Here is a 55440-nt window from a genome sequence, read left to right on the forward strand (position 1 = left end):
TGACGGCGGGCGGGATGGCGGCGAAGGTGATCGTCACCGTCGGCCGCATGGATGGCCGGGACCTGGACATGTACCTGGCGCTCACCGCGAAGGCGGGCACCTGCGTGGTCGTGGCCATGGGCGGCGTCCTCGAATCCGAGACCACCCTGAATCTCTCGATGCTGACCCTGTTCCAGAAGAACGTCCAGGGCACGATCTTCGGCGCGGGCAATCCGCAGCACGATATTCCCCGGCTGCTGGCGCTCTACCGGGCGGGGAGGCTCAACCTCGACGACATGGTGACCCGCACCTACCGGCTGGAAGACGTCAACGACGGCTACCGCGACATGTTGGAAGGCCGCAATATTCGAGGGGTGATCACGTTCACCGACGCCGATCGGTGAAGCGCGACCTACCGAAAGGTCGACAGAAAGCTCGACAACATGGGACTGTTCCGGCCGTCGTCGACGGCGATCATCGGCGCGGGCATCGCCGGGCTGACCGCGGGAAAGATGCTGACCGACTACGGCGTCCCGTACACCTGCTTCGAGGCCTCCGACCGTATCGGGGGCAACTGGGCGTTCGGGAACCCGAACGGGAGTTCCAGCGCCTATCGGTCGCTGCACATCGACACCTCGAAGTATCAGTTGTCCTTTCGCGACTTCCCGATGCCGGAGTCGTACCCGGACTTCCCGCACCACACCCTGATCAAGCGGTACCTCGACGACTACGCCGAATCGTTCGACCTGCTCGACCGCATCGCCTTCGACACCGCGGTGGTCCGCGCCGAGCACCGCGAGGATGGCGGCTGGACGCTGCACCTCGGCGACGGCACCCGGCACGAGGCCGAATTCCTGGTGGTCGCCAACGGCCACCACTGGGATCCGCGCTTCCCGGACTTTCCCGGGCACTTCGACGGCGAGGTGATCCACTCGCACGCCTACATCGACCCCGCCCACCCGCTTGAGCTGCGCGACAAACGGATCCTGGTGGTCGGCCTCGGCAACAGCGCCGCCGACATCACCGTGGAGCTGTCGTCCCGCTTCCTCGGCAACACGGTTCACCTCTCCACCCGCTCCGGGTCGTGGATCGTGCCGAAGTACCTGGCGGGGCGGCCGGTGGACAAGTACGGCGCGGCGCTGCCCTTCGTCCCGCGCCCGGTCTACCGTGCCGCGGTGAACGCCTTCGCGGAGTTCATCTCGGGCAACCCCGAGCGCTGGGGGCTGCCGCGCCCGCAGCACCGGTTCCTGGACGCGCACGGCACCCAATCGGTGGAGCTGCCGCTGCGGCTCGGCTCCGGCGACGTGCTGCCGAAGCCGAACATCAGCAGGCTGGACGGCACGCGGGTCTGCTTCGAGGACGGCAGCAGCGCCGAGATCGACGTCATCGTCTACGCCACCGGGTACAACATCACCTTCCCGTTCTTCGACCCGGAGTTCCTCGGCGCGCCGGGCAACCGCATCCGGCTCTACAAGCGAATCCTGCGGCCCGGCACCCCGGACCTGGCCTTCGCCGGGCTCGCGCAGTCGGTGCCGACGCTGTTCCCCTTCGTGGAGTGCCAGGCCCGGCTGATCGCCGCCTACGCGGCCGGCGAGTACCTGCCGCCGGAGGTAGCCGAGATGGAGCGGATCATCACCGAGGACGAGCAGCGCTACCTCGGGCACGTGCTCGACCGGCCGCGCCACACCCAGCAGGTCGAGTTCTTCCCCTATGAGCGGCAGCTGCGCCGCGCGGAGCTGCCGGAGGGCAGGCGCCGCGCGCAGGCGGCCGCGCGGGAGCCGATGGGCTGATGGCGACCACGACCTCCGAGCCGGCCGGGGTGCTCGGCACCCGCCGCCCCACCGGGGGTGGCAGGCACGGCGCGAGCCCGGACACCGAGGGGTGTCCGGGCTCGCGCGGTTCGGGTGCTACTTGACCGTGTTCTGCGCGGTGGCGGCGGCGATCTGCGCCTGGAAGGCCGCCAGCTTCTCCGTGGAGGAGGTCTGCTGGTGGCTGCGCGCCTTGATGCTGACGTCGTGGCCCGCCGAAGCGGCGCGTAGCGCGCCGACCGTTGCCTTCTCCCGCGGGACGTGCTTGAACGGGTCGAAGGAGTACCACTTCATGGCGTTCAGGTGCGTCATCTTGTCGGTCTCCTCGTCCGTGACGCCCTCCGCCGCGAAGACGCCGCTGAGCTCCTCCGGCGCGCCCGGCCACATGGAGTCGCTGTGCGGGTAGTCCATCTCCCACGCGATGTTGTCGATCCCGATCTCGTGCCGCAGCCTGACCCCGATCGGGTCGCTGATGAAGCAGGTCAGGAAGTGGTCGCGGAACACCTCGCTGGGCAGCTTGCCGCCGAAGTTCTGCTCGGTCCAGGTGGAGTGCATGTCGTAGGTGCGGTCGATGCGCTCGAGGAAGTAGGGGATCCAGCCGGTGCCGCCCTCGGAGAGCCCGATCTTGAGGTCCTTGTAGTCCTTGATCGGGCGCGACCACAGCAGATCCGCCGCCGCGGAGACGATATTGAGCGGCTGCAGGGTGATCATGACGTCCGGCGGGGAGTCCGAGGCCGGGATGGAGAGCCTGCCCGAGGAGCCGATGTGGACGTTGAGCACCGTGTTGGTGTCGACGAGTGCCTCCCACAGCGGCTTCCAGTGCTCGTGGTGGAAGCTCGGGTAGCCCAGCGCCGCCGGGTTCTCGGTGAAGGTGAGCGAGTGCACACCCTTCTTCGCGACCCGGCGCACCTCGGCGGCGCAGAGCTCGGCGTCCCAGATCACCGGCAGCGCCATCGGGATGAAGCGGCCGGGGTAGGCGCCGCACCACTCGTCGATATGCCAGTCGTTGTAGGCCCGCACCAGCGCCAGTGAGAAGTCCGAGTCCTCGGTGGCGAAGAGCCGCGCGGCGAAGCCGGGGAAGGAGGGGAAGTTCATCTGCGCCAGCACGCCGCCGGCGTTCATGTCCTTGACCCGCTCGTCGACGTTGTAGCAGCCGGGGCGGATCTCGTCCAGCCCCTCGGGCTCGAGGCCGTACTCCTCCTTGGGACGGCCGGCCACAGCGTTGAGCGCGACGTTCGGGATGACGCGGTCGCGGAACTTCCACATGTCCGCGCCGTTGTCCATGTGCACCAGCCGCGGCGCGTCGTCGGCGTACTTCGCGGGCAGGTGGTTCGCGAACATATCGGGCGGTTCGATGATGTGATCGTCGACGCTGATCAGGATCATGTCGTTCTTGTCCACGGTTTGCTCCTTCACACGGTGGCCGCGGCGGGCGCTGCCTGCGCTGCCGGGTCGGGATTCTCGATCGGCAGACCCATGAACCTGCGGGCGTTGTCGCCCATGAAGTCCCAGGTCCGCCTGGTGTCCATGCCCTCGGCGTACTTCCAGTAGCCCTTGGGCTCGGGCAGCCCCTCCGGATGCGGGTAGTCCGAGCCGAACATCACCCGGTCCCAGCCGACGGTCTCGACCACATCGGCCACCGAGCCCTCCCAGAACGGGCTCACCCAGATATTGCGCCGGAACACCTCCAGCGGGTCCTCCGGGAAGTTCTGCGGCATCTTCTTGGTGAGATCGCGAAGGTCGTGGAAGAGCGGGTGGATCCACGAGCTGCCGTTCTCCACGCTGGCGATGCGCAGCTTCGGGAACCGGGTCAGGGTGCCGTGGCAGATCAGGCTGCCGATCATGTCGGAGATCTCGCGGTGCCCGAGCGCGAGCCAGCGGAACGAGCTCATCGCCATGAAGTTCTTGGTGGCGGGCGGCTCCCACTTGTTCACGTACTCGTCGAGCGGGGGCTGGCTGGCGTGCAGCACGATCGGCAGGTTCGCGCTCTCCACGTCGCGCCAGAACGGGTCGAACTCGGGCAGTGCGGGCGAGCGCCAGCCATTGATGCCCTTGACCGGCGCGGGTTTGATCAGCGCGACCTTCGCGCCGTTGGCGAGGATGTACTCGAGTTCGCGGCGCGCCCCGTCCACCTCGGCGCAGTTGATGATCGGCGTGCTGAAGACGCGGTCCTGGTAGGCGTAGGTCCAGTGCTCGAGCATCCAGCGATTGAGCGCGTGGATGATCGCCAGGTTGAGCTGCGGGTCATCGGCCGCGGAGTGCTCGACCAGGCTGGCCAGGGTCGGGTAGTTCAACGTCTCGCGGACGCCCTGCCGGTCCAGTTCGGCGATCCGGTCCTCGGGGTTGCGGGTGGCGGCCGGCGCATCGATGGCGGCGCCCTGCATCTCCCGCAGGGTGAGGCCCTCGGTGTTCTCGCCGGCGAAGAACTTCTCGTGCGCGCCCGGCGCGGCCACCCGGTCGAAGGTCGGGTTCGGGATGAAGTCGGTGATCCGGCCGTTGATCGCGAGCCGGGTGTGCCGCCCGATCTGCACGTACTGGACGGCCTGACGGTACTGCTCAGGCAGGAACTGGGTGAGCGCGTCCGCCGTCTCGTACATGTGCGCGTCGGCGTCGAAGATCGGGATCTCCGCGGGGTGTGGCATGTCGTGTTCCTCCTGAGCTATTTCGCGACGAACCTGGTCGTGTCGAGGATCAGCACCACCCGATCGTCGACATCCGGGGGCGGGCCGCCGTCGGTGTCGCCGTAGCGCTCACCCAGCTCCGCGTAGAACTTGCCGTCCTGATCGCCCTCGACGGTGACCAGCCAGCCGCGGGTCTCCAATATCCGCGCGGGTGCCTCCGGATCGGTGATCAGGAACGAGTAGTTCGGATTCGCCTGCAGGCTGGTGAATTTCCGGCGCGGAATGGTGTGGCTCATCCGCAGATGGGCACCGTCCCAGGTGAATCGCATGGGCGACTGGTCCGGCGTGCCGTCCGGCGCGACGGTGGCGAGCACACCGACGATCGGGCGGTGCAGAAGATCCTCCAGATCGGAGGGGATTCGCGAGTTCATGGCTCCACCTCGTAGCAATTACCGTTGACCTTACCGTAAGGTACCATCCGACTGGAAGACGGCGGGTGCGAGGAGGTCGGGAATGCCGGAGGTTCGCCGGGAGCCGATCCCGCCGCACGCCCGAAGGGCGGCGCTCGCCGGGTTCGTCGGAACCTTCATCGAGTACTACGACTTCGCGCTCTACGGGGTGCTGGCCGTGTACTTCGCGCCGCTGTTCTTCCCCGCCGCGAGCGATGCGGCATCGCTGCTGGTGGGGCTGGCGGTATTCGGCGCCGGGTTCGTCGCCCGGCCGATCGGCGGCATCGTGTTCGGCCGGATGGGCGATCGGCGCGGCAGGCGCACCGCGCTGCTGGCGACCGTCGTGCTGATGGGCGTCTGCTCGACGCTGATCGGCCTGCTGCCGACCTACGGCACCATCGGCCTGCTCGCCCCGATCGCACTCGTGCTGCTCCGGATCGGCCAGGGGCTCTCGGCCGGTGCCGAGATGCTCGGGTCGGTGACCTTCGCGCTGGAATCGGCGCCCGCCTCGCGGCGCACCTTCCTGGCCTCGCTCACGCCCTACGGCGCCGGGCTCGGCGGATCCAGCGGCGCCGTGCTGGCGGCGGTGCTCAGTACCTTCGCCTCCGCCGATTTCATGGCCGATCACGGCTGGCGCATCCCGTTCCTGGTCGCGGCCCCGCTCACGCTGGTGGCGCTGATCATCCGGCGGCGCGTCGAGGACTCCCCGGAGTTCATCCGGCTGGTGCGCGCCGGCGAGATCGCGAGATCCCCGCTGCGCACCGTGCTCGCCGGGTACCGGCGGCCGCTGCTGCTCGCCGGGGCGATCGCGATCGGGGTGAACGGCGCGGCCGGGGTGGCCCAGTGGTTCGCGGTGTACCTGGCAGGCAACCGCGACCTGCCGACCGGCCCGGTGCTCGCCGCCTACTCGACCGCGATGGTGCTCGGCGCGCTGTGGACCCCGCTGTGGGGCAGGCTCGCCGACCGGGTCGGGCAGCGGGAATTGCTGACCGCGATCCTGGCCGGCTTCGTCCTGGTCGCCGGGCCGGTCTTCTGGCTGCTGTCGACGACGGAGAACCCGGTGCTGCTCGCGCTGGGCATGACCGTCTACCTGACGCTGACCAACGCCGTCATGGCCCCGGGGTTCGGGCTGATCGCCGAGCTCTTCCCCGCGCCGGTGCGCTACACCGGCGCCAACCTCGGCCAGAACATCGGCACCGTGCTCGGCGGCGGCACCGCGCCGCTGGTGTGCGGCGCGCTGCTGCTCGCCACCGGCTCCGCGGCGGGGCCGGTGCTGTGGATCGTCGCCGTGAGCGCGATCGCGCTCACGGCGCTCGCGGTGCTGCGGGCGGCGACCGCCCGCGACTCACGGACAGCCCGATAACCCGAATGGAGACACACGATGCCGAGAATGATCGCACCGGAGATCTCGACCTGGCCGGAGGAGGAGTTCGCGCTGGTCGGCGGTGCCTGCGCCGACTGCTCGGCCACCGTCTTCCCGCTGCAGGAGCTCTGCCCGCGCTGTAGCAGGCCCGCGGTCGAGCGGATCACGCTGCCGCGCAGCGGAACCCTGGTGGCCTGGACCACCCAGGGCTTCCTGCCCGGCGCGCCCTACCTCGGCGACGAGACGCCGCAGACCTTCGTGCCGTTCGGGGTCGGGCTGGTGCAGCTCGGGGACGTGATCCGGGTCGAGGGCAGGCTCACCGAGAACGACCCGGAGAAGCTGACCTTCGGCATGGAGGTCGCGCTGACCGCCGTCCCGCTCGGCACCGACCACGAGGGCGAGCAGGTGCTCACCTTCGCCTTCCAGCCGCTCTGACAGAGGAGAACCCCATGACCAACGATGTGGCGATCATCGGCATCGGCATGCACCCGTTCGGCCGGTTCGAGGGCAAGACGGCCATGCAGATGGGCACCGACGCGATCCGCGCGGCCCTGGCCGACGCCGGGCTGGAGTGGCGCGACATCCAGTTCGCCGTCGGCGGCAGCTGGGAGGTGGCGAACCCGGACGCGATCGTGAGCCTGATGGGGCTCACCGGCATTCCGTTCACCAACGTCTTCAACGCCTGTGCCACCTCCGCGAGCGCGACCGAGGCCGTCGCCGACGCCATCCGGCTCGGCAAGTACGACATCGGGATCGCGATCGGGATGGACAAGCACCCGCGCGGCGCCTTCACCGTCGACCCGACCCTGGTCGGGATGCCGAAGTGGTACGGCGAGAACGGCCAGTACCTGACCACGCAGTTCTTCGGCATGAAGGCCAACAGGTACCTGCACGAGCACGGGATCTCGCAGCGCACCCTGGCGAAGGTGGCCGCGAAGAACTACCGCAACGGCGCGCTGAACCCGAATGCCTTCCGCCGCAAGCCGGTCGCCGAGGACGACATCCTGGCCGCGCCGATGCTGAACTACCCGCTGACGCACTACATGTTCTGCGCGCCGGACGAGGGCGCCGCCGCGGTGATCATGTGCCGGGCCGACCTCGCGCACCGCTTCACCGCCAAGCCGGTCTACGTCCGCGCGGTCGAGATCCGGACCAGGAAGTACGGCGCCTACGAGGTGAACACCACCTACGCGCCGGTGGACGAGGACGTCGCGCCCTCGGTGTACGCGGCCCGCGCGGCCTTCGAAGCCGCGGGGATCGCGCCGTCCGATATCGACGTCGCGCAGTTGCAGGACACCGACGCTGGTGCCGAGGTGATCCACATGGCCGAGACCGGGCTGTGCGCGCACGGTGACCAGGAGAAGCTGATCGCCGAGGGCGCCACCGAGATCACCGGCTCGCTGCCGGTGAACACCGACGGCGGGCTCATCGCCAACGGCGAGCCGATCGGCGCCTCCGGCATGCGGCAGCTGCACGAGCTGGTGCTGCAGCTGCGCGGGACGGCGGGGGAGCGGCAGGTGGCGGGTGAGCCGAAGGCCGGCCTCGCGCTGCTCTACGGCGCGCCCGGCACCGCGGGCGCCACGATCGTCACCACCTGATGGGGAGCGAGAGCCGGTCGCTGGCCGGCCGGACGCTGATCATGTCCGGTGGCAGCCGCGGGATCGGGCTGGCGATCGCGCTGCGGGCCGCCGCCGACGGCGCGAACATCACCCTGATCGCGAAGACCGGCGAGCCGCATCCGAAGCTGCCCGGCACCATCCACACCGCCGCGGCGGAGCTGGAGCGGGCGGGCGGGCAGGTGCTGCCGGTGGTCGGCGACATCCGCGACGACGACACCGTCGCGGCGGCGGTCGAGGCGACGGTCGAGCGGTTCGGCGGGATCGACCTGGTGGTGAACAACGCCTCCGCCATCGATCTCGCAGGCACCGAGGACGTGCCGATGAAGCGCTACGACCTCATGCAGGACATCAACTGCCGCGGCACCTTCCTGCTGTCCAAGCTCGCGATCCCGGCGCTGCGGAAGTCCGCTGCCGCCGGGCGCGACCCGCAGGTGCTCACGCTGTCCCCGCCGCTGAACCTCGACCCGCGCTGGGCGGGCTCGTGCCTCGCCTACACCATCGCCAAATACGGGATGTCGCTGACGACGCTCGGCCTGGCGGAGGAGTTGCGCGGCGACGGGATCGGCATCAACTCGCTGTGGCCGCGCACCACGATCGGCACCGCCGCCATCCGCAACCGGCCCGGTGGCGAGGAACGGTTCGCCGCCTCGCGCACCCCCGAGATCTGCGCCGACGCCGCCTATCTCGTGCTCACCGCCCCGGCAACGACCACCGGCAATTTCTTCCTCGACGAGGAGGTGCTGCGCGCGCACGGTGTCACCGACTTGGATCGCTACCGGGTCACCCCGGGTGACGGCCCGCTTACCGAGGACATGTTCCTGTGAGCGTGCTGCTGCGCTCCGACCGGGACGGGGTGCGCACGCTCACCCTGAACCGGCCGGAGCGGCGCAATGCCCTGAACCCGGAGCTGTGGGCGGCGCTGGCCGACGCGCTTCGGGAGGTCGCGCGTGATCGGACGGTGCGCGCGCTGGTGCTGACCGGGTCCGGCGGCGCCTTCTGCGCGGGTGCCGACGTGGTGAACAGCGACCCGTACGCGGCGCCGTTCGAGAAGTTGCGGGCGATCACCGACGTGGCGCAGCAGCTGCACGACCTGCCGATCCCGACCGTTGCGAAGGTGCGCGGCGCCGCCGTCGGCGCGGGCTGGAATCTCGCGCTCGGCTGCGACTTCGTCATCGCCACCCCGGAGGCGCGGTTCTCGCAGATCTTCGCCCAGCGCGGGCTCTCCCTCGACTGCGGTGGCTCCTGGCTGCTGCCGAAGCTCGTCGGGCTGCAACAGGCCAAGCGGCTGGCGTTGCTGGCCGAGACCATCGACGCCGCTGCGGCGCACGCCCTCGGGCTGGTCACCTGGCTCACGCCGGAGGACGAGATCGACGCCTTCACCGACGCCACCGCCGCACGGCTGGCCGCCGGGCCGCCGGTGGCACTCGCGCAGATCAAGGGGCTGCTCAACGAGGGGGCTGATCGGAGCATGCGGGAGGCGCTGGCCGGGGAGGCGCGCGCCCAGTCCGTCGCCTTCGCCACCGCCGACGTGCCGGAGGCGTACGCGGCGTTCCGGGAGAAGCGTGAGCCGGTGTTCACCGGGGAGTGGAACGTGCGCAGGCCCGAGTCCGGGGGGTGAGCGGCGGCCGGCCCGGCTCCGGTGCATCGGGATCCGGTTCCGTGGCCGGACCCGCCGGTCCGGACTCTCGGCCCGGGCCACGGGCCACGGGCCACGGTCCGCGGCCTATCGAGCCGGAAGGTCGGTCCTTTCGGCAGCGGTCTCGGCGCCGGTGACGGTGGCGGAGTCACCCGCCCGGTAGGCCGCGACGATCGGGGCGAGCTCGTCGGCGGTCGCGCCGTGCAGGATGACCCGATCCGCGCCGTGCTCGAATTCGGCGCGGACTCGGGCCGCACACTCCTCGGGGGTGCCGGTGGCGGCGCTCTCGGTCCAGGACGCCGGAAGCAGCTCCTCGATGTGCCGCAGCTGCTCGTCGGTGGCGACCCGGTCGATGGCGCCGGGGATGGACTGCACCACCGGATCGGCGCGGAATCGCTGGAGCACGGCCGGATCCCAGTCGTTGGTGCGCACCATGAGGTCGCCGTAGCCCTGCAGGTAGGTGGCGAGCCGCCCGACCAGCCGTGCGCGCCGCACCTCCTCGGGGAGGTGGTCGCCGATGGTCGCCAGGCACGACCACACCCGGACCGCGCCGGGGTCGCGGCCGGCGTCGGCGGCCGCGCGCTTCACGGTGTCCGAACACCTGCGTAGCGTCTCGGGCCCGAAGTAGGTGTGCAGCAGAATTCATCGAAGGCCCGCCCGCCCAGCGCGAGGCTATTCGGACCGAAGGCGACCAGCCCGAGCGGAATCTCCTCCCGGAAGTCGCCGTCCAGGTAGAGCGTCCGGTACTGCCCGAGCGGACCGTCGTAGTCGCTGATCACGCCGCCGCTCCAGAGCGTGCGCATGACCCGCGCGAACTCCTCCATCTGCGCCGTCGTCACCGACGGAATGCCGAACAGGTCGTACAGCCCCGGCACGCCGCGGCCGATCCCGAGGGTGAACCGCCCGCCGGAGAGCCGGTGCAGGGTGGTCGCCCAGGAGGCGGTGATCAGCGGGTGGCGGGTGTTGTGGTTGGTCGCGGCGGTGGCGACGCGCAGCCGGGTGGTGGCCGCGCAGGCGGCGGTGCTGAGCGTGGCCGCCTCCTTGATGTTCCAGCGCTCGGAGACGAAGGCGGTGCCGAAGCCGAGCTCCTCGCCGCGCCTGGCTTCGTCGAGGATGCCCGCGGGCCCGGCGCCACCCGCGCCGGGCAGCAGGTAGTAGCCGAGTTCGTCGAGGATGCGGGTCATGGTGTGCTCCGGGGAGGTCAGGTGAAATCGGAGCCGCCGTCGACATTCACGTCGGCGCCGGTGGTGTAGGAATTGCGCCGGGACGCGAGGAAGGTGGCCACCGGGGCGATCTCCTCGGGGCGTCCGGCGCGCGGCATGTGCGCGGGGTGGCCGAAGTGCTCGCCGATCGCCCGCATGAGCTCGTACGGGTCATCGGTGTGCACGCCCGCCGAGCGCGCCCAATCGAGCAGCGCGGGCGTCACGAAGGTGCCCGGCGAGACCACGTTGACCAGGATCTCCTCCGGCGCCAGCAGCAGCGACAGATTCTTGGAGATGCTGGTGACCATGGCCTTGGCGGCGGTGTAGGCCACCAGGTTCACGCTCTGGCGCTGGGTGGAGTGCGCGGAGAAGTTGACGATGCGCGCCCACTCGGCACGGCGCAGCAGCGGCAGCGCGGCCTGGACGCAGTGCACCATGGGCATGGCGCCGTAGTCGACCGCCTCGCGCCAGCTCGCCGGGGTCAGCGTGTCGAAGCTGCCCTGCACATTCGGGCCCGCGGTGTTGATCAGGGCATTGAGCGCGCCGTCCCAGCGCTCGCCCAGCTCGTCGAAGACGCGGCGCACGGCGGCGGGATCGCCGGCGTCGGCGGCGATTCCGACCGCGTCCGGGCTGCCGCGCTCGGCCAGGTCGCGCGCGGCGGCGGCCACGTCCGCGGCGGTGCGGCCGACGACCGCGACCCGGGCGCCCTCCTCGGCCAGGCACTGCGCGGTGGCCAGCCCCATGCCGCGGCTGCCGCCCACCACGACCGCGGTCGCATCCTTCAGTCCGAGATCCACAGGTGCGGTTCCTTTCTACGTGGTCGCGTCCGCGGCGCGGACGAGGTCGAGGGTGCCGAGTTCGCGGATCGCCCGGCAACTGCGGCGCAGCATCACCCGGAAAAGGTCGTCGCCGCGGTCGGTGGTGGCGGCGAAGGCGGCACCGAGCGCGATGATCAGCGGCCCCTGCAGCATGCCGAGGCGGTAGTCGGCCAGGCAGGTCTCCAGGTCGTAGCCGCGCACGCCGTGCCGGAGCAGCTCGGCGTGGTAGGCCGCGACCAGGCGCTGCTCGGCGTCGGCGCGCAGCTCGGGGTCCAGGCAGGTGCCGATGAAGTAGGCGAGGTCGCGGGCGGGCAGCCCGACGCCGAGGGTCTGCCAGTCGACGACGAAGAGCCGGTCGACGTCGAAGAGCAGGTTGTCCAGGCGGAAGTCGCCGTGCATGAGTGCGTAGCGGCCGGTGTCGGTGCGCAGCCACGGCCCCATGAGTTCGAGCGCGAGCCGCAGCGTCTCCCGATCGGTGTCGTCGAGGAAGGGGCCGAAGCGCTCGAGAATCGCGGGCGCGATCATCTCGACGACCTGGCCGAGCCCGCCCGCCGCGTCCGTGTCGCGCGGCTTGGGCATGGAGCCGACGGGCAGTTCGAGCCAGGACGCATCGCACCAGGTGGGCCCGTGCAGCCCGGCCAGCGCGGTCACCGCGCGCCGTGCGATCTCCTCGTCGCAGCCGGCGACCTGGTCACCCTGCTGTGCGGGGTCGAGATCGTCGAGCAGCAGCACGTACTCGGAGCCGTCGGCGTTGACCGCGCTGTGGTGACATCGCGGCACCGGCACCCTGGTCCGGTGCGCCACCCCGGCGTAGAACTCCACTTCGGCGAGGTAGCCGAGGGTGACCCCGGCGCGCACGGTGTCGTCCTGCGCGGGCAGCTTCGCCACCAGGGTGCGCGGGTGCGCGCCCGCGGCCGGGTAGTCGACGGCCAGCCGGTAGGTGGCGCCGGTCTGGCCGGTGCCGATGGGGGTGACGACCACGCGGTCGACGGCGACCGGGGTGGCGCCGCCGCCGAGCGCCGCGCCGAGCCAGCTCGGCGTCAGGTCATCGGGGCCGTGCGGGATGGCTGGGGTCACGATCGTCCTCCAAGACTGCACTGTAATGGCAACGGTACAACTTACCGTTCCTTCGTGGTTTGCGGGCTCGGTTCGATTAGGGCGGTCTATAGTTAGCTCAACGGTAAGTAGGACTGTGTGCTCTCCGCGGAGATGAGCTGCACCACGGCGCCTTCATGGCCTCGACCGCGCTGCTGCCGACGATCTTCGTCGCGCTGCCCATCGGGGTGACGCTCTCCATCCAGTTCGGGCTGCTGGCCGGGCAGGTCGGCGCCACCTCGCTGCCGGTGCGGCCAGCGGGCTCGCCGTCATCCGGCAGGGCGCCCCGATGGTGGTGGCGCCGACCTGCCCGGCGATCTGCGCCGACCTGGGCTCGCGCAAGATCCGCGAGGAGCTCGTCGCCAGGTGCTGACCCTGGTCAACGCCGTTGTCTACGGCGCCATCGTCGCGGTGGCCTGCGAAAAGGGGCTCACCACGCGGGGCGGCCCGGCCGGGGTCGCCAATGCGGTGAACTCCATAGTGGTGCCCTCGATCCTGCTGCTGATGGCGGTGAACGTGCTCTTCACCCAGCTCTACATGGCCTTCTCCCCGCGGCAGGGGCTGTGATGGCGGCACCTTACCGGCCGTGCGGGTGGTCGCGGGGACTCCGGTGATGTTCCGGCACTACCGCGGGAAGTTCATGAAGATCTGAAGTTGCAGGAGCGGCTGAACGGGGCGGGGCGATGAGCCGGGCGGCCGCCGATCTCCCGGCCCGCGCACTGCTCGCCATGGTGCCGACCCGGCCGCCGAGACCCTCACCGTCCGGGTGCGGCTCGCCGAATCCGGCGGGCTGCTGCCCGGCCGGGAGGTGACGCTGCGCGGCTTCCCGATCGGGAAGGTCGAGGCGCTCCACCCCGAGCGCGGCGGGGTCGTCGCCGAGGCCGAGATCGATGCCGCGCAGCCGATTCCAGACGACGGCGCCGTCCAGGTCGCCGACCTCTCCACCGCGGGCGAGCAGTACCTGGACTTCCGGCCCACCCGCTCGTCCGGGCCCTACCTGCGTGACGGCGCGGTGATCGGCCCCGAGCGAACCTCGGCCCCGGTGCCGCTGCGGCGGCTGCTCGGCACCCTCGATTCCACGCTGGCGCAAGTGGATCTGCGCTGCTTGGAGGCCGTGGTCGCCGAACTGGGCGCGGGCCCGGAGGCGCCGGGCAAGCTGGGTGACATCGTGCGGGGCGGGATCTGCCTGGTGTCGACGCTCGATTCGGTGCTGCCGCAGACAGTCGCGCTCATCCGCGATACCGCCGTGGTCTCGTCCACGGTGGCGGGCGGCACCGACGAGCTGCGCGCGCTCGCCGCCGACACCGCGCAGACCATGCGCGGTGCCGAGGCCGAGACCGGCGGCTACCTCCGGCTGCTCGACACCGCGCCGGGCACGCCGGCCGCGGTGGACGTGGTGCTGGCCGACAACGGGCCCTCGATCGTCGGGCTGCTCACCGGGCTCGCCACGCTGGCGGAGGTGACCAACTCCCGGGTGCCCGCGCTGCAGGAGTTCTTCTTCCCGGCCCAGCGCGCCGGTTCCGCGCTCGACGCGCTCTCGGTGGTGATGCGCGACGGCGGGATCTGGGGGCTGGTGAACCTCTACCCCCGCTACTCCTGCGACTACGGCGTCGCCCGGCACGCGCCCTCGGTGCCCGACTACGCCGAGCCCTACCTCTACACCGGCTGCCCGGCGCACGACCCCTCGATCCTGGTGCGCGGCGTGGACAATGCCCCGCGCCCGCCCGGCGAGCCGATCCCGGCCTCGCCCCGCCCGGCGCCGACCCGAACGCCACCACCGGCGCCGTCCCGACCGGCCCCTCGACCATCTCGCTGCCGATCGACGACACCCGCGACACCGTCCAGCCGCCTCGCTGAACACCGAGAATCGAGGAGTATCGATGTCGAAGAACACCAGTGCCGCTGAACCTGCCGAGACCGGCGTGACGCCCTGAGGCCGTTACGCCGGAGTTCGTGATGCCGGGTAAGGCGAAGCTGATGCTGATCGTGCTGGTGTGACGGTACGCCGCTTGGCCCTGCCGATCGTCGCGGCGATGGCCGTCGCCGCGCTGGTGGCGGTCGCGATTCTGGCCTGGCAGCTGAAGCGGCAGCGCCAGCTCCGCCGCCTGCTGGTCGACAACAGGGCGACAGGGCAGGGCACCGTGCTCGACGCCGCGGTGAAACCGGCGACCGAGACCGAGGTCGAGGGCCGCTGGCTCGCGAGCCGCGTCTACCTGCCCTGATCCGGGAATCGAAAATACCGGCGGCGGAAAGTACTTCGTTTCCGGCCGGGAGCGCGTCAGTTGTGACTACGGTCGTAGCGCTCGTCTTTGTCGATATAGGGAGTGTCGTTCTGTGACACGCAAGATTCTCGTTTCCGCTCTCGCCGTTCTCGGTGTCCTACTCGTGGCCGCGGCCGTGCTCGCGCCCGGGCAGCTCCGGGACTCTGCCGTCCAGGTGCCCGGCGATTTCACGCAGGAGACCGTGCTGGCGGGAACCGCCAGCCTGCTCGACCGGTCGAGTGTGATGGTGCCGGGGCCGCTGCGGGTGGAGCAGGGAACCGAGATCCGGATCGACACCACCACCGAGGCCGAATCCCGCACCGAAGCCGATGATCTGGTGGTTCGCACCGAGGCCACGGGCGTCACCGGCGCGGGCACCGAGTTCCACAGCGCCATCGATGTCGTGACCGTCGACCCCGGCACCCGGATCGCCGTTGCCGCACCCGAATCCACCATGCGGGCGCCCGCGGCCGCCGCGGCCAAGCCGACGCCCGCGCGCACCGGGACCTACTGGACCTTCCCGGCCGACACCGCGCGCGCCGACCTCCCGTACTTCGACTCCGCCACCCTGACCCCGGTGACCGCCAGGTATCTCGATGCCGACCGGGAGATCGAGGGGCAGCGGGTGCTGCACTTCCGCTTCGAGGTGCGCGACTACGACATGGCCGGCTCGCCCGCGAACAGCCAGCCCGCCCGGCTTCCGCTGCCCGCCGCCAAGTGGGGGCTGCCCGGCGACGACGTGCTCACCATGAACCTGTACTACACGCTGGTGCAGGACATGTGGGTGGAGCCGGAGACCGGGAGCGTCCTGGACACCGTCGTCCAGCCGACCTCCTACTTCGCCGCCGCGCCCGGTGACCCGAACCAGATCGTGGTGTACGCGGGCGAGCTGCGGTTCACCCCGGAGACGGTGACCGCGCTGGCGCGCTCCGCGCAGGACGGGCGGGACTCGCTGCGGCTGGTCTTCGTCTACGTGCCGATCGGCATCGCGGTCGTCGGCGGGCTGCTCGTGCTCATCGCCGCCTACCTCGCCGTGCGCGGCCGTCGCCCGGGCTCCGGCGGCGGAACCACTGCAGCGGCACCGACCGCCGCGGCGGAGGACCAGCCGGCCCCCGTCACCGCGAGCAGCTGAGCGGCGGATTCAGAGCCGGTAGTCGGTGAGGACCCCGCGGGCGATGATCCGTTTCTGGATCTCGCTGGTTCCCTCGCCGATGAGCAGGAACGGCGCTTCGCGCATGAGCCGTTCGATCTCGTATTCGCTGGAGTAGCCGTATCCGCCGTGGATGCGGAACCCGGCCTGGGTGACCTCGTTGCAGAACTCGCTCGCGAGGTACTTGGCCATGCCGGCAGCGACGTCGCTGCGCTCCCCTGAGTCCTTGAGCCGGGCGGCGTTGACCATCATGAGGTGCGCGGCTTCGACCTTGGTCGCCATCTCGGCGAGTGCGAACTCGATGGCCTGGTGCTGGACGATGGGTTTGCCGAAGGCCGAGCGTTGCTGGGCGTAGCGTGCGCCGAGTTCGAAGGCGCGGATGGCGATGCCGCAGGCGCGGGCGGCGACATTGACCCGGCCGACTTCGATTCCGTCCATCATCTGCCGGAAGCCGCGGCCCGGCGCCTCGCCGAGCACGGTGTCGGCGGTGGTGCGGTATCCGTCGAGCAGCAGCTCGGTGGTGTCGATGCCCTTGTAGCCCATTTTGTGGATGCGGCCGGGGATGGTGAGCCCGGGGGCGATCTCGCCGAGTCCGGCGGGCTTCTCGATCAGGAACGCGGTGAGGTTGTCGTGCGGGCGCTCGGCGCCTTCGTCGGTGCGGACCAGCACCGCGACCAGGGTGGCTGTGGAGCCGTTGGTGAGCCACATCTTGCGGCCGTTCAGGGTGTAGCCGCCGTCGGCGTCGCGCGCTGCCTTGGTGCGGATGGCGGCGACGTCGGAGCCCAGTTCGGGCTCGGACATGGAGAAGGCGCCGCGGACCTCGCCGGTCGCCATTCGGGGCAGGAAGCGTTGCTTCTGGGCTTCCGTCCCGTGCCGCTGGAGCAGGTAGGCGACGATGAAGTGGGTGTTGATCACCCCGGAGACGCTCATCCAGCCACGCGCCAGCTCCTCCACGCACAGCGCGTAGGTGAGCAGCGATTCGCCGAGCCCACCGTATTCCTCGGGGATCATGAGCCCGAACAGCCCGAGCTGGGCCATGCGGTCGACGATGGCCTGGGGGTAGGTGTCGGTGTGCTCGAGTTCCTGGGCGACCGGGATGATCTCCTTGTCCACGAAGGTGCGGACGGTGGCGAGGATGTCGGTCTGAATGTCGGTCAGGCCGTGGGTCTGCGCGAGTTTCACGAAGGGTTCCGTTCCTGCAGCAGGGCTTCGGTGTCGGCGCCGAGCGCCGGCGCGGGGCGGGCGGGGGAGTGCGTGCCGTTCACCGTCATCGGGGAGCCGGGCGCGGGGAGGTCGCCGATGCCCGGCTGGTGCACGGTGGTGAAGAGCGGGTTTCCGGTGACCCGGGGGCTGTCGACCAGTTCCAGGAAGGTGCGGTAGCGGTCCCACAGGAGGGTGGTTCCGGCCAGGGCCGCTTCGATCTCGGGGCCGGTGCGCTCGCGGAACCAGGGGGTGAAGAGCCCGGTCAGCACGGCACGGTGCCGGTAGCGGTCGCCCTCGTCGGCGAAGTCGGCGTTCAGTGCTTTCGCCAGGGCGTCGACGGGGGCCTCGGTGCCGGTGAGGGTGACGAGATCGGTGAAGTGCCTTGCGGTGAGCGCGACCAGCATGAAGGTGGCGCCATCGGCGGCGGTGAACGGCGCGCCGTACTGACCGAAGATGGCATTGCCGATGCGTGGGCGGTCGGTGCGGTTCACCGCCGCTTCGGCGAGGAAGCCGAGGTGTCCGGCGATCGCCAGTGCTACGTTCTCCAGCGGGAGCACGATCCGGCTGCCCTCGCCGGTGGCATCCCGGTGGCGCACCGCGGCGGTGATGGCCAGCGCTGCGTAGAGCCCGCAGGCGACGTCCCAGGCGGGCAGGACGTGGTTGACCGGGCCGTCGTGGTCCGCGGGACCGGTGACGAGCGGGAATCCGGTGGCCGCGTTGACGGTGTAGTCGACGGCGGTGCCGCCGTCGGCCCGTCCGGTGATCTCCAGGTGGATGAGGTCCGTGCGGTGCGCCCGGAGCGCGTCGTACCCGTGCCAGGGCCGGGCGGCATTGGTGAGCACGATGCCGCTGCCCGCGGTGATCAGCCCGAGCACCGCGGCGCGGCCCTCCGGTGCGCGTAGATCGACGGTGACCGAGCGCTTGCCCTTGTTCAACCCGGCCCAGTACAGACTCTCGCCGTCGGCGGTGAGCGGCCAGCGCCGGTGGTCGGGGCCGCCGCCGAGCGGATCGATCCGGATCACCTCGGCACCGAGCTGAGCCAGGGTGAGCCCGGCCAGCGGGGCAGCGACGAAGCTGGAGATCTCCACGATCCGCAGCCCCGCCAGCGGGGCCGCGGCACTCCCGTCGTCGTCCCGTGGTCCGCCACCGCTCACAGCAGCACCAGGGTTCGGGTCTCCGCGACGCAGGCCGGTTTGGCGTTGCCCTCGTTCTCGACCGTCCAGCGGAAGGTGAGCATCACCCGTCCCTCCCCGGCCTCGACCTCGGTGACGACCGCCGACGCCCGGATGCGGGTTCCCGCCCGCACCGGCGCCGGGAAGCGGACGCTGTTGCTGCCGTAATTGATGCGCGCACTGCCGAATTGCAGCGAGAACAGGTCGCGCCCGAGCAGCGGCAGCAATGAGAGCGTGAGGTACCCATGCGCGATGGTGCCGCCGTACGGGCCGGTGGCCGCGCGGGCGGGGTCGACGTGGATCCACTGGTCGTCACCGGTGGCGGCGGCGAAGGTGTCGATCCGGTCCTGGTCGACGGTCAGCCACTCGCCGGGGCCGATGACCGTGCCGACGGCGCTGCGCAGCGTGTCGAGCGATCGGAAGACGCGCATGTCAGTTCACCTTCTCGAAGACGGCGGCGAGCCCCTGGCCGCCGCCGATGCACATGGTCTCCAGCCCGTACCGCAGATCGCGGCGGTGTAGTTCGCGGGCCAGGGTGGCCAGCATGCGAGTGCCGGTGGCGCCGACCGGGTGGCCGAGGGAGATGCCGGAGCCGTGCACGTTGACGCGCTCGAGGTCGGCCTCGCCGAACTCCCACTCGCGCAGCACCGCCAGCGCCTGGGCGGCGAAGGCCTCGTTCAGCTCGATCAGGTCGATATCGGTCAGGGTGAGGCCCAGTTGTGCGAGCGCGGCGTCGGTGGCGGGGACCGGGCCGATCCCCATCAGAGCGGGCTCGACCCCGGCCACCGCCCAGGAGGCGAGCCGCACCAGCGGCGTCAGGCCGAGGCGCTCGGCGGTGGCGCGGGTGGTGACCAGGCAGACCGCGGCGGCGTCGTTCTGGCCGCTCGAATTGCCCGGGGTCACCGTGGAGTCCGGGTCGATCTTCACCCGCACGGGCTTCAGCTTCGCCAGCGCTTCCAGGGTGGTGTCGGCGCGCGGGTGTTCGTCGGTGTCGACGAACGCCTCGCCGGAGCGGGTGCGGATCGGGGTGGGGATGATCTGCTCGGCGGCCGCGCCGGACTCGATGGCGGCTACGGCATTGCGGTGCGAGCGCAGCGCCAGCGCGTCCTGCTCGGTGCGCGCGATGGCGTACTTGCGGCGCAGGTTCTCGGCGGTCTCCAGCATGCCGCCGGGGACCGGGTGGGCTTTGCCGCCCGCGGTCTCCCGCGCGCGGACCAGCCCGTCGTGCATGGTGACGCCGCTGCGGGCGGCGCCCCACCGGATGTCGGTGGAGTAGAAGGGGACATTGCTCATGCTCTCCGCGCCGCCGGCGACCACCACCTCGTTGGCGCCGCTGCCGACCTGCAGCACCGCCTGGATCACCGACTGCAGCCCGGAGCCGCAGCGGCGGTCCAGCTGCATGCCGCCGACGGTTACCGGCAGCCCGGCGTCCAGGGCGACGACCCGGCCGAGTGCCGGTGCCTCGCTGTTCGGGTTGCAGTTGCCCAGGATCACGTCCTCGATCAGCTCCGGCGCCAGACCGGTGCGGTCGAGGAGCCCGCGCAGCGCGACCACGCCGAGTTCGGCGGCGGTGAGGGCGGCGAGGGCGCCGCCGTAGCGGCCGACGGGGGTGCGGACGGGTTCGCAGATGACGACATCACGCATGGGATTTCGGCTCCGGGGTCGGGAATTCGGCGGTGAGCGCCGAGTGGGTGATCGTGGCGTCGGTGGCGGTCGGCGCGGCGCTCGCGCCGGTGGCGACCAGTTCGACATTCGCGCCGCACGGTGCGTCCGCTTCGGTGCCGGGCGGGGTTTCGGGGGAGGTGCTGCGCAGCCGCACCTGGTCGCCGCAGAAGACGGGGGCGAGGTTGCGATGGCGCAGCAGCACCGGCGGGCAGGTGTGATCGACGCGCAGCGTCTCGGCCAGCGCCAGCGTCGTCAGCGGGCCGTGCACCACGAGCCCCCGATACCCCTCGACCTCGGTCGCGTAGGGCCGGTCGTAGTGGATGCGGTGCGCGTTCGCCGTGACGGCGCTGAACCGCATCAGCACGGTGGGATCGGTGCGCAGCTCCCAGTCGCCCGGTCCATGCCGCAGCAGCGGAACCCCGACCGGGTCGGCGGCAGGCGTGTCCGGGCCCGTACCGGCCGCCGCCGCCGCTTCCCGATAGATCAGATCCTGCCGCTCGCGCACGGCGACGACACCGTCCGGGCCGGTCAGCGTGATCTGCACGACGACGACCACCAGCTCGCCACTGCGCCCGCGCTTGAGCGTCACCGCGCTCACCGTGGCCTCGCGCCGGACCGTACTCCCCACCAGCAGCGGCGCCTCGAACGACACCTCGCCCCCGGCGAACATCCGCCGCGGCAGCTCGACCGGTGGCAGGAAACTGCCCCGCCGCGGATGCCCGTCCGGCCCGATTTCGGCGGCGGCGGGCCAGCGCGCCAGCGCGGCCCAGTGCCACAGCGGTGGCAGCGGGTCACCGGGGCCGACTGCGGGGGCGCCGGAGCCGAGCAGCGCGGTGAGCGCCGCCACGGGCCCCGGGTCCAGGTACTCCTCGGTGACGACGGTGTGCGGTTCCCAGCTCACATGAACCGCCCTCCGGTGACTTCCAGTGCGGTTCCGGTCATGTACGACGACAGGTCCGACGCCAGGAACAGCGCCACCCCGGCCACCTCCGCGGGCTCACCGGCCCGGCCCAGCGGGATCTCCGCCATCTTCTGATCCCAGACCTTCTCCGGCATGGCGGTGGTCATCGGGGTGCGGATGAGCCCGGGCTGGATGGCGTTGACCCGCACATTGAACCGGGCCACCTCCTTGGCGGCGGCCTTGGTGAGCCCGACGATCCCCGCCTTGGCGGCGGAGTAGTTGGTCTGCCCCGCCAGCCCGACCTTGCCCGACAGCGAGGAGAGGTTCACGATGCTGCCGCTCCCGCGCTCCCGCATGATCGCCGCCGCCAGCCGGGTACCGTGCCAGCTGCCCTTGAGGTGCACCGCGATGACCTGGTCGAACTGCTCCTCGGTCATGGTGCGCATGGTGGCGTCCCTGGTGATGCCCGCGTTGTTGACCATGATGTCGAGCGCGCCGAACTCGGTCACCGCGACGTCCAGCAGTGCGGCCACGTCCTCGGCGGAGGTGACGTCGCACCGCACCGCGCGGGCGACGTCGGCGCCGAGGCGCTCGGCGGCGTCACCGGGCTCGAGGTCGCCGACGACCACCGCGGCGCCGTGGCGCACGAATGTCTCGGCGATGGCGAAGCCGATGCCCTGGGCGCCGCCGGTGACGACGGCGACCCGGCCTGCGAGTAGCGACATGGGGGACCTTTCAGTATTGGGTGACGCCCTGGTCGACGGCGACGCTCGCCGCCGTCATGGCGCGGGATCGGTCCGAGGCCAGCCAGCAGACGGTCTCGGCGATGTCCTCGGGCTCGGCCACCCACAGTGGCAGGAACGGGGTGATCATGTGGCCCAGTTGTGGGTTGGTCTCGATGGCGCGGCCCAGCGCGGCGACCATGTCGCCGGTGCCCATCGGAGTGTTGACCGCACCCGGGTGCACGCTGTTGACCCGGATCCGGTGCTTGCCCAGCTCGGCCGCGAGCGCGCGGGCCATGCCGGTGACGGCGTGTTTGCTGGCGGTGTAGTGCACCATGAACGGCTGCATCTTGAGCCCGGCGGCGGAGCTGATCAGGATGATCGAGCCGCCGCGCTCGCCCGCGATGAGGTGCGGAGCACCGGCGCGCACGGTGTTCCAGACGCCGGTGACATTGATGTCGAGGGTGTCGCGGAAGGACTCGTCGGTGATCGCGTCCCAGGTCTCCGGGATGCTGATCCCCGCATTGGCGACGACGACATCCAACCGGCCCAGTTCGGCGACGCCCGCGTCGACGGCGGCCTTGAGCCGCGCCGCGTCGCGCACATCCACCGCCGAGGCCAGGATGCGGCGCCCGGTGGCCTCGACCAGGCGTACGGTCTCGGCCAGGTCGTCGGGGGTGGGGGAGTCGTAGGGCACGGCGGGCGGCAGCGGGCCGGCGATATCGATCGCGATGATGTCGGCGCCTTCGCCTGCCAGCCGCAGCGCGTGCGCCCTGCCCTGGCCGCGCGCGGCCCCGGTGATGAGAACGACCCTGCCCTCGAGCTCGCCCGCCATTGCACTCCTCGATCGGTTCCGCCGCGGGTGAGCCCCGTGCCGTTCTGTATATAGTAAGCACAACGGTAAAAACTCCGGAAGCGGTCCGCCGTGGGCTCGGCGGTGCTACGGTCTGTCTTACCGAAGGGTTATCCGTCCGCATCCTCGCGCGGGCGTCGCTGAAGGAGTGCGCGGATGTCGCAGATCGTCGGTTTCATCGGGGCGGGCCGGATGGGCAGGCCGATGGTGCGCCGGTTGCTCGATGCCGGGTACCGGGTGCGGGTCTTCGCCCGCCGCGACGAGGTGCGCGAGCGGGTCCGCGAGTGGGGTGCGGAGCTGGTGGCCACGCCCGCCGGGGTCGCGGCCGGCGCCGATGCGGTGATCACCTGCCTGTTCTCCGACGATCAGCTGATCGAGGTGCTCGGCGGGGACGACGGCGTGCTCGCCGCCGCCGGCCCCGGCGTCCCGGTGGTCTCGCACAGCACCGGCACCGTGGCCACGGTCACCGCGCTCGCCACCGCGTACCCCGGCCGGGGCGTGCTGCTCGACGGGCCGGTCAGCGGCACCGCCGACGATATCGCCGCCGGGCGGCTGACGGTGCTGCTCGGCGGGCCGGAGGAGACGATCGCCGCGGTGCTTCCGGTGCTCGTCGCCTACTCCGACCCGGTGATCACCACCGGCGCGCTCGGCACCGCGCTGAGCGTGAAGCTGGTGAACAATGCGCTGTTCGCCGCCAATGCCCAGCTCGTGGCGGCGGCGGTGCGGGTGGGCGAACAGCTCGGCACCTCGGGCGAGCAACTGCTGGCCGCGCTCGCCCGGTGCAGCGGGGAGAGCTACGCCGCCAATGCGGTGCGGGCCACCGGCGGGCTGCCGTCCTTCACCGCCAATGCCGCGCCCTTCCTGCGCAAGGACGTGGCCGCGTGCCTCTCGGCCGCCGGTGATCTCGGGGTCGACCTCGGTGAGCTGGCCTCCGTCATTCGCACCGGTCCGCTCGAACTCGCCTGACCCGTGCCGCGAAAGGTCCGACGATGAACCTCCCGCTGACCGAATCGGAGCCGGATGTGGCCCGCACCGGCGCCCGCGAGCTCCTGGAGCTGCAACGGGCCGCCTTCCTGCGCGAGGGGCCGCCGTCGGCGGCGGTCCGGCGCGAGCGGATCGATCGGCTGACCGCCATGGTGCTCGACAATGCCGATGCCTACGTCGAGGCGCTGGTCGCCGACTACGGCACCCGCTCGCCCACCGGCATCCGCTTCGCGGAGATCGTCGGCATGCTGTCGGTGCTCGAGCACACCCGGTCGCACGTCCGGAGCTGGATGCGGTCGCGCAATCCGAGCCCGGCCGCGCGGCTGCTCGGCATTCGCGCCGAGGTGCAGCCGACCCCGCTCGGCGTGGTCGGCATCGTCGGGCCGTGGAACTTCCCGCTCAACCTGGTCGCGCTGCCCGCCGCCGCCGCCTTCGCCGCGGGCAACCGGGTGATGATCAAGATGTCGGAGGTCACCGCGCACACCGCCGAGCTCACCGCCCGGCTGGCGGCCGAGTACTTCGACCCGGCCGAGCTGGCCGTGGTCACCGGCGGGCCCGACGTCGCCGCCGCCTTCACCGAACTCCCCTTCGACCACCTGTTCTTCACCGGCTCGCCCCGGGTGGGGCAGCTGGTGGCGCTGGCCGCCGCACGGAATCTGGTGCCGGTCACGCTGGAACTGGGCGGCAAGAACCCCGTCGTGGTCGGCCGCGCCGCCGATATCGGCAGGGCGGCGCGGCGGATCGCGCGGGCCAGGATGGTCAACGGCGGCCAGGTCTGCGTCTGCCCCGACTACGTCTTCGTGCCGGAGGAGCACTTCGCCGAGTTCACCACCGCGCTGCGCACCGATTTGCGCGCGCTCTACCCGGCCATCCAGGACGACGCCGACTACACCGCGAGCGTGGACCGCGCCAACTACGACCGCGTGCTCGGCCTCATCGACGACGCCCGCACCCGCGGCGCCGAGGTCGAATCGCTGGCCCCGCCGCACGAGCCGGAGGCCGACCCGGTCACCCGCAAGATTGCGCCCACCCTGATCACCGGCGTCACCGACGACATGCGGGTGGCGCAGGAGGAGGTCTTCGGTCCGGTGCTCGCGCTGCGGCCCTACCGTGCGCTGGCCGAGGTGACCGACTACGTCGCCGCCCGGCACGCGCCGCTGGTCGCGTACTGGTTCGGCCCCGACGACGCCGAATTCCGGACCTTCGTCCGGCACACCCGCAGCGGCGGGGTCGCGCGCAACGACTTCGCCGTGCACATGTTCCCCAGCGACGCGCCCTTCGGCGGCGTCGGCCACAGCGGCATGGGCGCCTACCACGGCAAGGCGGGCTTCGACACCTTCAGCCACCACCGCACCGTGGCAGGCTCCGCGCTGCCGTTCGCGGTGACCGCGCTGGCCGCGCCGCCGTTCACGCCGTTCCTGCGCTATGGCGTCGGCCTGGCGCTGCGCGCCGCCGCCTTCCGCGCCCGCCGCCGGCTCGGCCGGTGAGCTCCCCGACCTCGAGGAGACAGCAGTGTCCCGCTCCGTGACGACCGAGTTCACCCTCGTGCACACCGCCGACGTGGTGGCCGCCCAGATCCCCGACCGCGAGCTGGTGGTGCACGGCGACCGCCGCTACACGTACGCGCAGATCGCCGAGCGTTCCCGGCGGCTCGCCGCCTTCCTGCACGCGCAGGGGCTCGGCTGCCACCGCGAGCGCGGCGAGCTCGCCGGACACGAGGTCGGGCAGGACCTGGCCGGGATCTACGCCTACAACGGCCCCGAGTTCGTCGAGGGCATCGTCGGCGCGCTGCGCGCCAGGGTGGCGCCGTTCAATGTCAACTACCGCTACGTGCGCGACGAACTGCGGTACCTGATCGGCGGTTCCGGCGCCACCGCCCTGATCTACCACGCCGCCTTCGCGCCCCGGCTGGCCGAGGTGCTGCCCGAGCTACCGCACCTGCGGGTGCTCGTCCAGATCGCTGACGGCTCCGGCAATGCCCTGCTGGACGGCGCGGTCGACTACGAGAGCGCCCTCGCCGCCGCCGATCCGGACGCGCTGCCGGTGGAGCCGACGCCGGACGATCTGTACGTGCTCTACACCGGTGGCACCACCGGCATGCCCAAGGGTGTGCTCTGGCGCCAGCACGACCTGTTCGTCGCCGCCTGCGGCGGGCGGGACATGAACACCGGCGCGGTCGTCGAGTCCTACGACATCATCGCCGAGCGGGTCGCGGCGAACCCCGGCTTGAAGCTGATGATCCTGCCGCCGCTCATCCACGGTGCCGCGCAGTGGGCGGCGCTGACCGCCTTGAGTTCGGGCCAGACCGTGGTGTTCCCGCCGACTGTCGAGCGCATCGACGCCGACGAGGTGGTGCGCACCATCGAGCGCGAGCGGGTCGCGGTGGTCACCCTGGTCGGCGACGCCATGGCCAGGCCGCTGCTCGCGGCGATCGAATCCGGTATCGCCGATGTCTCCTCGCTGGTGGCGATCGGCAACGGCGGCGCGGTGCTGAGCCCGGCGCTCAAGGAGCGGCTGCTCGCCGCCAAGCCGGGGCTGGTGATCATCGACGGTGTTGGCTCGTCCGAGGGCGGTGCGCAGATGTCCCGGATCTCCGCCGCCGGCGTGCCTTCCGCAGGAACTTTCACCGCGGGCCCGCACACCCGGGTGGTCGCCGAGGATCTCGGCTCGGTGCTCGAGCCGGGGCACGAGGGGATCGGCTGGCTGGCCCAGCGCGGCTATGCGCCGCTCGGCTACAAGGGTGACGCCGACAAGACCGCCGCGACCTTCCCGGTCATCGACGGCACCCGCTTCTCGCTGCCCGGCGACCGGGCCAGGCACCTCGCCGGTGGCGGGATCGAGCTACTCGGGCGGGACTCGATGACCATCAATACCGGGGGCGAGAAGGTCTTCGCCGAGGAGGTCGAGATCGCCCTGGGGTCACACCCCGCGGTCGCCGATGTGATCGTGGTCGGCAGGCGGAGTCAGCACTGGGGGCAGGAGGTGGTCGCGGTGGTCGCGCTCGCCGACGGCGCCACCGCCACCCCCGAGGAGCTCACCGCGCACGCCGGGCAGAGCCTGGCCAGGTACAAGCTGCCCAAGGCCGTGGTGTTCCGGCCCGCGCTCACCCGCAGTCCGGCCGGTAAGCCCGACTACCGCTGGGCGCGGGAGCAGGTGGCCGGGTAGCGGCTTCTAGGGTGGGCCCATGGCGGGAACCAAGGGCGGCAGGCCGCGCAGCGACCGGGCACATCTGGCGATCCTCGAGGCCACGCGCGACTTGGTGTCGGAGCGGGGGTACGAGGGCGTCACCATCGAGGCGATCGCGGCCGCGGCAGGCGTGGGCAGGCAGACCGTCTACCGCTGGTGGTCGTCCAAGGCCGCCGTGGTGACCGAGGCGGTGACCACGGGCGTCCTCGCGCCCGAGGCCGCCGCGCCCGCCGACACCGGCGACGTCCTGCGCGATGTGCGGACCTGGTGGTCGGAGAACCAGCAGGCTGCCCGCGATCCCGAGCTGGCGGCCATGCTGCGCGGGCTCGCGGCCGCCGCGGCGGAGAGCACCACCGACGCCGAACGGCTGTACGAGCGCATCACCGGGCCGCTGGAGCGGGCGCTGGTCGCCCGCCTGGACACCGCTGTGCGGGCCGGTCAGCTCCGCCCCGATGCCGAGATCGCCGCCGCCGCCGAGGCGCTCATCGCGACGCTGCTCTACCGGCTGCTCACCACCGCCGAGCGCGAGCCGGGGGCCGGGCTGGTCGACATGCTGCTGAGCGGCATGCTCGCGGCACCTTCCGCTGACGCGGCCGAGCGGGTAGCGTCCGATAACGAGACATAGTGTCTCGAAACTGAGGAAAGGCGGCGTCATGGTCGACGCAGAGGCGAACCGGGTCGCGATCGTCACCGGTGGAGCGGGTGGCATGGGGGTCGCCACGGCGGCGATTCTCGGCCGGGAGCAGACGGTGGTTCTCGCCGACGTCCGGGCGGAGCGGCTCGAGTCCGCGGTCGCCGGGCTGACCGAGCGGGGAATCACCGTGGTGCCGGTGACCTGCGATGTCACCGATGTCGCCGCGGTCGAGCGACTCTTCGAGACGGCGGCGGGGCTCGGGGAGCTCGGCGCGGTGGTGCACACCGCGGGGGTGAGCCCGAGCATGGGCGACGCCGCGTTCGTACTGCGCGTCAACGCACTCGGCACGCTGCTCGTCGGCGAGACCTTCCACCGGGTCGCGGGGGCGGGCGCCGCGATCGTGAACGTGGCCTCGATGGCCGCGCACATGCTGCCCCCCGAAGCCGTTCCGGCGCAGCATTTCCCGGTGGCGCTCCAGGACAGCGCGGCCTTTCTCGCCGAGCTGGAGGCGGTCTGCGGAGTCGTCCCCGAGGAGGCGCGCTCCGGCTACGCCTATGCCGTCGGCAAGAGCTTCGTGCGGTGGTACACCGCCTCCCAGGCCGAGCGCTTCAACAGCCGCGGCCAGCGCATCGTCTCGGTCTCGCCCGGTTCGATCGACACCGAGATGGGGCGGCTGGAGGCCGAGGCGGGCGCCGGTGCGATGGTCGCCGACTTCGCGGTGCCCCGGTGGGGTACGGCCGAGGAGATGGCGGAGCTGCTCGCCTTTTGCGTCAGCGCGAAGGCCGGTTACCTCACGGGGACCGACATCCTCTCCGACGGTGGAGTAATCGCCTCCATGCACGAGCGGGCCCGGGTCGCGGCCGAAGGGTAGTCGCCGGCACCCACGTGTCACAGCGCGCTCCATTGCCATGCCTTCGGTCAGTGACCGCGTAGGCCGACAACGCCGCGGCCCGCGCGGGTTGCGGAAGTCGTGGCCGACTCCGGCCGCCTGCGCGCGATCGCCGTCGCTTGATCGAGCGCGGCATCGTCGGTGGCCGATGACCGCTCGCTCAGGTCGCCGACGGGGCCACTTGCCGGGCGCGTCGACGAACTGCCCGAGGTCGTCGAGACCCGGCTCGTACCCGTCGGTGGTGTCCACGGTCATCTGCGCGACGTCCATGCTCACCGGTACGAAGGACGCGGCCGTGCGTGTTCCGGCGGTGATCTCGGCGAGCAGGCCCGCGTCGTCGTGGGCGCGCCGGTGCGGATTGTGCTCGACGCGGTGGGCTGTGCGGTCGTGGAGCACCTGCTGTGGGGCGTTGCAGTGGATAGACATGCCCTGCTTGATCTCGTCGCGGATGATCGCCGGAATCCCGACCCGCTCGGCCAGGGCGTGGGCAAGAGTCGACTTGCCCGAGCCGGCGGGGCCGCTGATGACGGTGATCACCGGGTGCTGCGCGAAAGTGGGCATGCGGGATTGTGACAGGTCATCTATCGTCACCTGTCCGGTAGGCGATGAAGCCGGGCTGCCGGGTCAGGGTCTGGTAGTCGGCCGGATGCGTGTGGGCCATCTCCGGGTGGTGCCAGAAGCGGTCGGTGGAGTGATCGCCTTCATGCACGAGCAATTCCGGTTCGCGGCCTCAGGACAGGCATGACAATCGCCTGTGTCACAGCGCGCGCCATTCCCATGGCCTCGGGACGCGACCGCGCAGGCAGGCGATGCGGTGCCGCACCTCGTCCGCTGCCGCCCGGTCGCGGTGGGCCAGGCCGATCGCGAAGGTGGCCCAGCGCAACTCCTGGATGTCGGCGAAGGTCCGGAACTCCGGCGTCGAGGTCAGATCGAAGCCGCCGTACCCGGCGACGAAACTGCGGTAGTCGGCGGCGTCGAGGCGCGTGAAGTCGGTGTGGTCGACCGCGAGTTGCACGAGATCCCATTCGGGTCGCCCGCGGGAGACCTTGTCGAGGTCGAGGAAGATCGGGGTGCCGTCGGCGGGTACGACCAGGTTGCCCTGCCAGGCGTCGCCGTGGATCACCGTGATCCGCGCCGGCGGCGGAAGTTGGTCGTACCGTCGCCGCAATGTCGTGTGGTGCTGAATCAGCCACGTCCGATCGTTGTCTCCAAGGGCGTCGGCCGCGGTGGTCCGGTCGTGGAGCCCGGTGAACGGTTCGTATTCCGGCAGTTCGAAGGTGGTCGGCGGGTTCAGGGCGTGCAGGCGGGCGAGTGCCCCGCCGAGTTCGGCGGGGGTCGCTGGGCGGTGGTCGGGAATCAGGTGCCACCAGGTGACAGGGCGGTCCTCGACAACGATCGGCTGCGGCAGCGTTGTCACCGCAGCGACGGCGGGGATCCCGGAGGCATGGAGCCATCGAGAGACCCGCAGTTCATGGTCAGCGGCATCCACGCTGAAGGATCGTCCGATCCGGGCAACGATCCCGCCGCTCAGTTCGAAAACGGCGTTGGCGCCGTCGCGGAGCAGGGTCGCGGCGGATGCGTCGAGGCCCACCTGCGCGGCGGCACGCTCGAGAATGTCGATGGGCGTCCGGCTCAGGGTGTGCTCCGATCAGCGGGCGCGCTGGGCCGCGCGCACCAGCCCGCCGCCGATGATCAACCGCTGGATCTCGCTGGTGCCCTCGTAGAGCCGCAGCAGCCGGACGTCGCGGTAGATGCGCTCCACGGTGACGTCGCGCATGTAGCCGGTGCCGCCGTGCACCTGGACCGCCAGATCCGCCACCTGCCCGGCCATCTCGGTGCAGTACAGCTTGGCGACCGAGGGCGCGATCCGCCGGTCCTCCTCGCTGACCCACTGCCTGGCGGCGTCACGGACGAGTGCGCGCCCGGCCATCACCCCGGTCTGCATATCCGCGAGCATCGCCTGTACCAGCTGGAATTCGCCGATGGCGGTACCGCCCTGGGTGGCACCGGCGGCGTAGGCGACCGACTCGTCGAGCGCGCGCTGCGCGGCCCCGACGGCCAGCGCCGCGATGTGCACCCGCCCGCGGGCGAGCGAGCTCATGGCCGCCCGGTAGCCGATGTCCTCGCTGCCGCCGACCAGCGCGTCGTCGGCCACGCGGACGTCCTGGAACCGCACCTCGGCGGTCCAGGCGCCCTCCTGGCCCATCTTGCGGTCCTTCGGGCCGACCTGCACGCCGGGGGTGCCGGCCGGGACCAGGAACACCGCGATCCCGGCGCCGTCCGCGTCGGCCGGGCGGGTGCGCGCGAAGACGACGAAGAGGTCGGCGACCGGGGCGTTGGTGATGAACCGCTTCTGCCCGTCGATGACCCAGCCGTCGCCGTCGCGGGTGGCGGTGGTGCGCAGCGCCGCCGGGTTCGAGCCGGCGCCCTCCTCGGTGAGCGCGAACGAGGCGACCACCCGCCCGGCGGCGATATCGGCCAGCCACCGCTGCTTCTGCTGCTCGGTGCCGTAGCCGACGAGCACCTGCCCGGCGATGCCGTTGTTGGTGCCGAACAGCGAGCGCAGCGCGAGCGTGGTGTAGCCGAACTCCAGCGCCAGCTCGACGTCCTGCGCCAGGTTCAGGCCGAGCCCGCCCCACTCCGGGGGCAGCGCGTAGCCGAAGAGCCCCATGGCCTTGGCCTGCTCGACGATGTCGTCCGGCACCCGGTCGTTCCCGGCGATCTCCCGCTCGCGGGGCAGCACCACCTCCCGGACGAACTTGCGGGTCTGCGCGACGACCTCGCGGAACTCGTCCTCGGTCACCGCGTCTCCGGACGCACTCGTCATGGCCGTTCCTCCTGGTCTGTATATGCTTACTGTAAGACTAGCGGTAAGTTGGCTCCATGACCGCGATCGATATGGGTGTGCTGATTCTGCGAGTGTGTCTCGGGCTGACGCTGGCGGCACACGGTTACGCGAAATTCTTCTCCGGTGGCCGGATCCCGGGCACCGCCGCCTGGTTCGACGGAATGGGCATGCGCCCCGGCGTGCTGCACGCCCGGCTCGCGGCGGGCACCGAAGTCGGCGCCGGGCTCGCGCTCGCGGCCGGTTTCCTCACGCCGCTCGCCGCCGCCGCTTTCGTGGCGTTGATGCTGGTGGCGGCCTGGACGGTGCATCGGGAGCACGGGTTCTTCATCGTCCGCAACGGCTGGGAGTACAACCTGGTGCTGGCCGTCGCCGCGGTCTCGGTCGCGACCATCGGCGCGGGCAGGCTCTCGCTGGATCACCTGATCTTCGGGGCCGACGCCCCCGCGGGCTGGCTCGGCCTCGTGCTCGCGGCGGTGCTCGGCGTCGGCGCCGGGGTCGCCCAGCTGGCGCTCTTCTACCGGCCGGTCGCGGAGCAGGAGCAGTGAGCGGGCCCGCGACCCCGCCGTCGGCGGACGAGCGGGCCGGGGCCGAGTTCGCCGCCGTGCTCGCCGAGCGGCTCGGCTCCTACGGGCCCCGGCCGTTCGTCGAGTTCGAGCGGCAGTGGTACAGCGGTGACGAGGTCACCGCCGTGCACCGCGCGGTCGAGGCGGCACTGGCCGCGGCCGGGGTCGGCATGGCCGAGCCGCTCGGCGTGATCGTGCGCAATCGGGTGCCGCACGCCGCGGTGGTGCTCGGCGCGGTGGCGGGGCGGCGTCCGCTCGTGATGATCAACTCCTATCGCTCGGCGAGCGCGATCGCGCGCGAGGTCGCCGAGCTCGGCCTGGCCGCGATCGTCGCGGACGAGCAGGACTGGACCACGGAACTCACCGCGGCGTGCGCGGCGGCGGGCAGCGTGGGGGTGCGGGCCGCGATCCGCGCGGCCGAGGTCGGCGTCGTGGTGCCGCGCGGCGGCTCGGCGGATGTCGGCGTGGTGGTTCCGCGCGGCGGCGCGCCCGCCACCGGCGCCGCCGCGGCCGGGCTGCACATCCTGACCAGCGGGACGACCGGGCCGCCGAAGCGGGTGGCGATCGGCACCGCGGCGCTCGCGCACACCGTGCGCACCATGACCGGCGGGCGCACCGCCGCGCCGGACGACCCGCCGGAGCTGGTGTACTGGCCGTTCGGCAGCATCGGCATCTGCCAGCTGCTCGCGGTGCCGTTCCTCGGCACCCGGATGGTGCTGATGGAGCGCTTCACCGTCGCGGAGTGGGTGCGCGCGGTGCGCGCCTACCGGGTGCGGCGGGCCGGGGTGCAGCCGACCATCCTGCGGATGCTGCTCGATGCCGACGTGCCACCGGAGGAGCTGGCCTCACTGGAATACCTGCCCGGCGGCTCCGGCCCGCTGGAGCCCGGGCTGCGCGCCGAATTCGAGGAACGGTACGGGATTCCGCTGCTCTGGGCCTACGGCGCCACCGAGTTCGCGGGCTCGGTCTGCGCCTGGACCCCGGAGCTGCACGAGCGCTACGGCGCGGCCAAGCGGGGCAGCGTCGGGCGCCCGCTGCCCGGGGTGTCGGTCCGCGTCGTCGATCCGGCGACCGGCGCCGAGGTCACGGCCGGTGCGCGGGGACTGCTGGAGGCGCGGGTGGCGGCGCTGGGCCCGGAGTGGATCCGGACCACCGATCTGGCCTCCCGCGACGCCGACGACTTCGTCACCATCCACGGCCGCGCCGACGGGGCGATCAACCGCGGCGGCTTCAAGATCCTGCCGGAATCGGTGCGCGCCGTGCTGATCCGGCACCCGGCGGTCCGCGACGCCTGCGTGGTCGGGGTGCCCGACCGGCGGCTCGGGCAGGTGCCCTTCGCCGCCGTCGAGGTGCGCCGCGGCAGCCCGGCGCCGACCCCGGACGAGCTGCGGGCACTGGTCCGCGCGGAACTCCCGAGCCACCACGTCCCGGTGGCGGTCGCGGTGCTGGCCGAGCTGCCGCGCAACGCGGCGATGAAGGTGCGGGTGGACGCGGTCGCCGCGCTGCACGGCGACCGCGGCTGACGGCTCAGGCCGGCGGCGTGCCTATCCCGGGGAACTCGACATTGGCGAAGCTGGAGGTGGCGAGGACCGCGAGCGCGTCGCCGGGCAGCACCCGCACCTCGACCTCCACCACGGTGGAGCGCCTGCCGCTGTGCACGATCCGGGTGTACGCCCGCGCCGTGCCCGCGGTGACCGCGCGCAGGTAGCGAATGTTCAGGTCGGAGGTGACGACGCCGGTGCCCGCAGGCCGCCCCGCGAGCGCGGCGGAGCCCGCCGCGACATCGACCAGGGTGGCGAGCAGCCCGCCCTGCAGTCCGCCGGACAGGTTGACGACGTGCGGCGCCACCGGCAGTTCCCAGTACTCGGCTCCGTCCTCGGTGATCCGACGGATGCCGATCCGGTTCATCAGATCGCCGATCGCTTCGAGCGATGTCATGGTGCGGTCCTTGCTGTGGTGGCGGTGGTGCCCCGGGCGGCGAGCAGCGCGCGCAGGGCGGGGAGGTCGACCTTGCCGGTGCCGCCGCGCGGCACCGCGTTGTCGGAGTCGAGCAGTAGCCAGAGCGCGGGCACCTTGAAGGCGCTGAGTACCTCGCGGGCCGCCGCGCGCAGCTCCTCGACGGTGGTCTCGGCGGGACTGACCACGGCGGCGGCGATCCGCGGTCCGGGCAGATCGGTGACGTAGGCGTGTGTCACGGCGGGCAGCGAGCGCAGCGCGCGCTCGACTTCGCCGGGGTAGACGGTGGCGCCGCTGACCTTGACCATGTCGTCGGTGCGGCCGTGGTAGAAGAGGAATCCGGCCTCGTCGAGGCGGCCGAGGTCCCCGGTGCGGTAGAAGCCGTCGGGGGTGAACAGCTCCTCCCGGCTACGCCCGCACATGCCGCGCAGGATGTGCGGGCCGCGGATCAGGATCTCGCCGATCTCCCCGGCGGGCAGCGCTTCGCCGCCGCCGGGGGCCGCGATGCGCACCTCGGTGCCGGGGAACGGCCTTCCGCAGCTGCCCCACGCCCGCTCCGGCATGTCGGTGTCGGCGGCATAACCGCAGTAGGGGCCGAAGGATTCGGTCATGCCGAACAGGTTGGCGCGGGCGCCGGGCGCCGCGCGCAGCTCCGGCGGGAGCAGCGCCTCGAGACTGCCCGGCCGCAGCGCGGAGAGGTCGGCACCGGCCGCCGTGGCCTCGCGGGCCAGTGCCGCGGCCTGATCGGGCCAGCCCCGGAACAGGGTGACCCGTTCGCGCTCCAGCAGCCGCAGGGTGCTCTCCGGCTGCGGGATCTCCTCGGTGACGAGCGTCGCGCCGGCCAGCAGCGCGGACAGGATGCCGCCGCCGAAGCCGCCGACCCAGAAGAACGGCATCGGCAGGTACAGCCGGGTGCCCGCGGTGACGCACCGGTCGGCCAGCCCGGCCCGCACCGCGCCGAGCGCGCTGCCGTGCGCGTGGATCACCCCCTTCGGGGCACCGCGGCTGCCGGAGGTGAACAGGACGATGAGCGGGTCGGCCGGGGTCACCGCGGCGGCGAGGGCGCGGGTGACGGCCGCTGCGTCGCCGCGCAGGGCGGCGGCCTCGGCGGTCGTCCACAGGGCGCGCAGCGCGGGGACCTCGGGATGCAGGATCGGGGCGGTGAGCGGGGAGTCCAGTGCCGCGCGCAGGTCGTCGAGGTAGCGGTGCCCGCGGAACTCCTCGGCCGCGATGAGCACCTGCACCGACGCCACCCGCAGCTGGGTGCGCAGCTCCGGCGGGGTGAGCAGGGTGGAGAGCGGAACCAGCACGGCGCCGACCCGGGTGAGGGCGAGCGCGGTGCGCACCCAGCCGGTGTTGTTCGGGGCGAGCAGCCCGACCCGGGTGCCCGGCCCGATCCCGGCGGCCACCAGCCCGGCCGCGAGTTCGGCGGTGGCCGAGTCGAGTTCGGCGTAGGTGAGCCGGTGCTCCGGGTCGATCACCGCTTCGCGATCCGGGTGCGCCGCCGCCGCGGCGGTGAGCAGCGCGTCGATGGTGTCAGGCATGGGGGTGCTCCCGGCGCGCGGAGCCGGTGATCCGGGCGGGAGGCCGGTACCGGCCCGTCGCTGCGCGGGGGCCGTCGCCCGGATATCGCGGGCGGGATGCCGGCACCGCTCGACCGGGTGCGTCACACGGCATGGTCGCCTCCGATCGCGGAAGCCCCGGCGGCTGTGACCGTCTGTACTTCACCGATCTCGGTGAAGTGCAGGCGCACCGCGGTCAGATCCGGCTTGCCGGAGGGGGTGCGCGGGATCTCCGGCACTATCGCGATCTCGGCGGGCACCTCGTATCCGGCGAGCCGATCGCGCAGGAACTCGGTGAGCTCGGTGGCGTCGGCGTGCGTGCCGGAGCGCAGCTCGACCATCGCCACCGGTGTCTCGCCGAGGCGGGGGTCGGGGCGGGCGACCACCGCGGCGCCGCGCACCGCGGGGTGCGTCTCCAGCGCGCCGCGCACATCGTCGGGCAGCACCTTGAAGCCGCCGCGGATGATCGCCTGGTCGGCGCGGCCGAGGATCCACAGGAAGCCGTCGTCGTCGAGCCGGGCCAGGTCGGTGGTGCGGATCCAGTCCGCGTCCGGGCCGAGCTGCCCGGGCGCCACCTCCAGCAGCCCCGGCTCGCCCGGCGGCAGCGCGGCGCCGTCGTCGGCGACCACTCGCAGCTTCGCGCCGCCCTGGGCGCGGCCGACGCTGCCGCGTTTGGTCGCCCAGAACTCGCGGTGGTCGGCGAGGCTCCAGCCCGCTACTCCGCCGCCGAATTCGGTGGCGGCGTAGGAGGTCAGCACCGGGATGCCGAACCGCTCGTGGAAGGCGTCGGCGTCGGCGGCGGCGAGCGGGGCGGTGCCGGAGGTGACGACCGCGACGCTCGCCAGATCGTCGCGGGTCAGCTCGGAGTGCAGCACCATGCGCAGCGCGGCGGGCACCAGCGAGACCGCGCGCGGCCGGTGCGTGCGTACCGCGCGGGCCCACGACTCCAGCTCGAACCGGGGCAGCAGCACGAACGGCCGCGCCTCGGCGACGCACTGCAGCACGCGGAACACGCCGCCGATGTGCACCAAGGGCGCGTTGACGATCGCGACGCCGGTGCGCGGCCGGTCCGGGGCGGGCGCGCCGCGGAAGCCGGGGCCGATGACGCTGTGCGCGAGCATGTCGTAGCCGAGGTCGATCCGCTTCGGCGGGCCGGTGGTGCCGCTGGTCAGCATGCGCACCGCCACCGCGGTGGAGAGCGGGTCGGCGGCATACGGCGGGGTGGGGCCGGTGAACAGTCCGGCCAGCGAGGCGGTCGGCGTGCCGTCCGGCACCACCGCCGCCAGGTCGCCGGGGAGCCCGAGCACCAGCGGCAGCCCCAGCTCGCGCAGGTCGGCGCGGGTGCGCTCCGCGCCGCGGGACGGGTTGACGGCGACCACGGTGCCGCCCGCGCCGAGCACCCCGAGGAAGGCGGTGACGTGCGCGGGGGTGTTGCGCAGCAGGATGCCGATCGGCGCCTGCCCGTCGACGGCGTGTGCCCTGGTGAGCGCGGCGATCCGGGCCGCGGGACCGGCGAGCTCGCCCCAGGTGTGCCAGTGGCCGTCGAATTCGATGGCCGGCGCGTCGGGGCGCAGGGTGAGCACGTCGGCGAGGCGGCGGATGAGGGGATGGACGGAGGTGCTCATCAGCGGATCCTCGGTTGGGTGGGGGCGGGGCGGCCGTGGGCGGCGAGTTCGGCGGTGCCGAGCGGGTTGCCGAGGCGGGTGTAGATCAGGCCCTGGTCCAGCGCCGCGCGGTAGGGCTTGTCCAGTGATTCCCAGATCGCTTTGACGGTGCCCTGGGTGGCCGAGGGTGGTTTGGCGGCGATGGTCGCGGCGATCTCGTGCGCCCGCGCCCACAGCCGTTCGCCGGGAACGACCTCGGTGACCAGCCCGATCCGTAGTGCGGTGGCGGCGCTGACTCGTTCGTCGTTGCCGAGCAGCGCGATGCGCAGCGTTTCGCCGAGCCCGACGCGGCGCATGAGCCCGATCGGCTCCAGTGCGGAGACCAGCCCGGCCGAGACGTGGGAGTCGAAGAAGGTGGCGTCTTCGGCGCAGAGCACCACGTCGGATTCGTTGACGAAGTAGAAGGCGCCCGCGGTGCACATGCCCTGCACCGCGCAGACCACCGGTTTCCACATCTTCTGCCACTTGGGGCTGAGCAGCTCGCCCGGGTCCTCGTGGTGCCAGATGCTGTCCGGCTGGCCGTAGCTGGATTTGATGTCGAGCCCGGCGCTGAAGGCCCGCTCGCCCGCGGCGCGCAGCACCACCGCGTGCACCCGGTCGTCGGTACGCAGCGAGTGCCAGATCCGGGCCATCTCCTCGCACATGCGCCGGTCGAAGGAGTTGAGCCGTTCGGGGCGGTTCAGGGTGATGGTGGCGACCTTCGCCGCCGCGTCGATGTCGAGCAGGAGGGTGTCGTACTCGCTCATCGCGCCTGCCAATCCGGGGTCCGCTTCTCCACGAACGCCTTCGGGCCCTCCAGTGCGTCCTCGGTGCGGGTGACGCGCTCGCGGAACGACTCGGCGAGCATCTCCGCCTCGTGCAGCGGCAGGTCGAGTCCCTTCTGGATGGCGAGCCGGGTGCCGCGCACGGCCAGCGGGGCGTTGCGGTTGACCAGGGCGGCCAGTTCGTGCGCCCGCTCGAGCAATCGGTCGTGCTCGACCACCTCGCTGATCATCCCGAGCTCGTAGGCGCGCTGCGCGCTCATCCGCTCGTGCTTGCCCATGATCGCCATCCGCAGCGCCACCGAGCGGGGGAGCACCCGCGCCAGCCGGACCACCTCGCGTCCGGCCACCAGCCCGATGCTGACGTGGGGGTCGAAGAAGGTGGCCTGCTCGGAGGCGATCACGATGTCGGAGGTCGTCACCCAGTCCAGCCCGGCGCCGCAGCAGATCCCGTTCACCGCGGTCAGGATGGGCTTGGCCATGGTGCGGAACGGGGGAGTTCCCTCCTGCGGCGCTTCCCACTGCTCGTAGGTGGAGAGGTAGGGGCGTTCGTTGAGCACCTTGCCGTCGCCGGGGATCGCCTTGACGTCGGCGCCGGTGCAGAAGGCGCGGCCGGTGGCGGTGACGATCAGCAGCCAGACCCGGTCGTCGTTCTCGGCCTCGGTGTAGGCGGCGCGCAGTTCGGTGATCATGTGCGGGCTCAGCGCGTTGAGCGCCTCGGGCCGGTTCAGGGTGACGGTGGCCGTGTGCCCCTCGACCTCGTATCCGATGGAGTCGTACGGCATGGGCTTCCCTTCGTCGGTGGTCATCGGCCCTCGAAGTCCGGGGTGCGGCGCTCCCGGAACGCGGCGAGCCCCTCCTTGAAGTCGCGGGTGCGACTGGACAGTTCGAGCGCGAACAGCTCGTTGGTCATGGCCTGCGGCAGCGTGGCGTGCAGGTTCTGCGCGAGCGCCTGCTTGGCCAGCCCGAACGCCACGGTGGGCGCGGCGGCCAGCCGGGTCAGCAGTGCCTCGGCGGCGGCGTCCGGGTCGTCGGCGACCTCGTGGATCAGCCCCCACTCGGCGGCGGTGGCGCCGTCGATCTTCTCGCCGAGCAGCAGCATGCGGCGGGCGCGGGCGAGCCCGGTGAGCCGCGGCAGCAGCCAGGTGGAGCCGGAGTCGGGGCTGAAGCCGCGGTCCAGGAATGGCTCCCAGAAGGTCGCGTCCGGGGCGGCCACGGTGAAATCGGCGGCCAGCGCGAGGTTGCAGCCGAGGCCGGCGGCCCAGCCGCGCACTGTGGCGACCACCGGCAGCTGCACGGTGTGCAGCAGCTCGATCACCCGGTGCGCGGTGTGCGGGACCCGGCGCAGCACCGCGCCGGTGCGTGGCCTGGCCTCCCCGGCATTGCCGGAGACCCAGTCCACGCCCGCGCAGAAGTGCTCGCCCGCGCCGCGCAGGTGGACGGCGCGCAGGGTGTCGTCGGATGCGGCGGCGGTCAGCGCGGTGACCAGGGTCTCCACCATGTCCGGGGTCAGCGAGTTGCGCCGCCCAGGTCGGTCCAGGGTCAGCCGCAGCACCGCTCCGTCCCGCTCCACCTTCGTCACCGCGTCGCCCACAGCCACCCTCCGATCCTTACTGAGATAGATACAGTAGACAATACCGTTGCTCGTCTGCCAAGGTGGGCGTGAGCCCGAGGAGGAACGAGGCCCGCATGGAGATTCATTTCGGCGAGCGCCCGCTGGCCCAGACCGAGGCCGCGGCATCCGCGCTGCGCCGCCTCGCCGCGCTGCTGCTCTCCCAGGAGCAGCCGCAGCCGGTGGTCGAGGAGATGCTGCCGCGCTTCGCGGAGTGGGAGCGCGCGCTCACCGCCACCGCGCCTGCCGACGCCCGGCCGCGGGTGGGTGATGCCGAGGACGATCCGGAGCGCCGGATCTACCTCGACCACGCCTTCGATATCGGCAGCTACAACCCGTGCTTCCCGGAGTACGTCTTCGACGCCATCGATCCGGCCTCCGCGACCGGCCGGGTGACCTTCCCGGTGACCTTCGAGGGCCCGCCGGGGCTGGTGCACGGCGGCTTTCTCGGCGTCTTCTTCGACTGCGTGGTCCAGCAGCACAGCTGCGCGGCGGGCGTCACCGGCAAGACGAGGTCGCTGACGATCACCTACCGGCGCCCGACCCCGCTGCTGACCGAGCTGACCTTCTCGATCGAGCGCACGGCCACCGAGGCCGGCATCGAATCGCAGGCGCTGCTGCGCCACGGCGCGGAGGTGCTGTGCCGCGCGGTGGTGGCGACGGTCGCGGCGACGCCGGAGCGTCTCACCGGCACCAGATACGGCCACCGCCGGGCCCCCGGCACGCCGACGACCGAGAGGATCCCGCGATGACCAGCGCCGCTGACGGCCGCGTCCGCTACGAGGTGGACGACGACCGCCGGATCGCCACCATCACGCTGAACAACCCCGAGCGCCGCAACTCCTACGACGCGACCATGCGCGACGGACTGGCCCGCTTCCTCGACGAGGTGGCCGCCGACGACGACATCACCGTGGTCCTGCTGCGCGGCGAGGGCGGGGTCTTCAGCACCGGCGCCGATATGAACAATGCCTACGGCTGGTACGGCGAGGGCAATGGCGCCGCGCCGAAGAAGAGCAGGCCGAGCCAGCGGCGCCGGCTCACGGTGGACCGCAAGTCCTTCGACTTCTACCACGAGTTCCTCGGCTTCCCGAAGGTCACCGTCGCCGAGATCGGCGGCTTCGCGCTCGGCGGCGGGTTCGAGATGGCGCTGATGGCCGATATCGCCGTGGTGGCGCGGGACGCGCGGCTCGGCATGCCCGCCACCCGCTTCCTCGGGCCCGCGCTGGGCAGTCTGCACATGTTCTTCCACCGGCTCGGGCCGGTGCTGGCGCGGCGGCTGCTGCTCACCGGCGACATCGTGGAGGCGGGGACGCTCGAGCACCTCGGGGTGTTCACCGAGACCTGCGAGCCGGGGCAGGTGACGGCGCGGGCGCGGTACTGGGCGGAGAAGGCGGCGAAGATGCCCGCCGACGGTGTGGTGATCGCCAAGGAGGCGTTCCGGCTGGTCGAGCAGAGCCAGGCGTACCAGGGGGAGGAAGTCGCGAGTTACCTCTTCCACGCCTTCGGGACGAATCTGCAGTTCGCCGACGGTGAGTTCAACTTCGTCAAGACCAGGGCCGAGCACGGCACCCGCGAGGCATTCCGGTTGCGGGACGAGCACTTCCACGTGCCGGAGCCGTGAACGCGAGCGTGCCCCGGCGGGTGAGAGCCGGGGCACGGGGCGTTCGCCGGGGCACGCGGCCGGCGGGCCGGATCAGGAGGCGGCGGCGGTGCGCCGGGTGCGGGTGGCCGGTGCCTTGGCAGCGGTCCGCTTGGCGGCGGCCTGCTTCGCAGGAGCCTTGGCCGCCGGGGCCGCAGCCTTCGCCTTCTTCGCCGGGACGGCGGGCGCGCTGCCCGCGATCACCCGGCTCGCGTGGTCGAGAATGCACTCCAGCCCGTACTCGAAGTTCCGGTCGTCCGGCGCACCACTGCGCCGCCCCCGCGCCATGGCCTCGGCGAGCAGCGGCGTGGTCTCCGGCTCGATGGCGATGTCCTCGTAGTAGGCGGACGCCTCGGCCTCGAGTTCCTTGTTCTTGTCGTAGAGCCGCTGCAATACGACCGAGCCGCGCACGTGCAGATTGATCGCGGAATACAGGTCGAAGGCGTCGTCGACGGAGAATCCCGCTTTGACCAGAGTGTTGATGGCGCGCTCGATTCCCTGCGCGCCGAGCCGGGCGGCATCGCGGCTCAGCGCGGAGCGAATGAGAATCAGATCGCACAGAATCGGATTGCCGAGAAACGTTTGGCGCATTGTCCGCGCGTGATTGCGGAGCGTCTCGCGCCAGTCGTCGGCCTCGACGAAGGGCGCGGCGAAGGCGTACTGGCTCAGCGCCCGGTCGGTCATGGCGTTGAGCAGGTCGTCCTTCTTGCGGAAGTACCAGTAGATGCTGGTGACACCGACATCGAGGTGTTTGCCGAGCAGCGGCATGCTCAGCCCGTCGATGGAGACCTCTTCGGCGAGTTCGAAGGCGCCCTGGATGATGTCCTCGGGATTGAGCGATCCTCGCTCGCGGCGCTGCCGCTTCACGGGCGTTGCGCGCTTCGCCATCGCCGAACTCACTTCCTCTGCGGTGCTCGGTGTTTCCGGCATCCGGCGCCGCCGGGGAAATGCCGGAAGCGGATCGTCGAAATCCGCACGGTAGATGCTACCACGGGGTTTACCGTTCGGTATTTCCGACGGCGCCGCGGTATTCCGATCGGCCGATAATGTATCTCAGATCACATTTCCGCGGCGGCTCCCGAATTCGCGTTCGCGCCCGGAAATGCCGGCTCGCGTTTCTCCAGGAAGGCGGCGAACGCCTCGAGCACGTCGGGACCGGCGAGATTGACGGCCTGGGCCCTGGTCTCGGCGTCCAGCGCCTCGTCGAGTGTCCGGTCCGCGCCCGCGGCCAGCAGCGCCTTGGTCTGCGCCAGCGCGGTGGGGGCTCCGGCGGCGAGCCGCCCGGCGAGTTCGGCGGTGAAGGCGTCGATCTCGGGCTCCGGCCGGACCCAGGTGACGAGCCCGAGCGCCAGCGCCTCCTCGGCGCCGATGGCCTCGGCGAGCAGGGTGAGCCGCTTGGCCTGCTGCAACCCGACGAGCCGGGGCAGCACCCACGAACCGCCGCAGTCCGGGGAGAGTGCGCGGCGGGTGAAGATCTGACAGAACCGGGCATCGGGCGCCGCGACCACGAGATCGCAGGCGAGCGCGAGGTTCCAGCCCGCGCCGTAGGCCGGGCCGCGCACCTTGGCCACCGTCGGCACCGGCAGTTCGTGCAGCCGCCGCACCACCTCGTTGATGCCGCGCATCTCCTCGGCCGGGTCCGGGAACTCCTCGACGTCGGCGGTGGCGGAGAGATCGGCGCCACCGGAGAAGGCCCCGCCCGCGCCGGTGAGGACGACGGCCCGCGCACCGCCCGCGGCGATCTCGGCGAGTTGCTCGCGCAGCGCCGCCCACAGCGCCCGATCGATGGCATTGCGCCGGTCCGGGCGGTTCAGCGTGAGGGTGCGCACGTCGCCGTGCTGTTCGGCAAGGAGTACGGTCATGGCGTTCCTTCCAGGGCGGGCACCGCGATCCCGGCGGTGCCGAGCGCGGCGATCTCGTCGGATGCGAAACCCGCGGTGCGCAAGATGGATTCGGTGTGTTCGCCGAGCGCGGGGACGGCGCCCATCGCGGCGGTCCAGCCCTCGATCACCGGGGGCGGAAGCAGGGCGGTCACGGTGCCGCCGGGGCTCTCGACCGATCGCCACCGGCCCCGCGCCGCCAGCTGCGGGTGCGCGTTGACCTCGGCGGGGGTGTTGAATCGGGCATTGCCGATTCCGGCCGCGTCGGCGCGGCGCAGGATCTCGGTCAGGGGCAGCTCCGCGCACCACGCGGCGAGCGCGGTGTCGAGTTCGGCCCGGTGCGCCACGCGCCCCGCATTGCTCGCGAAGCGCGGGTCGGCCGCCAGCTCGGGGCGGGCGAGCAGCTCGGTCGCGAGGCGCTGCCACTCCCGGTCATTGGTGGTGCCGAGTACCGCGGTCGCCCCGTCGGCGGTCGGGTAGGCGCCGTAGGGGGCGACCGCGGGCGAGCCCATGCCGACCGGCGGCTGTTCGGCGCCGGAGTAGCGGGCGTGCGTGAGCGGATAGCCCATGAGCTCGGCCATGGTGTCGAACAGGCTCACCGACGCCGTCGCGCCACCGCGGCGGTAGAGCAGCGCGAGGATGGTGATCGCGGCGTAGAGCCCGGCGGTCACGTCGGCGACCGGCGGCCCCGGCTTGGCGGGCGCGCCGGGGAATCCGGTGACCGCGCAGGCGCCGGACTCGGCCTGGATCAGCAGGTCGTAGGCGCGCTTGTGCGACAGCGGCCCGCCGGCGCCGTAGCCGTCGATCTCCAGCGCGATCAGCTCGGGGTAGCGCCGCCGCAGCTCGGCGGGGTCCAGACCGCGCCGGGCCAGCGCACCCGGCGCGAGATTGGCGACGAAGACATCCGCCGTGGCCAGCAGCCGGTGCAGTACCGCGAGCCCATCGGGCGCGGTGAAGTCGAGCGCGATCGACTCCTTCCCCCGGTTCGCCCAGACGAAGTGCGCCGCCTGCCCGTGCACCACATCGTCGTAGTGCCTGGCGAAGTCGCCGCCGCGCGGATTCTCCACCTTGATCACCCGCGCGCCGAGATCGGCCAGCGTGCGGGTGCACATGGGCGCCGAGACCGCCTGCTCCAGCGCGACCACGGTGACCCCGGTGAGCGGGCCCGCCATCAGATCACCAGCCCGCCGTCGACCGGGAGCACCTGGCCGGTGACGTAGGAGGCCGCGTCCGATGCGAGGAAGACGAAGGCCTGCGCGACCTCGGCCGGTTCGGCCCAGCGGCGCAGCGGAATCCGGGCCAGTGTCTGCTCGGCGAAGCGCTCGTCGGTGCGGATGGTCTCGGTCATCGGCGTCGCCGCGGCCGGTGCCAGCGCGTTCACCGTGATCTGCTTGCGGGCCAGCTCCTTGGCCAGCGACTTGGTGAGCCCGACGATGCCCGCCTTGGCGGCCGAGTAGTTCACCTGGCCGAGCGCGCCGGTGAGCCCGGCCGAGGAGGTGACGTTGATGATCCTGCCGGTGCCGTCCTCCGGCAGGTACGCCAGCGCGGCCTTGGCACAGCGGAATGCCCCGAGGACGTGGATGTCCAGCATGGCGAGCACCGATTCCTCGGTGGTCTTGGCGAACATGGCCGGTGCCGTTGCCCCGGCATTGTTGACCACGATGTGCAGGGTGCCGCCGGTCAGTGCCGCCGCGCGGCCCGCCGCGGCGGTGGCCGCGGCGCCGTCGCGCACATCGAGCGCCGCCGCCTCCGCGATACCGCCCGCACCCGTGATGCGCTCGGCCGTGCCCGCGGCGGCGGCTTCGTCCAGGTCGGTCACCAGCACCGCCGCGCCGCGGGCGGCGAGCGCGACGGCGACCGCCGCACCGATCCCGCCCGCGGCCCCGGTCACCAGCGCCGAGCGCCCGGACAGGTCGAACGGGTCGCGCTCGCTCATCCGGCCACCTCGAACGACACCGGCAGCGCGGTGGGGGAGCGGAAGGGCTGGCCGAAGATGTGCGGGTCGTCCTCGGTCAGCAGGGTGATCTCGGTGAGCCGGTCCAGCAGGACCTCCAGCGCCACCCTGGTCTCCATCCGGGCCAGGTGCAGCCCGAGGCAGGTGTGCGCGCCCGCGGTGAAGCTGATGTGCGGCAGGCGCTTGCGGGAGATGTCGAACTCCTCGGCGCGCTCCCAGCGCCCCTCGTCCCGGTTGGCCGCGCCGAGCGCGATATCCAGGGTCGCGCCCTTCGGGATCGCCACCCCCTCGAGCTCGGTGTCGCGAGTGACCGTGCGCTGCACCAGGGTCAGCGGGGTCTCGTAGCGCAGCCCCTCCTCGATGGCCGGCCCGAGCAACCGGCGATCCGCCTGCACCGCCGCGAACTGCTCGGGGTGGGTGAGCAGCAGGTACAGCAGATTGCCCGAGGAGCGGTAGGTGGTCTCCAGCCCGGCGGGCAGCAGCAGCCGCAGGAACGAGTAGATCGCCTCGTCGGTGAGCTGCTCACCCTCGATCTCGGCGGTGACGAGGTCGCCGATGATGTCGTCGGTGGGCTGCGAGCGGCGCTGATCGATGTGGCCCTGGAAGTACTCCTGCAGCGCGGCCGAGGCCGCGAAGGCCGCCTTGTAGTTGCCGGTGTAGCTGATGATGTCGACCGCGGCCTTACGGAAGAACGGCAGGTCCTCCTCCGGGAGCCCGAGCAGCCGGGCGATCACCCGGGTCGGGAACTCGAAGGTGAACTCGCGCACCAGATCCGCGGTGCCGCGCTCGGCGAACTCGTCGATCAGCGCGGTGCAGATCGGGCGCACGATCTCCGGCTCCCAGGTCAGCAGCGACTGCGGCTTGAACGCCGCGGTCACCAGGTTGCGGTGCGCCTTGTGCCTGGAGCCGCTCATGGCCAGGATCGTCGGGCCCATGAAGACGCCGATGGTGCTGTCGTAGAGCTTCGAGCTGAAGGTCTCGGTGTCCCGCAGCGCCGCATTGGCCGCGGACCAGGAGAGCGCCGACCAGGAGTCGCGTGGCCGGAACTCCTCCGGTGTTCGCGAGTAGTCCATGACGCCGCCGTGGTAGACGCCGTGTTCGCGGCGGTGGGCGGCGAAGAAGGGGTAGGGATCGCGGAGATCCAGGTCCCGTACGGGGCTGTTCACAGTGTACCTTTCGGGTAGAGCGCGGCTACAGCGCGAGCCGGCCGCCGGCCGACATCGGGGCGACGAATCCGCCGTCCACGTGCAGGTCATGGCCGTTCACCCAGCCCGCCGCGGGCGAGCCGAGGAACTCGATCACCGGGACGATGTCCGCGGCGGTGGCATGGCGGCCGACGGTGGCTTTCACCGTGTCGAGGAGTTCTTTGCCCATGGAGGTCTCGAAATCGCCGAGGATCGGCGTCTCGGTCGGCCCGGGGCTGACCGTGTTCACCCGGACGCCGTACTTCTGCCAGGCCGCGGGCGCGAGTCGCGTGGCGAAGAGCACCGCCGCCTGCTTGGAGGTGCTGTAGACCGGGTAGGCCGGGTCCTGCCCCGCCTGCCAGGCCCGCACCGCGGCCTCGTCGGTCGCCGCGAGCAACCCCTCCAGTTCGGGGATGCGCTGCTGCCAGCCGAGTGCCGCCACCGAGGCGACGGTGACGACCGCGCCCCCGGTGCGCAGCAGCGGCAGCATGCCGGTCACGGTGCGCCGCATGCCGAGGTAGTTGACCTCGAGCACGTCGCCGGCGGGCGCGGTGCCCGGCACCCCCGCGACGTGCGCGAGCAGGTCCCAGCCGTCGCCGATCCCGGCGAGCAGCGCCTCGATGGCGGCGCCGTCGCGCAGGTCGCAGCGCCGGTGCTCGGTGGCCGGGGTGTCGTTGTCGCGGAGGTCGACCGCGAGCACGTGCGCACCGGCGGCGTGGAAGTGCGCCGCGGTGGCCGCGCCGATGCCCGATCCCGCCCCCACGACCACGATCCTGCGCTGTGGCTGCGCCATGGGATTACCGCCGTCCAGTCGTTTCGAAGGTCTTACGGAATGCTTGACAGTAAGCTCGACTATAAATCACCCTGGCTACCGAGACAACGAGCCCTGAGTGGACGGAACAGACCGGATGAGCACGCCGATCGTCGATGAAGCCGCGAAGCTACTCGCGGAGCCTGCCGCCTACACCGACGAGCCGCGTCTGCACGCCGCGCTCTCGGGCCTCCGCGCCAACACCCCGGTGTCGTACGTCGACGTCCCCGGATACAAGCCCTTCTGGGCCGTCACCAAGCACGCGGACGTGCTTGCGGTCGAGCGCAACAGCAAGCTCTTCTCCAACTGGCCGCGCCCGGTGCTGATGTCGGCGGAGTCCGACGAGCAGCAGGCCGCGGTCGGCATCCGCACCCTGATCCACATGGACGACCCGCAGCACCGCGTGGTGCGCGCGATCGCCGCCGACTGGTTCGGCCCGAAGGCCATGCGCGCCATGGACCTCCGCATCACCGACCTCGCCAAGCGGTACGTGGATCGGATGCGCGACGCGGGCGGCGAGTGCGACTTCGTGCAGGAGGTGGCGGTCAACTACCCGCTGTACGTGATCATGTCCCTGCTCGGCGTCCCCGAGTCCGACTTCCCGCGCATGCTGAAGCTGACTCAGGAGCTGCTCGGCAGCGACGACGAGGAGTACCAGCGCTCGGCGGTCTCCCAGGAGGAGAAGGTCGGCGCACTGCTCGACATGTTCGCCTTCTTCAACGACCTCACCGCCGCGCGGCGGGCCACCCCGACCGCGGATCTCGCCTCCACCATCGCCAATGCCCGCGTCGACGGCGAGCCGCTCGGCGATATCGACACCGTCTCCTATTACGCCATCATCGCGACGGCGGGCCACGACACCACCAGCGGCACCATCTCCGGCGGCATGCGCGCGCTGGCGGAGAACCCGGACCAGCTGGCCCGGCTGCAGGCCGACATGTCGCTGCTGCCGCAGGCCACCGAGGAGATGATCCGCTGGGTCACCCCGGTCAAGGCGTTCATGCGCACCGCGACGGCGGACACCACCCTGCGTGGGGTCCCGATCGCCGAGGGCGACTCGCTGCTGCTCTCCTACATCTCGGCCAACCGCGACGAGGAGGCCTTCGACGACCCCTTCCGCTTCGACGTCGGGCGTGAGCCGAACAAGCACGTTGCCTTCGGCTTCGGCATCCACTTCTGCCTGGGCGCGGCGCTGGCCCGGCTCGAGGTGAACCGCTTCTTCGCCGAGCTGATCCCGCGGCTCACCTCGGTGGAGCTGGCCGGTGAGCCGGAGCTGATCGCCACCACCTTCGTCGGCGGCCTCAAGCACCTGCCGATCCGCTACACCCTGCGCTGAGGAGCCCCGTCGTGAGCTGGAAGGAAACGCTCGAGGATCTCGACGGGCGCCGGGAGCGGTCGGCGGCCATGGGCGGTCAGGAGCGGGTCGCCAAGCACCGGGCCAAGGGCAAACTGGACGCGCGCGCCCGGATCGCACACCTGCTCGACCCCGGCTCGTTCCAGGAGTTCGGCGCACTGGTCGGCGGCGAGATCGCCGCCGACGCCGTCGTGACCGGCTCCGGGCTGATCGGCGGCACCCCGGTCATGGTCGGGGCGGAGGATTTCACGACGGTCGCGGGCACCATCGCCCCCGGCAGCAATGCCAAGCGGTACCGCCTGGCCGAGCTGGCGGTGCGCAACAAGGTGCCGCTCGTCATGCTGCTGGAGGGCGCCGGATTCCGGCCGACCGGCGCGCACTACGGCCGCACCCCCACCGACCTGCTCGCGCAGGCGCGGTGCTCGGGCAAGGTGCCCATGGTCACCGCCGTGCTCGGCCCGTCGGCCGGGCACGGCGCGCTGATCGCGCCGGTCTCGGACTTCGCGATCATGAGCCGCCAGGGCGCCATCTTCACCGCCGGTCCGCCGGTGGTGCGGGCGTCCACCGGGGAGCAGATCAGCAAGGAGGACCTCGGCGGCCCGGACGTGGCGGTGCCGAGCGGGCTCATCCACAATGTGGCCGAGAACGACGGGGACGCGCTCGACGAGATTCGCCGCTACCTCTCGTACTTTCCGTCCAGTGCCTGGTCCTACCCGCCCGCCCTGCTCTCCGACGACGCCACCGAGCCGCGCGCGACCCCGGAGCTGCTCGACATCATCTCCCGGGACAACCGCAGCACCTACGACATCCGCGCGGTGCTCGACGTCGTCTTCGACACCCCGGACTGGTTCGAGGTGCAGCCCGGGTACGGCCCCGCGATCGTGTGCGCGCTGGCCCACCTGGGCGGGCATCCGGTCGCGGTGGTCGCCAACCAGCCCGAGATCCTGGCCGGCTCGATCGACACCGCCGCGGCGAACAAGGCCGCGCACTTCATCACGGTCGCGGACTCGTTCCACTTGCCGCTGGTGTTCCTCGCCGACAACCCCGGCATGCTGCCGGGCGGCGAATCCGAGCGCGCGGGGGTGCTGCGCGCCGGGGCGCGGATGTTCGCCGCCCAGACCACCGCGAGCACCATCAAACTGCACGTCACACTGCGCAAGGCGTATGGATTCGGCTCGATGGTCATGTCGCTCATCGGCTTCGACAACCAGACCGCAGCCTACGCCTACCCCGGCGCCACCATGGGCGCTATGAGCGCCGCCGCGCTGGGGCTGGCCTCCGGCGCGGCGGAGGAGGTGGCCGCGCAGCTGCGCGAGATGGAGCTGCTGGCGTCCTACCACTCCGCCGAGCACATGGGCTTCGACGAGCTGATCCGCCCGGAGGAGACCCGCGACGCGCTGCTGACCGCACTCCGCCGCGGGATTTTCAGCCGCCAGCAGGTGGCGGAGCCGGTGCTGCGCACGGCCATCGTGCCCTGATTCTCGGGTGGGTCGGTGTCCGGTGGCACTCCACCACCGGACACCGCGCCTTCACCGGTCGGCGTCGGTGTAGCGGATGATGCCGCGCAGGTCGTGGCCACCGAGCAACTCGGCGTAGGCGTCGTTGATCTGCTCCAGGCGGTACTCCCGGACCGGCGCCGCCGCGAGGTCGATATCGCCGAGCTTGTGCAACGCGAGCACCTCGGGGATGTCGTGGTGCGGGTCGCCGCCGCCGTAGAGGCTGCCCTGCAGGTTCTTCTGCAGCAGCGGCACCAGCGACAGGTCGAGCTTCAGGTCCGAGGTCATCACGTCGGCGCGGGCGGTGAGCACGCAGGTGCCCGCGCGGGCGGTGATGCGGAGCCAGTCGTCGAGCTCGTGGCCGTCGTAGCGGCCGGTGGTGACGACGACCTTCTGGCACATGCGGCCCCCTGTCCGCTCGGCGATCCCCTCCGTCGCCGACCCGATATCCGGGTAGACCTCGGTGGCGCCGAACTTCACCGCCCGGTCCCGCTTCCACCGCGCGGACTCCACGACGAAGATCTGCCGTGCCCCGGAGAGCACGGCGCCCTGCAGGGCCGAGGCCCCGACCCCGCCGAGGCCGATGATCGCCACGTCCTCGCCGGGCGCGATCCGGGCGGTGTGCACGGCCGAGCCGTAGCCGGTGGTGATCTGGCAGCCCGCCAGGCAGGCGATGTCGAACGGGATGGAGGGGTCGATCTTCACCACCGAGGCGCGATGGACGACCGCGTACGGGGCGAAGGTGCCGACCAGCGACATGGGGTGCACCGGGCGGCCGCGGGCGTGCACGCGGAAGCTGCGGTCGGTGACCGAGGTGCCCGCGAGCAGCCCCGCCCCCAGATCGCAGAGGTTGTGTACGCCCGCCTGGCAGGACGGGCAGCGTCCGCAGGACGGGAGGAACGAGGTGACGACGTGGTCACCGGCGGCCAGGTCGGAGACGCCGGGGCCGACCGCGGTCACGACGCCGGCCCCCTCGTGCCCGCCGAGCACCGGAAAGGCGCTCATCGGGATGGCGCCGGTGACGAGATTGTGGTCGGCGCGGCACAACCCGGCGGTCTCCAGCCGGACCGCGACCTCACCGGCTCTCGGCTCCCCGATCTCGATCTCCTCCACCGACCACGACGTGTCGAGCCCCCAGAGCACAGCGCCTTTGGTTTTCATCCGAGTTACCGTCCCGAACCTTGTGTGAACCCTTACCGATAGGTATACAGTAACAGCGTCAGCCGGGATCTTCGTGGAGGAATGCAGTGACCGAATGGACAATCGGCACGGTGCTCGACGCCGTGGCGTCGGCGGTGCCGGAGCGCACGATGACGGTCTGCGGCGAGCGCCGCAGCACCTTCGCCGAATCCGCCGAGCGCACCCGCAGGCTCGCGAACTTCCTCGCCGACCGCGGGCTCGGCCTGCACACCGAGCGCGCCGAGCTGGAGCGCTGGGAGTGCGGCCAGGACCGGGTCGCGCTGCTCATGCGCAACGACCTCTACCTGGACGCCATGATCGGCTGCCTCAAGGCGCGCACCGTCCCGGTCAACGTGAACCCCAGCTACACCGCGCACGAGGTCGGCGAGCTGCTCGCCTACCTGCGCCCCAGCGCGATCGTGTACCACCGCGGCTTCGGGCCGGTGCTGGCCGAGGCGGTCCCGAACCTGGCGGAGCTGCTGCTGATCGTGGTCGAGGACGGCAGCGGCGCACCCGAGCTGCCCGGCGCGATCGCCTTCGACGACGCGGTGCGCCAGGGCGACCCGGACCGGGTCATCGAGACATCCCCCGACGACGTGGCGATGTTGTGTACCGGCGGAACCACCGGCAGGCCCAAGGGCGTGCTCTGGCGGCAGGCCGACCTGTACGTCTCCTCGATGAACGGCGCCGACCACGAGTCCACCGACGTACTCCACGGTTTCGCCCGCGCCACCGGCCAGTCCTGGTTCGCCATGTCCCCGCTCTCGCACGCGGCCGGCATCTTCACCGCGTGCGCCGGGCTGCTGGCCGGGCAGACCATCGTCCTCTACGACGACCGCCACCGCTTCGACGCCGCGCTCGCGCTGGCGACCGCGGAGCGGGAGAAGGCGGCGCTGCTCACCATGGTCGGCGACGCCTACGCCGCGCCCCTGGTCGCCGCGCTCCGCGAGCGCTCCTACGACCTGTCCGGGCTCTTCGGCATCGGCACCGGCGGCGCCGCCACCAACCCGGTGTACAAGCGCGCGCTGCTGGAGCTGCTCCCGCACATCATGATCATGGAGGGATACGGCTCCTCGGAGACCGGCGGCATGGGCTTCGGGCGCAGCAGCAAGGACAACCCGGTGGAGACCTTCGCGCCGATGCCGGGCGGCACCGCCATCTCCGCCGACCGCACCCGCTTCCTGGAGCCGGGGGAGAGCGAGGTCGGCTGGGCGGTCCGGGTCGGGCGGGTGCCGCTGGGCTACTTCGACGACCCCGAGGCCACCGCGCGCACCTTCCCCGAGATCGACGGCAAGCGCATGGCCGTGCCGGGCGACCGGGTGACCGTCGACGCCGACGGCACCCTGCGGCTGCTCGGCCGGGACTCGCTGGTCATCAATACCGGCGGCGAGAAGGTCTTCGTCGAGGAGGTGGAGGAGGTGCTGCGTGCGTTTCCCGGCATCGCCGACGCCCTGGTGGTCGGGCGGCCGAGCGCGCGCTGGGGCAACGAGGTCGTCGCGCTGGTCCGCACCGAGTCGGGGGCGATCCCGGTGGCGGAGCTGCGCACCGCCTGCCGGGAGAAGCTGGCCGGTTACAAGATCCCCAAGGACTTCCTCCCCGTTGCCGAGGTGCGGCGCCTCGGCAACGGCAAACCCGACTACCGGTGGGCGGCCGAGCAGGCCCTGGAGTCCGCCGCGCGAGAAATCGGAGCCTGATTCGTGACCAGAGTCATCGATGGCCTCGTCAATGTGCACTTCGGTGAGGTCGAGCAGCAGCCCGACTGGATGCTGAAGGTGCGCGACGACTACTTCAAGGGCCCGAAGTCGATGTTCGCCCAGCCAGAGCTGGACGAGCTGATCGACGAGATGGACGAGCAGGGCGTCGAGAAGGCGATCCTGATGTACAACATGCGCAAGCCGTCGGCCACCGCGCTGAAGTTCGCGGAGGCGCGGCCGGAGCGGTTCGCGTTGGCGATCAACGGCGTCGACCTGCTGCGCCCGGTGGCCTCGCTGCGCGAACTCACCGCGCTCACCCGCGACCTGCCGGTCGCGTACACCGCCGTCGGCGCGAGCTTCTGGGGCGAGGGCAGGTACCCGCCCAGTGACGCGGTGTACTACCCGCTCTACTACAAGTGCTCGGAGCTGGGGCTGCCGCTCTGCATGAACACCGGCATCCCGGGCCCGCCCATCCCGGGCGAGGTGCAGAACCCGATCTACCTCGACATGGTCTGCGTGCGCTTCCCCGAGCTGAAGCTGTGCATGATCCACGGCGCCGACCCGTGGTGGGACGTGGCGATCCGGCTGCTGATCAAGTACGAGAACCTGCGGCTCATGACCTCCGCCTGGTCGCCGAAGCGGTTGCCGGACAGCTTGATCCACTACATGCGGACCAGGGGCAAGCAGAAGGTCATGTTCGGGTCGGACTGGCCGGTGCTGCCGATGCGGCGGGTAATCCCCGAGGCGCTCGCGCTCGACCTGCCCGCCGACGTCATCGACAACTACCTCTACGCCAACGCCGATGCCTTCTTCTTCGGCGACCGGGCGGGTCAGGAGCAGCAATGAATCGCTACGAACTGCGCAGGCAGGACTACAGCCTCTCCGAGGACCAGACCGAGCTGCAGGCGGTCTACGCCAAGTTCTTCCGCACCCGCTCCCCGATCGACACGGTCCGCGCGGCCGAGGGCACCGGGTTCGACAAGAGCCTGTGGGAGCGGCTCTGCGGCACCGGGGCGACCAGCATGGCGCTGCCGGAGTCGGCGGGCGGTGACGGCGCGGGGCTGGTCGAGCTGACCCTGGTCGCCGAGGAGCTGGGCCGGACGCTGGCGCCGGTGCCGTGGATCGAGCATGTGGTCGCCGCGCGGCTGCTGGCCCGGCTCGGGTCGGTGCCGGACGACATCGTGGGCGGCAGGCGGATCGTCGCGCTGGATCCCGACCCGGCTGCGCGCCCCGGCCCCCGGCTGATCCCCGCCGGGGCGGTGGCCGAGGAGGTCGTTGTGCTCGACGGCGCGGACGTGGTCCGGCTGACCTTCGACAGCCCGCCCACCCGGGTGGAGAATATCGGCAAGCTGCCGATGGCGTGGGTGGACGCGGGCACCGCAGACTCCGCCACGGTGCTCGCGAGCGGCCCCGAGGCGGTGGCCGAGTACCGGCGCGCACTGGACGAGTGGCGGGTGCTGACCGCCGCTGCACTGGTCGGGCTCCTCGACGAAACCCTGCGCATCGCCGCCGAATTCGCCACCACCCGCTTCACGCTCGGCGTCCCGATCGGCACCCTGCAGGCCATCTCGCACCCGCTGGCGAATATCGCGATCGCGGTGAACGCGGGCCGCAACCTGAACCGCCGCGCTGCCTGGTTCCTCGAGCACGAGCCCGGGCACCAGCCGGAGCTGCCCGCCGCCGCGTTCGTCTACATCACCGGCGAGGCGCCCGCCGCGGCCACCATGGCGGTCCAGGTGCAGGGCGGCCTCGGGGTCTCGGCCGAGGCGGCCGCGGCCGCCTACCTGGTCCGGGCCAGGGGCTGGGCGCTGGCAGGCGGCGACCCCGCCCTGCACGCCCGCGAACTCGCCGAGACCGTGGCCAGGCGCGAAGCCGCCGCCCTTTCCGCATAGGAGAACGCAGACATGGATTTCTCACGCGTTGAGCTGTCCGAGCAGGACTCCGCCTTCCAGGCCGAGGTCCGCGCTTTTCTGGACGAGCACGTCACCGACGAGGTGCGCCGCCGCGACCGCGAGACCGGCGACAACTTCGACGAGGGCGTGCACCTGGCCATGGCCGCGGCGGGCTGGCTCGCCGCCGAGCTGCACCGGGAGGGCGGGCCCCAGCTGAACCGGCTGCGTGAGCGGCTCTGGGACCTGGAGAAGCGCCGCGCCGAGGTGCCGTGGGTGACCTGGGGGACGACCAAGATCGTGGTTCCCTCGGTGCTGCGGCACGGGTCGAAGGAGCTGCAGGACGAAGTGCTGCCCGGTGTGCTGGACGGCACCGTCCGGCTGTGCCTCGGTTATACCGAGCCGGACGGTGGCTCCGATGTCGCCTCCTGCAAGACCCGCGCGGTGCGCGACGGTGACCAGTGGATCATCAACGGCTCCAAGATGTTCACCACCGGGGCGCACAACTCCCGCTACGTCTTCCTGATCACCAACACCGACCCCACGGCGCGGAAACACAAGAGCCTCACCATGTTCCTGGTGCCGCTGGATACGCCGGGTATCGAGATCCAGGGGCTGCGCACGGTGGACGGTGACCGCACCAACATCGTCTACTACAGCGATGTGCGGGTGCACGACCGCTACCGGCTGGGCGAGGTGAACGACGGCTGGGCCGTGCTGCTCGGCCCGCTCAACGAGGAACACGGCGTGGTCGACGCGGCCAATGACGGGCTGCAGGACGTCTCGATCATGACCCACCAGGGCTCGACCATGGCGACCACCGTCGACCGGGTCGCCGGGCTCGCCGCCGACCGGGTGGCCGAGGATGCCTCGGCGGCGGTGCGGCTGGGCCGCAGCTTCGCGAAACTCGAAGCCGCGCTGAGCGCGCCGCACATGTTCGGCCGGGTCGCCCTCGCCCAGACCATGCGCGATATCTCGCCCGATCTGATGGACGTGCTCGGTCCGGCTGCGGCGCTGTCCGCCGACACCGACGGGGCCGCCGACGAGGGCGCCGCCGGCTATCTGTACCGGTGGGCGCCGCTGTGCGGGATCTACGGCGGCACGCTCGAGGTGTTCCGCAATATGATCGCCCAGCACGTGCTCGGCCTGGGCAGGCCCGCCTACGCGCCGCCGAAGAAGCC

At 71.7% G+C, this 55440-nt stretch carries 53 protein-coding genes and 3 pseudogenes (2 of these 56 running past the window's edge); 27 read left to right on the plus strand and 29 right to left on the minus strand.

Features of this window, described 5'->3' with window-relative positions:
• Nucleotides 1-383: the final stretch of an NDMA-dependent alcohol dehydrogenase gene (locus ACFUJ1_RS22175; RefSeq protein ID WP_378648356.1), read on the plus strand. The gene continues 745 nt to the left of window position 1, outside the view; the window shows 383 of its 1128 coding nt (coding positions 746-1128); the start codon falls outside the window, past its left edge; its stop codon occupies nucleotides 381-383.
• Between the two features lie 39 nt (nucleotides 384-422).
• Nucleotides 423-1769, plus strand: coding sequence for a flavin-containing monooxygenase (locus ACFUJ1_RS22180; protein ID WP_378648358.1), 1347 nt, complete (start codon nucleotides 423-425; stop codon nucleotides 1767-1769).
• Nucleotides 1770-1886: 117 nt separating this feature from the next.
• Here ACFUJ1_RS22180 and ACFUJ1_RS22185 read toward each other — a convergent pair whose 3' ends face one another.
• The 3 genes from ACFUJ1_RS22185 to ACFUJ1_RS22195 are packed head-to-tail and all read right to left on the minus strand — an operon-like array spanning nucleotide 1887 to nucleotide 4839.
• Nucleotides 1887-3188: an amidohydrolase family protein gene (locus tag ACFUJ1_RS22185; RefSeq protein ID WP_378648360.1), complete on the minus strand. Its 1302-nt coding sequence runs from the start codon at nucleotides 3186-3188 to the stop codon at nucleotides 1887-1889.
• Between the two features lie 11 nt (nucleotides 3189-3199).
• Nucleotides 3200-4429, minus strand: coding sequence for an amidohydrolase family protein (locus ACFUJ1_RS22190; protein WP_378648362.1), 1230 nt, complete (start codon nucleotides 4427-4429; stop codon nucleotides 3200-3202).
• Nucleotides 4430-4446: 17 nt separating this feature from the next.
• Nucleotides 4447-4839 (minus strand): pyridoxamine 5'-phosphate oxidase family protein, encoded by a 393-nt coding sequence (locus tag ACFUJ1_RS22195; protein WP_378648364.1) that lies wholly within the window; start codon nucleotides 4837-4839, stop codon nucleotides 4447-4449.
• Nucleotides 4840-4921: 82 nt separating this feature from the next.
• Between ACFUJ1_RS22195 and ACFUJ1_RS22200 the strand changes: the two genes are divergently transcribed.
• The 5 genes from ACFUJ1_RS22200 to ACFUJ1_RS22220 are packed head-to-tail and all read left to right on the plus strand — an operon-like array spanning nucleotide 4922 to nucleotide 9457.
• A complete protein-coding gene (locus ACFUJ1_RS22200) occupies nucleotides 4922-6220 on the plus strand; it encodes an MFS transporter (RefSeq protein ID WP_378648366.1) in 1299 nt (432 codons plus the stop codon).
• Nucleotides 6221-6238: 18 nt separating this feature from the next.
• Nucleotides 6239-6655 (plus strand): Zn-ribbon domain-containing OB-fold protein, encoded by a 417-nt coding sequence (locus ACFUJ1_RS22205; protein WP_378648368.1) that lies wholly within the window; start codon nucleotides 6239-6241, stop codon nucleotides 6653-6655.
• 14 nt (nucleotides 6656-6669) lie between these two features.
• Nucleotides 6670-7818 carry a thiolase family protein gene (locus ACFUJ1_RS22210; protein WP_378648370.1) on the plus strand — a complete coding sequence of 383 codons (1149 nt, stop codon included), beginning with the start codon at nucleotides 6670-6672 and terminating at the stop codon, nucleotides 7816-7818.
• The gene (locus ACFUJ1_RS22215; protein ID WP_378648372.1) at nucleotides 7818-8663 is read left to right on the plus strand and encodes an SDR family oxidoreductase; all 846 of its coding nucleotides are present in this window, start codon (nucleotides 7818-7820) and stop codon (nucleotides 8661-8663) included. The genes ACFUJ1_RS22210 and ACFUJ1_RS22215 overlap by 1 nt, the downstream gene beginning before the upstream one ends.
• 2 nt (nucleotides 8664-8665) lie before the next feature.
• Entirely contained in the window at nucleotides 8666-9457 is a 792-nt protein-coding gene (locus tag ACFUJ1_RS22220) for an enoyl-CoA hydratase/isomerase family protein (RefSeq protein WP_378648472.1), read from the plus strand.
• A 294-nt stretch (nucleotides 9458-9751) separates the two neighbouring features.
• On the opposite strand, the pseudogene ACFUJ1_RS22225 reads toward ACFUJ1_RS22220, so the two are convergent.
• From ACFUJ1_RS22225 to ACFUJ1_RS22235, 3 genes and pseudogenes are all read right to left on the minus strand, one after another.
• Nucleotides 9752-10659 (minus strand): annotated as a pseudogene (locus ACFUJ1_RS22225) (TIGR03857 family LLM class F420-dependent oxidoreductase); the annotation flags it as partial.
• A 17-nt stretch (nucleotides 10660-10676) separates the two neighbouring features.
• Nucleotides 10677-11474: an SDR family NAD(P)-dependent oxidoreductase gene (locus ACFUJ1_RS22230; RefSeq protein WP_378648374.1), complete on the minus strand. Its 798-nt coding sequence runs from the start codon at nucleotides 11472-11474 to the stop codon at nucleotides 10677-10679.
• A gap of 15 nt (nucleotides 11475-11489) precedes the next feature.
• On the minus strand, nucleotides 11490-12572 hold the full coding sequence (locus ACFUJ1_RS22235; protein WP_378648376.1) for a phosphotransferase family protein: 1083 nt from the start codon (nucleotides 12570-12572) through the stop codon (nucleotides 11490-11492).
• 113 nt (nucleotides 12573-12685) lie between these two features.
• Here ACFUJ1_RS22235 and ACFUJ1_RS22240 point away from each other — a divergent pair.
• From ACFUJ1_RS22240 to ACFUJ1_RS22255, 4 genes and pseudogenes are all read left to right on the plus strand, one after another.
• A pseudogene (locus tag ACFUJ1_RS22240) lies at nucleotides 12686-13157 on the plus strand (ABC transporter permease).
• Between the two features lie 196 nt (nucleotides 13158-13353).
• Nucleotides 13354-14496 (plus strand): annotated as a pseudogene (locus ACFUJ1_RS22245) (MlaD family protein); the annotation flags it as partial.
• Between the two features lie 88 nt (nucleotides 14497-14584).
• Nucleotides 14585-14812 carry a hypothetical protein gene (locus ACFUJ1_RS22250; RefSeq protein ID WP_378648378.1) on the plus strand — a complete coding sequence of 76 codons (228 nt, stop codon included), beginning with the start codon at nucleotides 14585-14587 and terminating at the stop codon, nucleotides 14810-14812.
• A 112-nt stretch (nucleotides 14813-14924) separates the two neighbouring features.
• On the plus strand, nucleotides 14925-15983 hold the full coding sequence (locus ACFUJ1_RS22255) for a porin PorA family protein (protein WP_378648380.1): 1059 nt from the start codon (nucleotides 14925-14927) through the stop codon (nucleotides 15981-15983).
• A gap of 9 nt (nucleotides 15984-15992) precedes the next feature.
• On the opposite strand, the gene ACFUJ1_RS22260 is transcribed toward ACFUJ1_RS22255, so the two are convergent.
• From ACFUJ1_RS22260 to ACFUJ1_RS22290, 7 genes are read right to left on the minus strand one after another with little or no spacing between them, the layout of a single operon-like run.
• Entirely contained in the window at nucleotides 15993-17183 is a 1191-nt protein-coding gene (locus ACFUJ1_RS22260) for an acyl-CoA dehydrogenase family protein (RefSeq protein WP_378648382.1), read from the minus strand.
• Nucleotides 17180-18358 (minus strand): CoA transferase, encoded by a 1179-nt coding sequence (locus ACFUJ1_RS22265; protein ID WP_378648384.1) that lies wholly within the window; start codon nucleotides 18356-18358, stop codon nucleotides 17180-17182. Before ACFUJ1_RS22265 ends, ACFUJ1_RS22260 begins: the two co-directional genes overlap by 4 nt.
• A complete protein-coding gene (locus tag ACFUJ1_RS22270; protein ID WP_378648386.1) occupies nucleotides 18355-18807 on the minus strand; it encodes a MaoC family dehydratase in 453 nt (150 codons plus the stop codon). The genes ACFUJ1_RS22265 and ACFUJ1_RS22270 overlap by 4 nt, the downstream gene beginning before the upstream one ends.
• 1 nt (nucleotide 18808) lies before the next feature.
• Nucleotides 18809-20020 (minus strand): acetyl-CoA C-acetyltransferase, encoded by a 1212-nt coding sequence (locus ACFUJ1_RS22275; RefSeq protein WP_378648388.1) that lies wholly within the window; start codon nucleotides 20018-20020, stop codon nucleotides 18809-18811.
• Nucleotides 20013-20942: a MaoC family dehydratase N-terminal domain-containing protein gene (locus ACFUJ1_RS22280; protein WP_378648391.1), complete on the minus strand. Its 930-nt coding sequence runs from the start codon at nucleotides 20940-20942 to the stop codon at nucleotides 20013-20015. Before ACFUJ1_RS22280 ends, ACFUJ1_RS22275 begins: the two co-directional genes overlap by 8 nt.
• The gene (gene fabG, locus ACFUJ1_RS22285) at nucleotides 20939-21667 is read right to left on the minus strand and encodes a 3-oxoacyl-ACP reductase FabG (RefSeq protein ID WP_378648393.1); all 729 of its coding nucleotides are present in this window, start codon (nucleotides 21665-21667) and stop codon (nucleotides 20939-20941) included. The genes ACFUJ1_RS22280 and fabG overlap by 4 nt, the downstream gene beginning before the upstream one ends.
• Nucleotides 21668-21677: 10 nt before the next feature.
• Nucleotides 21678-22499: a mycofactocin-coupled SDR family oxidoreductase gene (locus ACFUJ1_RS22290; protein ID WP_378648395.1), complete on the minus strand. Its 822-nt coding sequence runs from the start codon at nucleotides 22497-22499 to the stop codon at nucleotides 21678-21680.
• Nucleotides 22500-22673: 174 nt separating this feature from the next.
• Here ACFUJ1_RS22290 and ACFUJ1_RS22295 point away from each other — a divergent pair, with 174 nt between their 5' ends.
• From ACFUJ1_RS22295 to ACFUJ1_RS22320, 6 genes are all read left to right on the plus strand, one after another.
• Nucleotides 22674-23483 carry an NAD(P)-dependent oxidoreductase gene (locus ACFUJ1_RS22295; protein WP_378648397.1) on the plus strand — a complete coding sequence of 270 codons (810 nt, stop codon included), beginning with the start codon at nucleotides 22674-22676 and terminating at the stop codon, nucleotides 23481-23483.
• A gap of 23 nt (nucleotides 23484-23506) precedes the next feature.
• Nucleotides 23507-24988, plus strand: a complete 1482-nt coding sequence (locus ACFUJ1_RS22300; protein ID WP_378648399.1) for an aldehyde dehydrogenase family protein — start codon at nucleotides 23507-23509, stop codon at nucleotides 24986-24988.
• 25 nt (nucleotides 24989-25013) lie between these two features.
• Nucleotides 25014-26666 carry an acyl-CoA synthetase gene (locus ACFUJ1_RS22305; protein WP_378648401.1) on the plus strand — a complete coding sequence of 551 codons (1653 nt, stop codon included), beginning with the start codon at nucleotides 25014-25016 and terminating at the stop codon, nucleotides 26664-26666.
• A gap of 19 nt (nucleotides 26667-26685) precedes the next feature.
• On the plus strand, nucleotides 26686-27312 hold the full coding sequence (locus tag ACFUJ1_RS22310) for a TetR/AcrR family transcriptional regulator (protein WP_378648403.1): 627 nt from the start codon (nucleotides 26686-26688) through the stop codon (nucleotides 27310-27312).
• 28 nt (nucleotides 27313-27340) lie between these two features.
• Nucleotides 27341-28192 carry an SDR family oxidoreductase gene (locus tag ACFUJ1_RS22315; RefSeq protein ID WP_378648405.1) on the plus strand — a complete coding sequence of 284 codons (852 nt, stop codon included), beginning with the start codon at nucleotides 27341-27343 and terminating at the stop codon, nucleotides 28190-28192.
• A 159-nt stretch (nucleotides 28193-28351) separates the two neighbouring features.
• The gene (locus ACFUJ1_RS22320) at nucleotides 28352-28783 is read left to right on the plus strand and encodes a hypothetical protein (protein WP_378648407.1); all 432 of its coding nucleotides are present in this window, start codon (nucleotides 28352-28354) and stop codon (nucleotides 28781-28783) included.
• Between the two features lie 4 nt (nucleotides 28784-28787).
• Here ACFUJ1_RS22320 and ACFUJ1_RS22325 read toward each other — a convergent pair whose 3' ends face one another.
• The 3 genes from ACFUJ1_RS22325 to ACFUJ1_RS22335 are packed head-to-tail and all read right to left on the minus strand — an operon-like array spanning nucleotide 28788 to nucleotide 31037.
• Complete coding sequence (locus ACFUJ1_RS22325) at nucleotides 28788-28919, minus strand: hypothetical protein (protein ID WP_378648409.1); 132 nt, start codon at nucleotides 28917-28919, stop codon at nucleotides 28788-28790.
• A 48-nt stretch (nucleotides 28920-28967) separates the two neighbouring features.
• A complete protein-coding gene (locus ACFUJ1_RS22330; protein ID WP_378648412.1) occupies nucleotides 28968-29801 on the minus strand; it encodes a phosphotransferase enzyme family protein in 834 nt (277 codons plus the stop codon).
• A gap of 57 nt (nucleotides 29802-29858) precedes the next feature.
• Entirely contained in the window at nucleotides 29859-31037 is a 1179-nt protein-coding gene (locus ACFUJ1_RS22335) for an acyl-CoA dehydrogenase family protein (RefSeq protein WP_378648414.1), read from the minus strand.
• 56 nt (nucleotides 31038-31093) lie between these two features.
• On the opposite strand from ACFUJ1_RS22335, the gene ACFUJ1_RS22340 reads away from it, so the two are divergent.
• Both ACFUJ1_RS22340 and ACFUJ1_RS22345 read left to right on the plus strand, forming a co-directional pair.
• Nucleotides 31094-31603 (plus strand): DoxX family protein, encoded by a 510-nt coding sequence (locus tag ACFUJ1_RS22340; RefSeq protein ID WP_378648416.1) that lies wholly within the window; start codon nucleotides 31094-31096, stop codon nucleotides 31601-31603.
• Nucleotides 31600-33144, plus strand: coding sequence for a fatty acid--CoA ligase family protein (locus ACFUJ1_RS22345; RefSeq protein ID WP_378648418.1), 1545 nt, complete (start codon nucleotides 31600-31602; stop codon nucleotides 33142-33144). The genes ACFUJ1_RS22340 and ACFUJ1_RS22345 overlap by 4 nt, the downstream gene beginning before the upstream one ends.
• A gap of 4 nt (nucleotides 33145-33148) precedes the next feature.
• On the opposite strand, the gene ACFUJ1_RS22350 is transcribed toward ACFUJ1_RS22345, so the two are convergent.
• From ACFUJ1_RS22350 to ACFUJ1_RS22375, 6 genes are all read right to left on the minus strand, one after another.
• Nucleotides 33149-33559 carry a PaaI family thioesterase gene (locus ACFUJ1_RS22350; RefSeq protein ID WP_378648420.1) on the minus strand — a complete coding sequence of 137 codons (411 nt, stop codon included), beginning with the start codon at nucleotides 33557-33559 and terminating at the stop codon, nucleotides 33149-33151.
• Nucleotides 33556-35121, minus strand: a complete 1566-nt coding sequence (locus ACFUJ1_RS22355; RefSeq protein WP_378648422.1) for a class I adenylate-forming enzyme family protein — start codon at nucleotides 35119-35121, stop codon at nucleotides 33556-33558. The genes ACFUJ1_RS22350 and ACFUJ1_RS22355 overlap by 4 nt, the downstream gene beginning before the upstream one ends.
• 122 nt (nucleotides 35122-35243) lie before the next feature.
• Nucleotides 35244-36764 carry a class I adenylate-forming enzyme family protein gene (locus ACFUJ1_RS22360; protein WP_378648424.1) on the minus strand — a complete coding sequence of 507 codons (1521 nt, stop codon included), beginning with the start codon at nucleotides 36762-36764 and terminating at the stop codon, nucleotides 35244-35246.
• Nucleotides 36764-37549: an enoyl-CoA hydratase/isomerase family protein gene (locus ACFUJ1_RS22365; protein WP_378648426.1), complete on the minus strand. Its 786-nt coding sequence runs from the start codon at nucleotides 37547-37549 to the stop codon at nucleotides 36764-36766. Before ACFUJ1_RS22365 ends, ACFUJ1_RS22360 begins: the two co-directional genes overlap by 1 nt.
• A complete protein-coding gene (locus ACFUJ1_RS22370; protein WP_378648474.1) occupies nucleotides 37546-38349 on the minus strand; it encodes an enoyl-CoA hydratase/isomerase family protein in 804 nt (267 codons plus the stop codon). The genes ACFUJ1_RS22365 and ACFUJ1_RS22370 overlap by 4 nt, the downstream gene beginning before the upstream one ends.
• A gap of 20 nt (nucleotides 38350-38369) precedes the next feature.
• Nucleotides 38370-39164 (minus strand): enoyl-CoA hydratase/isomerase family protein, encoded by a 795-nt coding sequence (locus ACFUJ1_RS22375; RefSeq protein ID WP_378648428.1) that lies wholly within the window; start codon nucleotides 39162-39164, stop codon nucleotides 38370-38372.
• Nucleotides 39165-39253: 89 nt separating this feature from the next.
• On the opposite strand from ACFUJ1_RS22375, the gene ACFUJ1_RS22380 reads away from it, so the two are divergent.
• Nucleotides 39254-39928, plus strand: a complete 675-nt coding sequence (locus ACFUJ1_RS22380; protein WP_378648430.1) for a hypothetical protein — start codon at nucleotides 39254-39256, stop codon at nucleotides 39926-39928.
• Nucleotides 39925-40800 (plus strand): enoyl-CoA hydratase/isomerase family protein, encoded by an 876-nt coding sequence (locus ACFUJ1_RS22385; protein ID WP_378648432.1) that lies wholly within the window; start codon nucleotides 39925-39927, stop codon nucleotides 40798-40800. The genes ACFUJ1_RS22380 and ACFUJ1_RS22385 overlap by 4 nt, the downstream gene beginning before the upstream one ends.
• 72 nt (nucleotides 40801-40872) lie before the next feature.
• Here ACFUJ1_RS22385 and ACFUJ1_RS22390 read toward each other — a convergent pair whose 3' ends face one another.
• The 6 genes from ACFUJ1_RS22390 to ACFUJ1_RS22415 form a co-directional block, all read right to left on the minus strand.
• Nucleotides 40873-41706, minus strand: a complete 834-nt coding sequence (locus ACFUJ1_RS22390; RefSeq protein ID WP_378648434.1) for a TetR/AcrR family transcriptional regulator C-terminal domain-containing protein — start codon at nucleotides 41704-41706, stop codon at nucleotides 40873-40875.
• Nucleotides 41707-41876: 170 nt separating this feature from the next.
• The gene (locus ACFUJ1_RS22395; RefSeq protein ID WP_378648436.1) at nucleotides 41877-42680 is read right to left on the minus strand and encodes an enoyl-CoA hydratase/isomerase family protein; all 804 of its coding nucleotides are present in this window, start codon (nucleotides 42678-42680) and stop codon (nucleotides 41877-41879) included.
• On the minus strand, nucleotides 42677-43870 hold the full coding sequence (locus tag ACFUJ1_RS22400) for a CaiB/BaiF CoA transferase family protein (protein ID WP_378648438.1): 1194 nt from the start codon (nucleotides 43868-43870) through the stop codon (nucleotides 42677-42679). Before ACFUJ1_RS22400 ends, ACFUJ1_RS22395 begins: the two co-directional genes overlap by 4 nt.
• Nucleotides 43870-44634 carry an SDR family NAD(P)-dependent oxidoreductase gene (locus ACFUJ1_RS22405; RefSeq protein WP_378648440.1) on the minus strand — a complete coding sequence of 255 codons (765 nt, stop codon included), beginning with the start codon at nucleotides 44632-44634 and terminating at the stop codon, nucleotides 43870-43872. The genes ACFUJ1_RS22400 and ACFUJ1_RS22405 overlap by 1 nt, the downstream gene beginning before the upstream one ends.
• Entirely contained in the window at nucleotides 44631-45818 is a 1188-nt protein-coding gene (locus ACFUJ1_RS22410) for a cytochrome P450 (RefSeq protein WP_378648442.1), read from the minus strand. The genes ACFUJ1_RS22405 and ACFUJ1_RS22410 overlap by 4 nt, the downstream gene beginning before the upstream one ends.
• A 25-nt stretch (nucleotides 45819-45843) precedes the next feature.
• Nucleotides 45844-46629 carry an SDR family oxidoreductase gene (locus ACFUJ1_RS22415; RefSeq protein ID WP_378648444.1) on the minus strand — a complete coding sequence of 262 codons (786 nt, stop codon included), beginning with the start codon at nucleotides 46627-46629 and terminating at the stop codon, nucleotides 45844-45846.
• Between the two features lie 115 nt (nucleotides 46630-46744).
• On the opposite strand from ACFUJ1_RS22415, the gene ACFUJ1_RS22420 reads away from it, so the two are divergent.
• Together ACFUJ1_RS22420 and ACFUJ1_RS22425 are read left to right on the plus strand one after the other, a co-directional pair.
• Nucleotides 46745-47983 (plus strand): cytochrome P450, encoded by a 1239-nt coding sequence (locus ACFUJ1_RS22420; RefSeq protein ID WP_378648446.1) that lies wholly within the window; start codon nucleotides 46745-46747, stop codon nucleotides 47981-47983.
• 11 nt (nucleotides 47984-47994) lie between these two features.
• Nucleotides 47995-49479, plus strand: a complete 1485-nt coding sequence (locus tag ACFUJ1_RS22425; RefSeq protein WP_378648448.1) for an acyl-CoA carboxylase subunit beta — start codon at nucleotides 47995-47997, stop codon at nucleotides 49477-49479.
• A gap of 51 nt (nucleotides 49480-49530) precedes the next feature.
• Here the strand turns inward: ACFUJ1_RS22425 and ACFUJ1_RS22430 are convergent, their stop codons facing one another.
• Complete coding sequence (locus ACFUJ1_RS22430; RefSeq protein WP_378648450.1) at nucleotides 49531-50658, minus strand: NDMA-dependent alcohol dehydrogenase; 1128 nt, start codon at nucleotides 50656-50658, stop codon at nucleotides 49531-49533.
• Nucleotides 50659-50744: 86 nt separating this feature from the next.
• Here ACFUJ1_RS22430 and ACFUJ1_RS22435 point away from each other — a divergent pair, with 86 nt between their 5' ends.
• The 4 genes in view from ACFUJ1_RS22435 to ACFUJ1_RS22450 are tightly spaced (at most 12 nt apart) and all read left to right on the plus strand, a layout consistent with a single transcriptional unit that may run on beyond the window.
• Nucleotides 50745-52370: an AMP-binding protein gene (locus ACFUJ1_RS22435; protein WP_378648452.1), complete on the plus strand. Its 1626-nt coding sequence runs from the start codon at nucleotides 50745-50747 to the stop codon at nucleotides 52368-52370.
• Between the two features lie 3 nt (nucleotides 52371-52373).
• A complete protein-coding gene (locus ACFUJ1_RS22440) occupies nucleotides 52374-53216 on the plus strand; it encodes an amidohydrolase family protein (RefSeq protein ID WP_378648454.1) in 843 nt (280 codons plus the stop codon).
• Nucleotides 53213-54262, plus strand: coding sequence for an acyl-CoA dehydrogenase family protein (locus ACFUJ1_RS22445; protein ID WP_378648456.1), 1050 nt, complete (start codon nucleotides 53213-53215; stop codon nucleotides 54260-54262). The genes ACFUJ1_RS22440 and ACFUJ1_RS22445 overlap by 4 nt, the downstream gene beginning before the upstream one ends.
• Before the next feature lie 12 nt (nucleotides 54263-54274).
• Nucleotides 54275-55440, plus strand: the 5' portion of a protein-coding gene (locus ACFUJ1_RS22450) for an acyl-CoA dehydrogenase family protein (RefSeq protein ID WP_378648458.1). It continues 16 nt past the right edge of the window; the window shows 1166 of its 1182 coding nt (coding positions 1-1166); it begins with the start codon at nucleotides 54275-54277; the stop codon falls past the right edge of the window.

It is taken from the genome of Nocardia sp. NPDC057227, from assembly GCF_042669725.1.
Taxonomy (GTDB): Bacteria; Actinomycetota; Actinomycetes; order Mycobacteriales; family Mycobacteriaceae; genus Nocardia; species Nocardia asteroides_A.

Coding starts and splice junctions, on each gene's coding strand:
- ACFUJ1_RS22180 (WP_378648358.1), top strand. CDS start 423: ATGGGACTGTTCCGGCCGTCGTCGACGGCGATCATCGGCGCGGGCATC.
- ACFUJ1_RS22190 (WP_378648362.1), bottom strand. CDS start 4,429: ATGCCACACCCCGCGGAGATCCCGATCTTCGACGCCGACGCGCACATG.
- ACFUJ1_RS22195 (WP_378648364.1), bottom strand. CDS start 4,839: ATGAACTCGCGAATCCCCTCCGATCTGGAGGATCTTCTGCACCGCCCG.
- ACFUJ1_RS22200 (WP_378648366.1), top strand. CDS start 4,922: ATGCCGGAGGTTCGCCGGGAGCCGATCCCGCCGCACGCCCGAAGGGCG.
- ACFUJ1_RS22205 (WP_378648368.1), top strand. CDS start 6,239: ATGCCGAGAATGATCGCACCGGAGATCTCGACCTGGCCGGAGGAGGAG.
- ACFUJ1_RS22210 (WP_378648370.1), top strand. CDS start 6,670: ATGACCAACGATGTGGCGATCATCGGCATCGGCATGCACCCGTTCGGC.
- ACFUJ1_RS22215 (WP_378648372.1), top strand. CDS start 7,818: ATGGGGAGCGAGAGCCGGTCGCTGGCCGGCCGGACGCTGATCATGTCC.
- ACFUJ1_RS22270 (WP_378648386.1), bottom strand. CDS start 18,807: ATGCGCGTCTTCCGATCGCTCGACACGCTGCGCAGCGCCGTCGGCACG.
- ACFUJ1_RS22275 (WP_378648388.1), bottom strand. CDS start 20,020: ATGCGTGATGTCGTCATCTGCGAACCCGTCCGCACCCCCGTCGGCCGC.
- fabG (WP_378648393.1), bottom strand. CDS start 21,667: ATGTCGCTACTCGCAGGCCGGGTCGCCGTCGTCACCGGCGGCGCCCAG.
- ACFUJ1_RS22290 (WP_378648395.1), bottom strand. CDS start 22,499: ATGGCGGGCGAGCTCGAGGGCAGGGTCGTTCTCATCACCGGGGCCGCG.
- ACFUJ1_RS22295 (WP_378648397.1), top strand. CDS start 22,674: ATGTCGCAGATCGTCGGTTTCATCGGGGCGGGCCGGATGGGCAGGCCG.
- ACFUJ1_RS22300 (WP_378648399.1), top strand. CDS start 23,507: ATGAACCTCCCGCTGACCGAATCGGAGCCGGATGTGGCCCGCACCGGC.
- ACFUJ1_RS22310 (WP_378648403.1), top strand. CDS start 26,686: ATGGCGGGAACCAAGGGCGGCAGGCCGCGCAGCGACCGGGCACATCTG.
- ACFUJ1_RS22315 (WP_378648405.1), top strand. CDS start 27,341: ATGGTCGACGCAGAGGCGAACCGGGTCGCGATCGTCACCGGTGGAGCG.
- ACFUJ1_RS22335 (WP_378648414.1), bottom strand. CDS start 31,037: ATGACGAGTGCGTCCGGAGACGCGGTGACCGAGGACGAGTTCCGCGAG.
- ACFUJ1_RS22340 (WP_378648416.1), top strand. CDS start 31,094: ATGACCGCGATCGATATGGGTGTGCTGATTCTGCGAGTGTGTCTCGGG.
- ACFUJ1_RS22350 (WP_378648420.1), bottom strand. CDS start 33,559: ATGACATCGCTCGAAGCGATCGGCGATCTGATGAACCGGATCGGCATC.
- ACFUJ1_RS22355 (WP_378648422.1), bottom strand. CDS start 35,121: ATGCCTGACACCATCGACGCGCTGCTCACCGCCGCGGCGGCGGCGCAC.
- ACFUJ1_RS22360 (WP_378648424.1), bottom strand. CDS start 36,764: ATGAGCACCTCCGTCCATCCCCTCATCCGCCGCCTCGCCGACGTGCTC.
- ACFUJ1_RS22365 (WP_378648426.1), bottom strand. CDS start 37,549: ATGAGCGAGTACGACACCCTCCTGCTCGACATCGACGCGGCGGCGAAG.
- ACFUJ1_RS22370 (WP_378648474.1), bottom strand. CDS start 38,349: ATGCCGTACGACTCCATCGGATACGAGGTCGAGGGGCACACGGCCACC.
- ACFUJ1_RS22380 (WP_378648430.1), top strand. CDS start 39,254: ATGGAGATTCATTTCGGCGAGCGCCCGCTGGCCCAGACCGAGGCCGCG.
- ACFUJ1_RS22385 (WP_378648432.1), top strand. CDS start 39,925: ATGACCAGCGCCGCTGACGGCCGCGTCCGCTACGAGGTGGACGACGAC.
- ACFUJ1_RS22390 (WP_378648434.1), bottom strand. CDS start 41,706: ATGGCGAAGCGCGCAACGCCCGTGAAGCGGCAGCGCCGCGAGCGAGGA.
- ACFUJ1_RS22395 (WP_378648436.1), bottom strand. CDS start 42,680: ATGACCGTACTCCTTGCCGAACAGCACGGCGACGTGCGCACCCTCACG.
- ACFUJ1_RS22400 (WP_378648438.1), bottom strand. CDS start 43,870: ATGGCGGGCCCGCTCACCGGGGTCACCGTGGTCGCGCTGGAGCAGGCG.
- ACFUJ1_RS22405 (WP_378648440.1), bottom strand. CDS start 44,634: ATGAGCGAGCGCGACCCGTTCGACCTGTCCGGGCGCTCGGCGCTGGTG.
- ACFUJ1_RS22415 (WP_378648444.1), bottom strand. CDS start 46,629: ATGGCGCAGCCACAGCGCAGGATCGTGGTCGTGGGGGCGGGATCGGGC.
- ACFUJ1_RS22420 (WP_378648446.1), top strand. CDS start 46,745: ATGAGCACGCCGATCGTCGATGAAGCCGCGAAGCTACTCGCGGAGCCT.
- ACFUJ1_RS22430 (WP_378648450.1), bottom strand. CDS start 50,658: ATGAAAACCAAAGGCGCTGTGCTCTGGGGGCTCGACACGTCGTGGTCG.
- ACFUJ1_RS22445 (WP_378648456.1), top strand. CDS start 53,213: ATGAATCGCTACGAACTGCGCAGGCAGGACTACAGCCTCTCCGAGGAC.